This window comes from Armatimonadota bacterium, assembly GCA_031081585.1.
Classification (GTDB): Bacteria; Sysuimicrobiota; Sysuimicrobiia; order Sysuimicrobiales; family Humicultoraceae; genus Geohabitans; species Geohabitans tengchongensis.
The window spans coordinates 1-56,851 of the sequence record JAVHLY010000015.1 but is presented as its reverse complement, the minus strand read 5'-3'; the positions used below and the strand labels follow the sequence as shown (position 1 = coordinate 56,851).

53 protein-coding genes (1 of these 53 cut by a window edge) are annotated in these 56,851 nt (G+C 73.5%); 34 read left to right on the top strand and 19 right to left on the bottom strand.

Features of this window, described 5'->3' with window-relative positions:
- Positions 1 to 9 carry the 3' portion of a maltose alpha-D-glucosyltransferase gene (treS, locus tag RB146_07740; protein ID MDQ7828871.1) on the top strand. It extends 1,659 nt beyond the left edge of the window, so only the last 9 of its 1,668 coding nucleotides appear in the window; the start codon falls outside the window, past its left edge; the stop codon is at positions 7 to 9.
- A 27-nt stretch (positions 10 to 36) separates the two neighbouring features.
- Here treS and RB146_07735 read toward each other — a convergent pair whose 3' ends face one another.
- Complete coding sequence (locus RB146_07735) at positions 37 to 1,047, bottom strand: LLM class flavin-dependent oxidoreductase (GenBank protein MDQ7828870.1); 1,011 nt, start codon at positions 1,045 to 1,047, stop codon at positions 37 to 39.
- Between the two features lie 83 nt (positions 1,048 to 1,130).
- Between RB146_07735 and RB146_07730 the strand changes: the two genes are divergently transcribed.
- From RB146_07730 to RB146_07710, 5 genes are read left to right on the top strand one after another with little or no spacing between them, the layout of a single operon-like run.
- Positions 1,131 to 1,838: an L-2-amino-thiazoline-4-carboxylic acid hydrolase gene (locus RB146_07730; GenBank protein ID MDQ7828869.1), complete on the top strand. Its 708-nt coding sequence runs from the start codon at positions 1,131 to 1,133 to the stop codon at positions 1,836 to 1,838.
- A 6-nt stretch (positions 1,839 to 1,844) separates the two neighbouring features.
- Positions 1,845 to 3,455, top strand: coding sequence for an ABC transporter substrate-binding protein (locus RB146_07725; GenBank protein ID MDQ7828868.1), 1,611 nt, complete (start codon positions 1,845 to 1,847; stop codon positions 3,453 to 3,455).
- Positions 3,456 to 3,473: 18 nt separating this feature from the next.
- Entirely contained in the window at positions 3,474 to 4,400 is a 927-nt protein-coding gene (locus RB146_07720; protein ID MDQ7828867.1) for an ABC transporter permease, read from the top strand.
- Positions 4,390 to 5,265, top strand: coding sequence for an ABC transporter permease (locus RB146_07715; GenBank protein ID MDQ7828866.1), 876 nt, complete (start codon positions 4,390 to 4,392; stop codon positions 5,263 to 5,265). The genes RB146_07720 and RB146_07715 overlap by 11 nt, the downstream gene beginning before the upstream one ends.
- 14 nt (positions 5,266 to 5,279) lie before the next feature.
- On the top strand, positions 5,280 to 6,560 hold the full coding sequence (locus tag RB146_07710) for an amidohydrolase family protein (GenBank protein MDQ7828865.1): 1,281 nt from the start codon (positions 5,280 to 5,282) through the stop codon (positions 6,558 to 6,560).
- Positions 6,561 to 6,614: 54 nt separating this feature from the next.
- Here RB146_07710 and RB146_07705 read toward each other — a convergent pair whose 3' ends face one another.
- Positions 6,615 to 8,438, bottom strand: a complete 1,824-nt coding sequence (locus RB146_07705; GenBank protein ID MDQ7828864.1) for an ATP-dependent DNA ligase — start codon at positions 8,436 to 8,438, stop codon at positions 6,615 to 6,617.
- A 485-nt stretch (positions 8,439 to 8,923) separates the two neighbouring features.
- Here RB146_07705 and RB146_07700 point away from each other — a divergent pair, with 485 nt between their 5' ends.
- From RB146_07700 to RB146_07685, 4 genes are all read left to right on the top strand, one after another.
- The gene (locus RB146_07700; protein ID MDQ7828863.1) at positions 8,924 to 9,217 is read left to right on the top strand and encodes a metalloregulator ArsR/SmtB family transcription factor; all 294 of its coding nucleotides are present in this window, start codon (positions 8,924 to 8,926) and stop codon (positions 9,215 to 9,217) included.
- Positions 9,218 to 9,268: 51 nt separating this feature from the next.
- Positions 9,269 to 9,709, top strand: a complete 441-nt coding sequence (arsN2, locus tag RB146_07695; GenBank protein ID MDQ7828862.1) for an arsenic resistance N-acetyltransferase ArsN2 — start codon at positions 9,269 to 9,271, stop codon at positions 9,707 to 9,709.
- Between the two features lie 68 nt (positions 9,710 to 9,777).
- Positions 9,778 to 10,560 carry a methyltransferase domain-containing protein gene (locus RB146_07690; protein MDQ7828861.1) on the top strand — a complete coding sequence of 261 codons (783 nt, stop codon included), beginning with the start codon at positions 9,778 to 9,780 and terminating at the stop codon, positions 10,558 to 10,560.
- A 47-nt stretch (positions 10,561 to 10,607) separates the two neighbouring features.
- Complete coding sequence (locus RB146_07685) at positions 10,608 to 11,486, top strand: YihY/virulence factor BrkB family protein (GenBank protein MDQ7828860.1); 879 nt, start codon at positions 10,608 to 10,610, stop codon at positions 11,484 to 11,486.
- On the opposite strand, the gene RB146_07680 is transcribed toward RB146_07685, so the two are convergent.
- From RB146_07680 to aceB, 4 genes are read right to left on the bottom strand one after another with little or no spacing between them, the layout of a single operon-like run.
- On the bottom strand, positions 11,483 to 12,805 hold the full coding sequence (locus RB146_07680) for a metallopeptidase TldD-related protein (protein ID MDQ7828859.1): 1,323 nt from the start codon (positions 12,803 to 12,805) through the stop codon (positions 11,483 to 11,485). The genes RB146_07685 and RB146_07680 overlap by 4 nt on opposite strands.
- Positions 12,802 to 14,196, bottom strand: coding sequence for a TldD/PmbA family protein (locus RB146_07675; protein MDQ7828858.1), 1,395 nt, complete (start codon positions 14,194 to 14,196; stop codon positions 12,802 to 12,804). Before RB146_07675 ends, RB146_07680 begins: the two co-directional genes overlap by 4 nt.
- A 12-nt stretch (positions 14,197 to 14,208) precedes the next feature.
- Positions 14,209 to 16,572 (bottom strand): bifunctional alpha,alpha-trehalose-phosphate synthase (UDP-forming)/trehalose-phosphatase, encoded by a 2,364-nt coding sequence (locus RB146_07670; GenBank protein ID MDQ7828857.1) that lies wholly within the window; start codon positions 16,570 to 16,572, stop codon positions 14,209 to 14,211.
- Positions 16,556 to 18,133 carry a malate synthase A gene (gene aceB / locus RB146_07665; protein MDQ7828856.1) on the bottom strand — a complete coding sequence of 526 codons (1,578 nt, stop codon included), beginning with the start codon at positions 18,131 to 18,133 and terminating at the stop codon, positions 16,556 to 16,558. The genes RB146_07670 and aceB overlap by 17 nt, the downstream gene beginning before the upstream one ends.
- A gap of 114 nt (positions 18,134 to 18,247) precedes the next feature.
- On the opposite strand from aceB, the gene RB146_07660 reads away from it, so the two are divergent.
- From RB146_07660 to RB146_07615, 10 genes are all read left to right on the top strand, one after another.
- Positions 18,248 to 19,648: an FAD-linked oxidase C-terminal domain-containing protein gene (locus tag RB146_07660; protein MDQ7828855.1), complete on the top strand. Its 1,401-nt coding sequence runs from the start codon at positions 18,248 to 18,250 to the stop codon at positions 19,646 to 19,648.
- Positions 19,620 to 20,807, top strand: a complete 1,188-nt coding sequence (locus RB146_07655) for an FAD-binding protein (protein MDQ7828854.1) — start codon at positions 19,620 to 19,622, stop codon at positions 20,805 to 20,807. The genes RB146_07660 and RB146_07655 overlap by 29 nt, the downstream gene beginning before the upstream one ends.
- The gene (locus RB146_07650; GenBank protein MDQ7828853.1) at positions 20,808 to 22,079 is read left to right on the top strand and encodes a heterodisulfide reductase-related iron-sulfur binding cluster; all 1,272 of its coding nucleotides are present in this window, start codon (positions 20,808 to 20,810) and stop codon (positions 22,077 to 22,079) included.
- Between the two features lie 136 nt (positions 22,080 to 22,215).
- A complete protein-coding gene (locus RB146_07645) occupies positions 22,216 to 23,319 on the top strand; it encodes a zinc-binding dehydrogenase (protein MDQ7828852.1) in 1,104 nt (367 codons plus the stop codon).
- A 51-nt stretch (positions 23,320 to 23,370) separates the two neighbouring features.
- Positions 23,371 to 24,267, top strand: coding sequence for a branched-chain amino acid ABC transporter permease (locus RB146_07640; GenBank protein ID MDQ7828851.1), 897 nt, complete (start codon positions 23,371 to 23,373; stop codon positions 24,265 to 24,267).
- Positions 24,264 to 25,298 carry a branched-chain amino acid ABC transporter permease gene (locus RB146_07635; protein MDQ7828850.1) on the top strand — a complete coding sequence of 345 codons (1,035 nt, stop codon included), beginning with the start codon at positions 24,264 to 24,266 and terminating at the stop codon, positions 25,296 to 25,298. Before RB146_07640 ends, RB146_07635 begins: the two co-directional genes overlap by 4 nt.
- Positions 25,299 to 25,326: 28 nt before the next feature.
- Complete coding sequence (locus RB146_07630) at positions 25,327 to 26,073, top strand: ABC transporter ATP-binding protein (GenBank protein ID MDQ7828849.1); 747 nt, start codon at positions 25,327 to 25,329, stop codon at positions 26,071 to 26,073.
- Positions 26,073 to 26,810, top strand: a complete 738-nt coding sequence (locus RB146_07625) for an ABC transporter ATP-binding protein (GenBank protein MDQ7828848.1) — start codon at positions 26,073 to 26,075, stop codon at positions 26,808 to 26,810. Before RB146_07630 ends, RB146_07625 begins: the two co-directional genes overlap by 1 nt.
- 4 nt (positions 26,811 to 26,814) lie before the next feature.
- Positions 26,815 to 27,534, top strand: a complete 720-nt coding sequence (locus RB146_07620) for a hypothetical protein (GenBank protein MDQ7828847.1) — start codon at positions 26,815 to 26,817, stop codon at positions 27,532 to 27,534.
- A 22-nt stretch (positions 27,535 to 27,556) separates the two neighbouring features.
- On the top strand, positions 27,557 to 29,278 hold the full coding sequence (locus RB146_07615; GenBank protein MDQ7828846.1) for an AMP-binding protein: 1,722 nt from the start codon (positions 27,557 to 27,559) through the stop codon (positions 29,276 to 29,278).
- On the opposite strand, the gene RB146_07610 is transcribed toward RB146_07615, so the two are convergent.
- The 4 genes from RB146_07610 to RB146_07595 form a co-directional block, all read right to left on the bottom strand.
- Complete coding sequence (locus tag RB146_07610) at positions 29,236 to 29,640, bottom strand: type II toxin-antitoxin system VapC family toxin (protein ID MDQ7828845.1); 405 nt, start codon at positions 29,638 to 29,640, stop codon at positions 29,236 to 29,238. The two genes, RB146_07615 and RB146_07610, sit on opposite strands and share 43 nt — an antisense overlap.
- Complete coding sequence (locus RB146_07605) at positions 29,627 to 29,887, bottom strand: AbrB/MazE/SpoVT family DNA-binding domain-containing protein (GenBank protein MDQ7828844.1); 261 nt, start codon at positions 29,885 to 29,887, stop codon at positions 29,627 to 29,629. The genes RB146_07610 and RB146_07605 overlap by 14 nt, the downstream gene beginning before the upstream one ends.
- Before the next feature lie 129 nt (positions 29,888 to 30,016).
- Entirely contained in the window at positions 30,017 to 32,326 is a 2,310-nt protein-coding gene (locus tag RB146_07600) for a hypothetical protein (GenBank protein MDQ7828843.1), read from the bottom strand.
- A 119-nt stretch (positions 32,327 to 32,445) separates the two neighbouring features.
- A complete protein-coding gene (locus RB146_07595) occupies positions 32,446 to 33,822 on the bottom strand; it encodes an ABC transporter substrate-binding protein (GenBank protein ID MDQ7828842.1) in 1,377 nt (458 codons plus the stop codon).
- Positions 33,823 to 34,074: 252 nt separating this feature from the next.
- Here RB146_07595 and RB146_07590 point away from each other — a divergent pair, with 252 nt between their 5' ends.
- From RB146_07590 to RB146_07540, 11 genes are all read left to right on the top strand, one after another.
- Complete coding sequence (locus RB146_07590; protein ID MDQ7828841.1) at positions 34,075 to 35,571, top strand: aldehyde dehydrogenase family protein; 1,497 nt, start codon at positions 34,075 to 34,077, stop codon at positions 35,569 to 35,571.
- 20 nt (positions 35,572 to 35,591) lie between these two features.
- Entirely contained in the window at positions 35,592 to 36,314 is a 723-nt protein-coding gene (locus tag RB146_07585) for a (Fe-S)-binding protein (protein ID MDQ7828840.1), read from the top strand.
- A complete protein-coding gene (locus RB146_07580) occupies positions 36,311 to 38,452 on the top strand; it encodes a LutB/LldF family L-lactate oxidation iron-sulfur protein (GenBank protein MDQ7828839.1) in 2,142 nt (713 codons plus the stop codon). The genes RB146_07585 and RB146_07580 overlap by 4 nt, the downstream gene beginning before the upstream one ends.
- A gap of 181 nt (positions 38,453 to 38,633) precedes the next feature.
- Positions 38,634 to 39,335 (top strand): GntR family transcriptional regulator, encoded by a 702-nt coding sequence (locus tag RB146_07575; GenBank protein ID MDQ7828838.1) that lies wholly within the window; start codon positions 38,634 to 38,636, stop codon positions 39,333 to 39,335.
- The gene (locus RB146_07570; protein MDQ7828837.1) at positions 39,328 to 40,932 is read left to right on the top strand and encodes an ABC transporter substrate-binding protein; all 1,605 of its coding nucleotides are present in this window, start codon (positions 39,328 to 39,330) and stop codon (positions 40,930 to 40,932) included. Before RB146_07575 ends, RB146_07570 begins: the two co-directional genes overlap by 8 nt.
- 7 nt (positions 40,933 to 40,939) lie before the next feature.
- On the top strand, positions 40,940 to 41,887 hold the full coding sequence (locus RB146_07565; protein ID MDQ7828836.1) for an ABC transporter permease: 948 nt from the start codon (positions 40,940 to 40,942) through the stop codon (positions 41,885 to 41,887).
- Positions 41,887 to 42,777 (top strand): ABC transporter permease, encoded by an 891-nt coding sequence (locus RB146_07560; GenBank protein MDQ7828835.1) that lies wholly within the window; start codon positions 41,887 to 41,889, stop codon positions 42,775 to 42,777. Before RB146_07565 ends, RB146_07560 begins: the two co-directional genes overlap by 1 nt.
- The gene (locus RB146_07555) at positions 42,774 to 43,808 is read left to right on the top strand and encodes a Gfo/Idh/MocA family oxidoreductase (protein ID MDQ7828834.1); all 1,035 of its coding nucleotides are present in this window, start codon (positions 42,774 to 42,776) and stop codon (positions 43,806 to 43,808) included. Before RB146_07560 ends, RB146_07555 begins: the two co-directional genes overlap by 4 nt.
- Positions 43,805 to 44,302, top strand: a complete 498-nt coding sequence (locus RB146_07550; protein MDQ7828833.1) for a pyridoxamine 5'-phosphate oxidase family protein — start codon at positions 43,805 to 43,807, stop codon at positions 44,300 to 44,302. Before RB146_07555 ends, RB146_07550 begins: the two co-directional genes overlap by 4 nt.
- 11 nt (positions 44,303 to 44,313) lie before the next feature.
- Positions 44,314 to 45,087 (top strand): MBL fold metallo-hydrolase, encoded by a 774-nt coding sequence (locus RB146_07545; GenBank protein MDQ7828832.1) that lies wholly within the window; start codon positions 44,314 to 44,316, stop codon positions 45,085 to 45,087.
- On the top strand, positions 45,084 to 46,319 hold the full coding sequence (locus RB146_07540; GenBank protein ID MDQ7828831.1) for an ArgE/DapE family deacylase: 1,236 nt from the start codon (positions 45,084 to 45,086) through the stop codon (positions 46,317 to 46,319). The genes RB146_07545 and RB146_07540 overlap by 4 nt, the downstream gene beginning before the upstream one ends.
- Positions 46,320 to 46,384: 65 nt before the next feature.
- Here the strand turns inward: RB146_07540 and glgP are convergent, their stop codons facing one another.
- From glgP to RB146_07510, 6 genes are all read right to left on the bottom strand, one after another.
- Positions 46,385 to 48,520: an alpha-glucan family phosphorylase gene (gene glgP, locus RB146_07535; protein MDQ7828830.1), complete on the bottom strand. Its 2,136-nt coding sequence runs from the start codon at positions 48,518 to 48,520 to the stop codon at positions 46,385 to 46,387.
- Positions 48,521 to 48,562: 42 nt separating this feature from the next.
- Positions 48,563 to 50,023 carry a glycogen synthase GlgA gene (gene glgA, locus RB146_07530; protein MDQ7828829.1) on the bottom strand — a complete coding sequence of 487 codons (1,461 nt, stop codon included), beginning with the start codon at positions 50,021 to 50,023 and terminating at the stop codon, positions 48,563 to 48,565.
- Positions 50,024 to 50,047: 24 nt separating this feature from the next.
- Positions 50,048 to 51,484, bottom strand: coding sequence for a glycerate kinase (locus tag RB146_07525; protein ID MDQ7828828.1), 1,437 nt, complete (start codon positions 51,482 to 51,484; stop codon positions 50,048 to 50,050).
- Positions 51,485 to 51,606: 122 nt separating this feature from the next.
- A complete protein-coding gene (locus tag RB146_07520) occupies positions 51,607 to 52,374 on the bottom strand; it encodes an MBL fold metallo-hydrolase (GenBank protein MDQ7828827.1) in 768 nt (255 codons plus the stop codon).
- Positions 52,375 to 52,404: 30 nt separating this feature from the next.
- Positions 52,405 to 52,785, bottom strand: coding sequence for a metallopeptidase family protein (locus tag RB146_07515; protein MDQ7828826.1), 381 nt, complete (start codon positions 52,783 to 52,785; stop codon positions 52,405 to 52,407).
- Positions 52,786 to 52,807: 22 nt separating this feature from the next.
- Positions 52,808 to 53,104 (bottom strand): hypothetical protein, encoded by a 297-nt coding sequence (locus RB146_07510; GenBank protein ID MDQ7828825.1) that lies wholly within the window; start codon positions 53,102 to 53,104, stop codon positions 52,808 to 52,810.
- Positions 53,105 to 53,323: 219 nt separating this feature from the next.
- Here RB146_07510 and RB146_07505 point away from each other — a divergent pair, with 219 nt between their 5' ends.
- The 3 genes from RB146_07505 (at position 53,324) to RB146_07495 (ending at position 54,983) form a co-directional block, all read left to right on the top strand.
- Entirely contained in the window at positions 53,324 to 54,259 is a 936-nt protein-coding gene (locus RB146_07505; protein ID MDQ7828824.1) for a hypothetical protein, read from the top strand.
- Between the two features lie 356 nt (positions 54,260 to 54,615).
- Positions 54,616 to 54,753, top strand: a complete 138-nt coding sequence (locus RB146_07500) for a hypothetical protein (protein ID MDQ7828823.1) — start codon at positions 54,616 to 54,618, stop codon at positions 54,751 to 54,753.
- Positions 54,711 to 54,983 (top strand): STAS domain-containing protein, encoded by a 273-nt coding sequence (locus RB146_07495; protein MDQ7828822.1) that lies wholly within the window; start codon positions 54,711 to 54,713, stop codon positions 54,981 to 54,983. The genes RB146_07500 and RB146_07495 overlap by 43 nt, the downstream gene beginning before the upstream one ends.
- A gap of 18 nt (positions 54,984 to 55,001) precedes the next feature.
- Here the strand turns inward: RB146_07495 and RB146_07490 are convergent, their stop codons facing one another.
- From RB146_07490 to RB146_07480, 3 genes are all read right to left on the bottom strand, one after another.
- On the bottom strand, positions 55,002 to 55,289 hold the full coding sequence (locus tag RB146_07490; protein ID MDQ7828821.1) for a glutaredoxin family protein: 288 nt from the start codon (positions 55,287 to 55,289) through the stop codon (positions 55,002 to 55,004).
- A 65-nt stretch (positions 55,290 to 55,354) separates the two neighbouring features.
- Positions 55,355 to 55,726: an ACT domain-containing protein gene (locus RB146_07485; protein MDQ7828820.1), complete on the bottom strand. Its 372-nt coding sequence runs from the start codon at positions 55,724 to 55,726 to the stop codon at positions 55,355 to 55,357.
- A 710-nt stretch (positions 55,727 to 56,436) separates the two neighbouring features.
- The coding region (locus tag RB146_07480) for a TAXI family TRAP transporter solute-binding subunit (protein ID MDQ7828819.1) at positions 56,437 to 56,851 on the bottom strand (415 nt) is incomplete at its 5' end.

Here is a 56,851-nt window from a genome sequence, read left to right as displayed (position 1 = left end):
CCGCCCTGAGCAGGCAGGGGAGCGACCGGCCGGGCGCTACCGGAAGCGCCCGATCACCTGACCGGTCAGGCGCAGGGCGCGCTCCTTCTCCACCCCGAGGGGCGGCCCGATGTTGATCTGGGTGGCCCCGCGCTCGGCCAGCCACTGCACGCGCTCCGCGAGCTGGGCGGGATCCCCCACGATCGCCAGGCGAAACATCCGCGGCTGGACCAGCGCGGCGGCGCGCGCGGCGTCCTGAGCCCGCCAGGCCGCTCGGATCTCGTCGAAGTCCGCGGGCACGAGCCCGATCGGTGCCAGCACCTCGGCGCGCAGGGAGGGGCCGTAGTAGGCGATCAGGGGTCTCAAGGCGCGCTCCGCCTCCTCCGGCGCCTCGCCCGCCGACCACCAGACGCACGCGGCCAGGTCGAACCCGTCGAGGGAGCGGCCCGCCCGCGCGGCCCCCGCCCGCACCCGCTCCACGACACCGTCGATCGCCTCGGGCGGGAAGACGATGGGCAGACCGCCGTCCCCCGCTTCCCCCATGTACTCGAGCACGCCAGGTCCCTGGCCCCCGATGTAGATGGGGATCGGGACGGCGGGGAGGGGGAAGCGCAGCCGCGCGTCGCGCGTCCACCCGGAGAAGACGGTCCCCTCCCCGAGGGCCTCCTCGCCCCGCAGCAGGCGCCGGATCAGCTCCACGGCCTCGCGCAGGCCGGTGAGGGGACGCCGCTGCCGCAGGCCGATCCAGGCCAACGCGGGTGGGTCGCCCGGCCCGATCCCCAGCACGAAGCGCCCCTGGCTGAACTCCTGCAGGGTGGCCGCGCGCATGACCAGCTCCGCGGGGCTGGCCGAGAAGGGGTTGACGATGCAGGTGCCGATCCGGATGCGCCGGGTCGCCGCCGCGACCGCGGTGAGGGTGACCCACGCGTCCCGCTGCAGCAGGTCCTGGCAATACCAGAGGTCGTCGAAGCCCAGCGCCTCGGCGAGCTGCGCCCAGCGGACGACCTCGCGGACGGGGCCGGCGGCGCTGTTGAAGCGCAGGCCGAAGCGGAGGGGACGGGGCGGCATGCCGGACACCAGCATACCGTGCCGCCCGGCCCTGCGGGTGCACACAGGAAAGCCTCGCCGGGCTCCAGAATCTCCTGGACACCGTGGAGACCCCGAGGCGTCCGCATCGCGTCCAGAAGGCCGTCTGCCGCCGGGCGGTGGCGGCCGCCCTCGGCGAGGAGGCAGCCGCGGCCATCCTCCGGGAGACGGGCATTGCCGCGCTGCCCGAGGACCTGCCGGCCGGGCCGCGGGATCTGGCAGCCCTGCGCCGGGAACTCCAGCCCTTCGTCGACCTGTACCGCGCCGTCCTTGCCCGGAGCGACCGGGAGACGGCGCTGCGGGTGGCGCGGGACGCCATCGTGGGGTCGGGGCTGCGCAGCCACGCGGAGGCCGCCGCCGCCCAGCGCCGGGCGATGGCCTCGACCCCGGCGGGGGCCGACTGGTGGACCGATGCGGCTCCCGGGCCGCCGCTCAACCTGACCAGCCCACCGCCCCCGGGATTCCGCGCTCCGCAGGACGTGCTGGCCCGTCAGTTCGACCGGGCCATGGAGCACTTCTCGTGCCGCGGGGAACTGCTGACCTACACCCCGGAGGTGGTACGGTTTCGCATCACCGCCTGTAACTGGGTGCGGGCGATGCAGGAGGCCGGGACCCCGGAGCTGATCCCGTTCTTCTGTGAGACGGACGAGCGCTTCATGGACGACCACCCCACGCACCGGCTGGAACGACCCACGGCGATCGGGCTGGGGGACGACCACTGCGACTTCCGGTTCGTGCCCCGGAAGGGGCGGAGCGCGGACGGGGAGGGATGAGGACGCATGGACGATGACCGCAGAGAGCTCGAGCGCGCGGGAGACGCGGTCTCTCGCTACTCGCGGCGCGCCTTCCTCCAGGCGGCGGCCCGGACCGCGGGGGCGGGGGCGGGAGCCGCGCTCCTGGGGCCGACCCTCCTGGGGCGGGCGGCCGCGCTGGCCGCGCCGGCCCGCCGGCCGGCACCGGTGGGCAACCTCCTGCTGGTACAGGGCGTGGACGCCGAGTCACTGGACCCGCACGTGACGACCTCGGGCGCCAGCAAGGGCATGATGTGGGCGATGTACGACAAGCTCCTGGAGCGCTCACCGGAGATGCGGATCATCCCCTGGCTGGCGACGTCCTACCGCGTGCTCAACGAGACGACGTGGGAGTTCCGGCTGCGCGACAACGTCTTCTTCCACAACGGGGAGAAGTTCAGCGCCGAGCACGTGCGGGACACCATCGCCCGGTTCAAGCACCCCGGCATCCGCAACGTCTATGCCGGGCAGCTCGCTCCGGTGAAGGACGTCGAGGTGATCAACCCCCTGACCGTGCGCATCCACACCGACGGCCCGTTTGCCCTGTTGGCCGAAGTCCTGTCGCTCTACTGCGAGATCCTGCCGCGCGCCATCACGTCGGGCCAGGTGGACCCCACCCGGCAGGCCATCGGCACCGGACCGTACCGGTTCACGGAGTGGATCCCCAACCAGCGCATGGTGATGGACTTCGCCGAGCGACCCCACTTCAGCGGGCAGCCAAAGGTACGCCGCCTGGTGTGGCGGCCGGTGCCCGAGGCCGCCACCCGCGTGGTGGAGCTGAAGACCGGCGCCGCCCACCTGATCACCCCGGTCGACCCGCTGCAGGTCCCCGAGCTGCAGGCCACCCGGAACGTCGAGCTCGTGACCTTCCGCCAGCTCTCTTCGCAGATCGTCGTCTTGAACATGCTGAAGGTGCGCGCCTTCCAGGACGTCCGCGTGCGGCAAGCCATGAACTACGCCACCGACGTGGACACGCTCATCCGCACCGTCATGCGCGGGGCCGCCTACCGCCTGGCCAGCGCCTTCGGGCCGGGCATCCCCGGCTACGACGAGAGCCTCCAGCCCTACCCCTACGACCCGGAGCGCGCGCGGCGCCTGCTGGCGGAGGCGGGCTACCCCAATGGCTTCGAGGTGACCCTCACCACGCCGGAGGGGCGCTACCTGAACGACCGGCTGGCCAGCGAGGCGATCGCCGGGATGTGGACCCGCGTCGGGGTGCGCACCCGGGTGCAGGTGATGGACTGGAGCCCCTTCGTCCAGGGGGTGCTGGGCAAGACCCACGACGCCTTCTTCTTCCAGCAGGTGGGGGTGCTGCTCGACGCCACGACCAGCATCAATTTCGACTCGCAGCGGAAGGGGGCGGCCTGGCAGGGCTACCACAATGACGAGGCCAACCGTCTGATCCAGGAGGCCCCCCGGACGCTGGACCCCGGCCGGCGCAACGAGATGTACCGGCGGCTGAACCAGATCCTCCACCGCGAGTGCCCCTGGGTCTTCCTCTGGAACCAGCAGGGCATCTACGCCATCCAGAAGCGCGTCAAGGGCTGGGTGGCGCATCCTGACGGCATCATCCGCCTGGGAGGGATCAGCCTGGCGTAGCGCCCCGGGCGGTCGACCGTGGTCCGGTTCCTCGCCCAGCGCCTCTGGCACCTGGCCTGGGTCCTGCTCGCGGTCAGCGTGCTGGTCTTCCTGCTGATCCACCTGAGCGGCGACCCCGTCCGCCTGCTCACCCCGCTCGACGCCACGCCGGAGGACGTGGCCCGGGTGCGCCGGCTCTACGGGCTCGACCGGCCGATCCCGCTCCAGTACTGGGACTTCGTACGTCGGGCCCTCCGGGGGGACCTGGGGGAGTCGTTCCGCTACCAGCGCCCGGCGCTCGAGCTCGTCCTCCAGCGCCTCCCCGCGACGGCGCTGCTGGCGGTCACCACCCTGGCCGTCACCATCGCAGTGGGCATCCCGCTGGGGCTGTGGATCGGTGCCCGGGCGGGCTCGGCTGCGGACTGGGGCGTCTCCCTGGCCACCTTCCTGGGCATCAGCCTTCCCTCGTTCTGGCTGGGGGTGCTGCTCATCCTCCTGTTCGCCGACCGCCTGCGCGTCCTCCCGGCTTCGGGCTTCGACTCCTGGCGGCACCTGGTGCTGCCGGCGGCGACCCTCTCCGTGTACACCACCGGGCTGATCACCCGCCTGGTCCGGGCGGACGTGCGCGCGGTCCTCCGCCAGGACTACATCCGCACGGCACGGGCGAAGGGGCTGGCCGAGCCCGTCGTCCTGCGCCGCCACGCCCTGCGCAACGCCCTGCTCTCGACGGTGACGGTGCTCGGGCTGCAGCTGGGCAACCTGCTCGGCGGCTCGGTGGTCGTCGAGGCGGTCTTCGCCTGGCCGGGCGTGGGATGGCTGATGCTGCAGGGCATCCAGACACGCGACCTGCCGCTCGTCCGCGCGGTGGTGCTCGTCGTGGGGACGGCCTTTGTGCTGATCAACCTGATCGTGGACCTGCTGTACCTCTTCATCGACCCGCGCATCCGATACGACCATGGCCGCTGACGTCCGCCTGGCCCGCCCCACTGCCCTCCCCGCGGGCCGCCAGGCGCCCCGGGCGCGGGGGCGCCGCCGCCCGCCGCAGTTCTACGCCGGCGCGGTCATCGTGGGGGCGGTGGTGCTCGTGGCCGTCCTCGCGCCCTGGATCAGCCCGCACGGCCCCGCCGACCAGGACCTGCTCAAGGCGCTGCAGCCCCCGGTGTGGCGCAGCGGGGACTGGTCCCACCCGCTGGGGACCGACCGCCTGGGCCGTGACCTGCTCTCGCGGCTGATGGTGGGCGCGCGGGTCTCCACCGCGGTGGCGGTGCTCTCCGTCCTCCTGGGCGGAGGGCTGGGGACGATGCTGGGGCTGGCCGCCGGGTACTTCGGGCGTGGCGTGGATCGGGCCGTCAGCCGTCTGATCGACATCCAGCTCTCCTTCCCGCCGGTGTTCCTGGCCATCGCCATCATGGCCGCCCTGGGGCAGAGCCTGGCCAAGCTGATCGGCGTGCTGGCCTTCGTGAGCTGGGTGCAGTACGCACGGATCGCCCGCGCCAATACGCTGTCGGTCAGGGAGCGGGAGTTCGTGCTGGCGGCGCGCGCGGTGGGGGCCTCCGAAGTCCGGGTGCTGCTGCGGCACGTCCTCCCGTCCATCCTGCCCCCGCTGCTGGTGGTGGGCGCGGTGAATATGTCGAGCGTCATCCTGGCGGAAGCGGCGCTCAGCTACCTGGGCCTGGGGGTGCAGCCGCCCACCCCCGCCTGGGGCAGCATGGTGAGCGAGGGGCGGGCCGCCCAGGGCATTGCCTGGTGGACGACGGTCTTCCCGGGGCTGGCCATCGCGGTCCTGGTGATCGGCGCCAACCTGCTCGGCGACGGGCTCCAGCAGGAGTGAGGACGGGAGGGGCCATGCGGACGGTCCTGACGCGCACGCGGTTGATCGACGGCACGGGGCGCCCGGCGGTGGAGGACGCCATGGTGATGGTGGAGGGCGAGCGCCTCCTCTGGTGCGGTCCGGCGGCGGATCCGGAGCGGCCGGCGGTCCGCCCGGAGGACCGGGTGGTCGACCTCGCCGGCCACACCGTGCTGCCCGGCCTGTTCAACGTGCACGTCCACCTGGGCCTGCGGCTGCCCTTCCCCGAGCGGCGGACCGATCCGTTCTCCCCCGGGTACCGGGTGCTGCTCAACTACCGGCGCGCCCTGGAGGCGATCCTCACGGGCACGACCAGCCTGCGCGTCGTCGGGGAGCCCTCCTTCACCGACATCGAGGTGCGCGAGGCCATCAACCGCGGCCTGCTGCCGGGCCCGCGCCTCACCTGTGCCGGGCACGCCCTGATCGCGACGGGAGGCCACGGACACAACTCCGTCGGGACCCTGGAGGGCGACGGGCCCGATGCCTTCCGACGGCTGGCTCGGGAGCAGCTGCGGGCTGGCGCCGACCTGATCAAGATCTGCCTGACCGGCGGGATCGGGACACCGCGCGAGCTGCCGGCGCACAAGCAGATGACGGACGCGGAGGTGCAGGCGGTGGTGGAGGTCGCCCACGCCGCCGGCAAGCGCGTCGCCTCCCACACGGGGGGCGACGGGGCCGTGCGGGACGCGGTGCGGCTCGGCGTGGACTGCATCGAGCACGGCTACAGCTTCAGCGCCGAGACCGCGGCGATGATGGCCGAGGCCGGCACCTTCCTGGTCCCCACCCTGTGCGTCACCCAGGAGCTGGACTACCTGCGACGCCACGGCGTTCAGGAGTGGATGCTGGCGAAGGCCCAGATGGCGGCCGAAGAGCACCGGGCGTCGATCCAGCGGGCGGTGGCGCACGGGGTCACCCTCTGCTGCGGCACCGACCTGCTGCCCAGCGACCCGGTCGACGGCACGGTGGCCACCATCCGGGAGGTCGAGCTGCTGGTCACATGCGGGCTCTCGCCGCTGACGGCGATCCGCGCCGCGACGCTGGACGCCGCCCGGCTGTGCGGCACCGACCGGGAGGTCGGGTCGCTGACGGCAGGGAAGCTGGCCGACCTCATCGCCGTCGCCGGCCAGCCCGACCGGCAGATCCGGGACCTGCGGGCGGTGCGCCTGGTGATGAAGGGCGGCGTGGTCTTCCGGAGCGACCTCGCCGAACTGCCCGATCCCGGCCTCCGGGCCCTCGGGGTCTCTCTGGCCGGCGGGACGTTCGCTCGCCTCTGGTGAGGGCGCCGACGGCTCAGCCCGTCGCCTCGCCCTCCACCGTCCCCGCCCGCCGGTTCACCCCTCCACCTTCACCGCCCGCCGCCGGGCCCGCTGGTAGAGCTGCCAGATCTCCTCCACCGTGGTGGCGTCCTCCGGCCGCTTGTCCTCGCGCCACCGCCCCGTGAAGCGCGGGAAGCGCAGCGCCAGCCCCGCCCCTTCGCGCGCCCGCCCCCAGGCCACCGTGTGGATGGGCGAGAGGGTGATCTCGGCGCCCACCACCTCGATGACCACCGCCGGCTCGAACCAGACGTCCGCCTCCAGGCGCGAGTCCACCCGCGGCGGGCGGTCGCGCCGCTCGTAGCGCCGCAGCCGCGCCGGCAGCGCCGCCAGGTCGGCGTCGGAGAAGCCGCTGCCGACCTTGCAGAAGGTCGGGAAGCGCTCCTCCTCGGGGTCGTAGGCGGCCACCAGCAGCGCCCCGTAGGTGCCGCTGCGCCGCCCCCGGCCGTAGAAGGCGCCCACCACCACCAGGTCGAGGGTGTCCTGCAGGGCGGTGCGGTACTCCCGCTTGTGCTTGATCCACAGCCAGCCGCGCGCCCCGGCCTGGTAGACGGCCTCCGGCCCCACCGCCTTGCAGATGACCCCCTCGCACCCGTCGGCCACGGCCTGCTCGAAGAACCGCTCCAGCGCCTCGGCGCTGTCGACGAGCGTCCAGGTCACGAGCTGCAGCCGCTCGCTTGTGGCCACGGCCCGCACCAGCGCCTCCCGCCGCTCGGGGTAGGGGCGGCGGGTCAGGTCCTCCCCGTCGGCGTAGAGGAGGTCGAAGGCGAACAGCCCGGCGGGGATGCGCGCCATCGCCTCCGCGATCCCGTACTTGCGGCGGCGCTGCATCAGGTCCTGGAAGGGACGCAGCTCCCCCGTGTCCGGCTCGACGGCCACGATCTCCGCCTCCAGGATGGCGCGGCGCGGCCGCAGCCCCCGCTCCAGGAGGGCCACCACGTCGGGGAACTGCGCGGTGATGTTCTCCAGGCGCCGCGAGTAGAGCTGGAAGGTGCCGGCGAGCCGGTGCACCTGCACCCGCTCGCCGTCGTACTTGTACTCGACGGCACACCGCCCGCCGAGCTTGGCCAGGATCTCCTCCGCGGTGGCCAGCCGCTGCGCCAGCATGGGCCGCACGGGGTGCCCGGGGCGGACCTCCATGCCCTCCACGGCGGCCAGCCCGCCGCGCACCAGCGTCTCGGCCACGAGCCCCAGGTCGGAGCAGATGTTGTAGGCGCGCTCCAGCACGGGGCGCTTCGCCCGGCCGCCGGCGTGCACCTCGGCCAGCGCGTCCAGGATGGAGGCGTCGCCCACGCCCAGGCGCAGCTTCCCCGTCACGGTGCGGACCAGGTAGCGGGCCTCCAGCGGCGCGGCGCGGCGCAGCAGGTCGGCCAGGATGGCGATCTTCTGTCCCTGCGCCCCCTTGCCGGCGGCCTGGGCGGCGGCCTGGAGGCGGTCGAAGACCTCGTCGACCGTGAGCGCCTGCGGGGCGCCCCGCCGGCGGCCGAGCAGCCCCTCGGCCACGGTGCCCAGGTCGCCCTGGCGGCGCAGCTCCTCGGCGACGCGGGTGACCGCCGTCCCGGTGGCGTCGGCCACGGCGCGCGCGGCCAGCTTCTCCGCCAGGCCGATCTCCACGCCGGCGAAGTCCGGCGCGATCTTGCCCTGGCAGAGGTAGACCACCCGCGGCAGCAGGTCGGGAGGGGTCTGGCGGAAGAGGCCGGCCAGGATCTCGATGATCTCCAATCGCGCGGCCGTCTGCTCGAGGCGGCGGTAAGTCTCGGCCAGCAGGCGGTACGGCATGGCCGCCTCCGTCCTGGCGGCGGGTTCCTGGGGCGTGGCCTTCACCTTCCCACGTGGCGTCATCGTCGCGGGATCCTCCGTGGTTGCGCCGGCATGGCGGCAGGTCCGGCCGTCGCCGTCTCCTGCCATGGCTCCCACGTTCGAGCATACCTCCCAGCGGCCCCGCCAGCGCGAGGTCGATGCCGACGAGTCGCGCGAACTCGGCCCGGGCCGAGTTCGCCTCTTGCTCCAGGTCAAGTCGCCTGCGCCGCAGGCGCGGCGGCCTTGGAGTGCGCAGGCGTGATGACTTCGCCATGTGGCAGCGCACGATGGCTTTGGGATGCGCGGCGCCATCACCCTGGGAGCTTAGTGTGGCCTGGCAAGTCGATGCTGGCGGCCGGGACCGCCGGGGCAGGAACCCCTTGACAGGCGGGTCGGCGGGTCATAGATTGACATTTGTCGATTAAAAGCGAGCCGGAGGGGGTGGGGGTCACATGGCCATGGGGACGATGACAGCAGTGTCTCCTGAGAAGCGGCGGAGCTGCTGCGCCACTGACTGCCTGCAGGAGGTGGCCCGCACGCAGTTCGACGACGCCACCCTCGCCCGGCAGCAGGCCCGCCTCGAGGCCCTGGCCGATCCGGTCCGCCTGCGCATCATGCACTTGCTGGCCCGCCATGAGAGCCTTTGCGTCTGCGAGATCGAGGCCGCCTTTGAGGTAGCCCAGCCCACCATCTCCCACCACCTGCGCGTCCTGCGGGAAGCCGGGCTCGTCACGTCGGAGCGGCGGGGCACGTGGGCCTACTACCGGCTGGTTCGGCCGGCGGTGAAAGCAGCCGTGGAAGGGCTGCTCGAGCTCCTCTGAGGCATCACGTATAGGGATCACCATAGAATGTCATTTAATCGAGATGCATCGATGTATTACCTGCGGGCGGCCCGGCCGGGGGACCTGCCTGCGCTGCTGCAGCTGCTGGCTGCTGCCGACCTGCCGCGCGTCGGGGTGGCCGAGCGCCTCGAGGCCTTCCTGGTGGCCGAGGCTGGTGGTCGCGTCGTGGGGTGTGCCGGGCTCGAGGCCTACGGCGAGGTCGGGCTCCTCCGCTCCGTCTGTGTGGATCCTGCCCACCGCGGCTGCGGGTTGGGGGAGCGGCTCGTCCGAGCGGCCCTGGCGCGGGGCCGGGAGACCGGCGTGCAGGAGGTCGTCCTGCTGACCACCACGGCCGCACCCTACTTCCGTCGACTCGGCTTCCGCGAGGTGGACCGGGACAGCCTCGACCCTCGCGTCCAGGCATCGCCGGAGTGCCGTGAGGGTTGCTGCGCCAGCGCCACGGCGATGCACCTGCGGCTGGACGAGAAATGAGACGAACGGAGGAACCCAACGCTCAACGAAGAGCGGGGGAGCCGGGTCCGGGGCGAGGAGGTGGATCGATGAGCGTGGCGGATCAGGCACCGTCGGAGCGCGCCATCAAAGCGGCCGTGCGCGAACACTACGCGCGGGCCGCGGGAGGCGGCTGTTGCGGCTCCAGCCCCGCTGAGCCCTGCGGCCCGGGCGACGGCTGCGGCTCGGCGTCTGTGTACTCCACGGCCGACGGAGCCCCGGAGACGGCCATCCCCTCGCTCGGATGCGGCTCCCCGGTGGAGGCGGCGGCGCTGCGCCCCGGTGAGACGGTGGTGGACCTGGGCTCCGGGCGCGGGCTGGACGCCTTCCGTGCCGCGCAGCGGGTGGGCCCGAGCGGGCGGGTCATCGGTGTGGACATGACCCCCGAGATGGTGTGGGCGGCCCGGGAGGACGCCCGCCGGCTGGGGATCGGGCAGGTCGAGTTCCGGCTGGGGGAGATCGAGCACCTGCCGCTGCCGGACGCCTCCGCCGACGTCGTCATCAGCAACTGTGTGATCAACCTGGTCCCCGACAAGGACCGCGCCTTCGCCGAGGCCTTCCGCGTCCTGCGGCCGGGGGGGCGGCTGGTGGTGTCGGACATGGTGCGGCGCGGCCAGCGCATCGGCCCCGCGGATCCCGCCCGGTGGGCGGCGTGCCTCGACGGTGCGGAGCCGGAGACCGCCTATCTGGAGCGGATCACCCGGGCCGGCTTCGCCACGGTGGAGGTCCTCGCGCGCAGCGGTGGGGAGCTCTACAGTCTTACGGTGCGTGCCGTCAAGGTGGCGCAAACACGACACGCCGGCGACAGGCCACCACGGGTCGGGGGAGGCTGACCGGTCCGCCCGCTCTGGTACACCCGCTCTGGTACAATGGGCGGGTCGTGCGTCTCTCGCTGCACCGCCCCCTCGCCCTGCCGCGCGTCCGTCCCGCCTGGCTCGTCTGGGAGGCGTACCAGAAGTTCCTGCGCGACGACGCCCTGCCCATGGCCGGGGCCATCGCCTACTCGGCGCTCTTCTCCGTCTTCCCGCTGCTGCTGGGGGTCATCGCCGTCGTCAGCCTCTTCGTCGACCAGGCCCAGGTGCGGCAGGCCCTCATGGCCACCCTGGCCGGCTACCTGCCGCCGGAGACCGCCGCGTTCGTCGACCGCAACATCGCGGAGGTGCTGCGGGCGCGCGGGACCTTCGGGGTGGTGGCCATCCTGGGCCTGTTCTGGAGCGCGACGTCCGTGGCGGCGATGGTGCGCCACACCCTCAACCGCATCTGGGGGGTGCAGCAGCCCCGCCCCTTCCTCTTCCGGAAGCTCGTGGAGCTGGCGCTGGTGGCCGCCGGGGGCCTCTTCCTCATGACGTCGCTGATCGGCTCAGCCGCACTGCGCGTGCTGAGCGCCTACCCGGGAATGTCCCCGGCGGTGAGCCGGTTCCATGGGTGGGGGTTGTCCGCGCTCCTGGGTCTCCTGGCTCCGGTGCTGCTGAGCACCCTGGCCCTGCTGGTCATCTACCGTTACCTGCCCAACGTCCTCATCCCCTGGCGCAACGCCGTGGCGGGCGCGGTGATGGGCGGGGTCCTCTTCGAGGTGACCAAGCGGGCGTTCTTCTGGTACCTGGAGAGCTTCGCCCGCTACGAGATCGTCTACGGCTCGCTCACCGGCATCATCGTCTTCCTGGTCTGGCTGTACGTCTCGGCGGTCATCCTGCTCTTCGGGGCGGAGCTGGCCTACCAGGTGGGCCGGCCGACACCGCAGGAGGGACCGGGGGACTAGGACTCCCCCGCGAAGGAGAGGGACTCCACGGCCACCAGGCCCGGGGCGCCGAAGGCCGAGGGCCCCTCCAGCTCCCACCGCAGCCCGTCGCCGACGCCCACGACGTGGGCCAGCAGGTCGAGGAAGTCCCCCGCCACCGTGAAGTTCTCCAGCGGGTAGGCCACGGCGCCGTCCTCCACCCACAGCCCCAGCGCCTGCACCGAGAACTCGCCGGTGACCGGGTTCGTCCCCGCGTGCACGCCCATGACCTCGGCCACCAGCACCCCCTGCGCGAGCGGCAGCGGCCCGCGCGGCGCCAGGTAGAGGTTGGAGGGCGCCACCCCCAGCACGCCGCGGTAGCTCCGCGCGGCGTGGCCGGTGTTGGGCAGGCCGAGCGCCCGCGCCGTCTCGCTGTTGGTCAGGAAGGCCTGCAGGACGCCGTCCTCGACCAGGGTGAGGGGACGGGCCGGCGTGCCTTCGGCGTCGAAGGGGCGCGTGGCCAGGCCGTCGGGCAGCGTGGGGTCGTCCACCAGCGTCACCAGCGGCGAGGCGACGCGCTCGCCCAGCCGGCCGCGCAGGCGGCTCTTCCCCTCCTGCACCATCTTGCCGCTCCACATCGGCCAGAACGCCGCCAGCAGCGCTGCGAGGGGTCGTGGCTCGAGGTAGGCCGGGTAGCGCCCCGTGCGCAGCGGGCGCGCGCCGAGCAGCCGCGCCGTGCGCTCCGTCAGGTCGAGGGCCGTGCGCCCGGGGTCGAGCGCGGCCACGTCGGTGACGAACCGCGCCTCCCAGGCCTGCTTCAGGCTGCTCCCCTGCTGCATCACCACGGAGCCGACGGTCCCCACCAGCCCGCGCCGGTAGGCCCCGCTCCTCCCCGCCGTGCTGGCCAATCGCACCTCCTGCTCACGCTCCACGTAGCCGGCCAGCACCACCTGCTTCACCCGCGCGTCCTCGCGCAGCGTCCCCTCGAACCCCAGCGCCGCGCCGATCTTGGCCGCCAGCGGCGCCTGCAGGCGGTCCCCGACCAGGTCGTGCTCCCCCACCGCCCCGCCCACCGGGAGGAAGCCCTGGCCGGGCGGCTGGAGGGCGGCGTTCTCCAGCGCCTCGGCCAGCGCCCACTCCAGCGCCGCCGGAGTGAGCTCCTCGCTGTAGGCGTAACCGACGCGCCCGTCCACCACGACGCGCAGGCCGAGCCCCCCGCGGACCGCCTCGGTGAGCTGCTCCACACGCCCCTGGAAGGCGCGCACCGAGGTCTCGCGCGCGCGGGTGCCCAGGACCTCCACGGCCACCCCCCGGGCGCGGGCCCGCTCCAGCACGTAGCGCGTCGCCTCGTCGACGGTCATGCCTCGCCGCCCACGACGATCGCCGAGACCAGGACGTGCGGCTGTCCCACCTCGGTGGGGATGGAGCCGGAGAGCGAGCCGCACATCCCCGCACCCAGGGCCAGGTCGTCCGAGACCGCCACCACGCGCATGATCGTCTCCGGCCCCTTGCCCACCAGCATGGCGCCGCGCACCGGCTCGGCGACCTCGCCCCGCCGGATGCGGTAGGCCTCCTGGACCCCGAAGTTGTACTCGCCCGACCCGGGCCGCACCTGGCCGCCGCGGAAGCCCACGGCGTAGAGGCCGTCGTCCACCTGGGCGAAGAGGTCCCGCAGCGGCGTCGTGCCGGGGGCGATGAAGGTGTTGCGCATGCGCGAGGTGGGGGCGAAGGTGTAGTCCTGCCGCCGTCCGGAGCCGGTAGGGCGGTAGCCGGTGCGCAGCGCGCCCCAGCGGTCCACCAGGTAGCTGCGCAGGATGCCGCGCTCGATGAGCACGGTGCGCTCGGTGGGGGCGCCCTCGTCGTCGAACTCGCTGCTCCCCCAGGCGTGCGGGACGGTGCCGTCGTCGACGTAGGTGACCACGGGGCTGGCCACCGGCTCCCCCAGGCGGTCGGCCAGGACCGAGGCCCGCTTCGCTACCGCGGTGGTCTCCAGCAGGTGGCCCACCGCCTCGTGGAAGATCACCCCGCCGAAGCCCGGCCCCAGCACCACCGGCATCGTGCCGGCGGGCGCGGGACGGGCGCGCAGGTTGGTCATGGCCTGCTCGCCGGCGCGACGCCCCAGCACCGCCGGGGGGTGGGTCTCCAGCAGCTCCAGCCCCACGCTGAGCCCCTGCCAGGCCACGCCGGTCTGCACCACCCCGGCGTCCTCGGCGATGGCCGTCACGCGCAGACGCGTGCGCACGCGGCGGTCCTCCACCCAGGCCCCCTCGGTGTTGGCCACCAGCACCTCCTGCTCCCACTCCTCCAGGACGCTCTCCACCTGCCGCACCTCGGGGGCCACGCGGGCGGCGCCGTCCGCTTCCAGCAGCCGCTCCAGGCGGTAGCGGCGGGGATGGGCGTCGAAAGGCACCCGCGGGGTGTGCAGGCCCCGGGCGCGGGCGCGGCGGAAATCGAGCCCGCCGCCGCCACGCTCGTCCACCCGCCCGGCCTGGCCCCGCAGCGCGGTGAGGGAGGCCGCCAGCGCCAGCAGCCCCTGGGGGGTCAGGTCGTTGGTGTAGCCGTAGGTGACCTCTGTGCCGTGGAAGAGGCGGAGCCCCGCCCCGTACTCCAGGCCGCTGGCGGCCTCCTTCACCTCGCCGTTCAGCACCCGCAGCGTGCGCCGGCGCCAGCGCTCGGCGTACACCTCGGCGAAGTCGCTGCCGCCGCGCCGCGCCCGTGCCAGCACCTCGCGGACGAGCGTCTCGTCCAGCACGCCCATCCCTCCTCAGCCGGCCACCACGGCCGACTCCGGGGCGGTGAGCCCCGGGAGGTCGCGCAGGAAAGCCAGCACCTCGTCGGTGTCGCGCAGGTAGTAGGCCGCCGCCGTGGGCGCCTCCGGCGCCACCGTCACGGTGATGCCGCGGGCCAGCAGCGCGCCGAAGGCGTCCTCGTCGGTGCGGTCGTCCCCGATGTAGATGGGGACGACCTGCCGGTCCCACTCCGGCCCGTAGCGGTGGTGGAGCCACCAGAGCACCGCTCGCCCCTTGTCCCACGGCAGGCTCAGCCGCAGCTCCAGCACCTTCTTCCCGCGGGTCAGCCGCACCCACGGGCGCGCCCGGGCCACCAGCGCCCCCACCACCTGCTTCACCCGGTCCACCTGCTCGGGGGCCACAAGCCGGTAGTGCACGCTGCTGCCGAAACCCTTCTCCTCGACGATCACCCCGGGGATCTCTGCCAGCGCCTCACGGAGCTGGGCGGTCAGGTCGCGGATCTGCCCGCGCAGCCGCTCCGCCGCCTCGGCCACCGGCGGCTGCGCCGGCCCCTCCACCTCCAGGCCGTGGTTGCCGAAGTACAGCACCCCCTCGACCCCCAGCAGGCGGCGGATCTCCGCGACGGCCCGGCCGGTGACGATGGCCACCTCGATCCCGGCGGCCACCAGGTCCTGCAGGACCCGCCGCACCTCCGGGCCGGCCACCGCGTCGGCGGGCCGGGGGGCGATGGGGACGAGGGTCCCGTCGTAGTCGAGGAAGAGCGCCGGGCGGCGCCGCTGGAAGAGCGCGCGCAGCCGGGCGAGGTCCCCGAGCAGGTGGCGGGTCTCCTGGCGGCGGGCGATGAGCCGGGCCGCGGCGGCCACGATCTCCTCCATCCACCAGTAGACGTCGTGCTGGCGCAGGTAGGCGCGCATCGGCCGCAGCCGGGCCCGCCGCTCCTCCAGCGGCATCTCCAGCGCCCGGCGCAGCGCCTCGGCGAAGCCCTCTTCGTCGTAGGGGTTGATGATGAGGGCGTGGGCCATCTCCTCGGCCGCCCCGGAGAGCTCGCTGAGGATGAGCACGCCGCGCTCGTCCACCTGCGCGGCGATGAACTCCTTGGCCACCAGGTTCATCCCGTCCTGGAGGGAGCTGACCACGGCGACGTCGGCCAGGCGGTAGAGCGCCGCCACGGCCACGCGCGGCATCGGCTCGGGGAGGTAGAGGACCGGCGTCCACGCCGGCGCTCCGTAGCGGGCGTTGATCTCCCCCACCAGCCGCTCCACCTCGGCCTGCAGCTCCTGGTAGGCCTTGATGCGCGTGCGGGTGGGCGCCGCCTTCTGCACGAAGACCACGCGCTCGCGCCACTCGGGGTGGCGGCGCAGGAAGCGGTCCACCCCGCGCAGGCGCTCGGGGATGCCCTTGGAGTAGTCGAGGCGGTCCACCGCCGCCACCACCGCGCGGTCGCCCACCTCGGGGCGGGCCCGCCACCGCGCCATCCAGCGCCGCCCCGCGGCGGAGGCGGCCAGCTCCTCGAAGCGCTCCACGTCGATGCTGATGGGGAAGACGCGCACCGTGGTGCGGTGCCCCTCCAGGTCGACGACGCCGTTGGCGAAGTCCACGTCGGCGTCGGGCAGTTCCCGCTCCACACACTCCAGGAAGGTCTCGCGGAAGCGCTCCAGGTGGAAGCCGAGCAGGTCGTTGCCCAGCAGGCCCCGCAGCAGCGGCGCCCGCTGCGCGGCCGGCATGGCGCGGAAGACGTCCCAGGCCGGCCAGGGGATGTGCCAGAAGTGCGCCAGGAAGAGGTCGGGGCGCTGGGCGCGCAGGAGGGCGGGGAAGAGGGCCAGGTGGTAGTCCTGCGCCCAGACGAAGGCGCGCGGCTCCGCCTCCTCGGCCGCCGCGGCGGCGAAGAGGCGGTTGGCCTCGACGTAGCCCTCCCAGTAGCGGCGCAGGAAGCGCGCCTTCGTCACCGCCAGGTGGCACAGCGGCCACAGCGCCTGGTTGGCGTAGCCGTAATAGGAGGTCTCCACCACGCGCTCGGGGAGCCAGACCCGGCGCAGCAGGTAGCGCGGCGCCTCCGGGGGAACGGCCACGCGGTCGTGGACGTCCACCGCCTCCCGGTCGCCGCTGCCGCTCCCCCAGGCCACCCACACGCCCCCGAGGACCTGCATCACCGGGTCGAGGGCCTCGACCAGCCCGCCCGGCGGCCGCTCCACCTCCAGCCCGCGCGGCGTGCGCCGGTGGACGTAGGGCTCGCGGTTGCTGACGACGACGAGCTGCCGCCCCGGCAGGCGCGCGCGGAGGACGTGGGCCACCGCGTCGCGCCGGCGCGGAATAGCGGCCGGCGGCAGCGCTCCGGCGGGCGGGAGGTCCCGGATGGGGCCGTTACGGGAGCCGGGCATAGGCCAGCAGCGTCAGGAACTCCACGAAGTCCGGTGCCAGCACGAGCGTGTCGAGGATCTCCGCCGCCTCCGCCAGGCGGTGCCCGGCGGGGGCCTGGGCCTGCAGGCGCGCCAGCTCGGCCTCCCGCACCTGGCGGTACGCGTCGGGCGTCAGGCGACGGCCGTCCGCCATCACCGCCTCGTGGCGCACCCACTGCCACAGCTGCGAGCGGGCGATCTCGGCGGTGGCGGCGTCCTCCATGAGATTGTAGATCGCCGCCGCCCCCACGCCGCGCAGCCAGGAGTCCAGGTACTGGAGCGCCACGCTGACGTTGTTCACCACCCCGCGCTCGGTGATCTCCCCGCCCGGGACACGGATGTCGAGCAGGTCGGCCTCGCCCACCTGGACGTCCTCGCGCAGGCGCTCCTTCTGGTGGGGCCGCCCCCCGAGTGCGCGCTCGAAGACTTCCCGGGCCACGGGGACCAGGTCGGGGTGGGCTACCCAGGTCCCGTCGAAGCCGTCCCCCGACTCGCGCTCCTTGTCGGCGCGCACCTGGGCCAGCGCCACCTCGTTCACCTGCGGGTCGCGGCGCGAGGGGATGAAGGCGGCCATGCCGCCGATGGCGTGGGCGCCGCGGCGGTGGCAGGTGCGCACCAGGAGCTCCGTGTACGCCCGCATGAAGGGGACGGTCATCGTCACCTGAGCGCGGTCGGGGAGCACGACGTCCGGCCGGTGGCGGAACTTCTTGATGATGCTGAAGATGTAGTCCCAGCGCCCGGCGTTGAGCCCCGAGGCGTGGTCGCGCAGCTCGTAGAGGATCTCGTCCATCTCGAAGGCGGCCAGGACCACCTCCACCAGCACCGTGGCCCGGATCGTCCCGCGCGGGATGCCCAGGGCGTCCTGGGCGAACTGGAAGACGTCGTTCCACAGGCGCGCCTCCAGGTGGTGTTCCAGCTTCGGTAGGTAGAAGTACGGCCCCGTGCCGCGCTCCAGGAGCTCGCGGGCGTTGTGGACCATGTAGAGGCCGAAGTCGAAGAGCGCACCCGCGATGGGGACGCCGTCCACGGCCACGTGCTTCTCCTCCAGGTGCCAGCCGCGCGGGCGCACCAGCAGCGTGGCCGTCCGCTCCTGCAGCCGGTAGACCCGGCCGTCGGGGCTGGTGAAGGTGAGGCGGCGGCGCACGGCGTCCTGCAGGTTCACCTGGCCCGCCATGATGTTCTCCCAGGTGGGGCTGAGGGCGTCCTCGAAATCGGCCATGAAGACCTGCGCCCCCGAGTTGAGCGCGTTGATCATCATCTTGCGGTCGACCGGTCCGGTGATCTCCACCCAGCGGTGCTCCAGGTCGGGCGGGGCCGGCGCCACGCGCCACGCCGACTCGCGCACCTCCCGGGTCTCGGGGGGGAAGCGCGGGAGCTCGCCCGCCAGCAGGGCCGCCTGGCGCTCGGCCCGGCGGCGCAGCAGGCCGCGGCGCACCGCATCGAACTCCGCGTGCAGGGCGGCCAGGAAGCGCCGCGCCTCCGCGTTCAGCACCTCCTCCGTCCCGGGCGGGGGCGGGGTCAGGACCTCGAGGGTGGGGGGCATGGTTCGTAACCTCCAGATGAACTACGAGGAGAGTTCCACCCGAGCGGCGCGCTCCCCTCGGTGGGCGTACGAGGAGGAGCCCGTCCGGGGCGACGCGAAGGGCACAGCGACGCGATGCCGCACCCGGCCTGGCTCCAGGAGCTGGCGCGGCGCGTCCCGCGGGAGCGCCTGCTCACCCACCCGGCGGCGCTCGCGCCCTACGAGTCGGACGCGCTGACGGGGTTCCGTGCCCGTCCTGCGGCCGTGCTGCTGGCCGACACGAAGGCGGAGGTGGTGGAGGCGGTGCGCCTCTGCCACCGCCACGGGGTCCCCTTCGTCGCCCGGGGCAGCGGCACCAGCCTCTCCGGGGGCAGCCTGCCCGTCCCGGAAGGCCTGGTCATCGCCCTCAACCGCCTGAACCGCATCCTGCGCATCGACCCGGACGAGCGGCTGGCCGTGGTAGAGCCGGGCGTCATCAACCTGCAGGTCTCGCACGCCGCCGCGCGCTTTGGCCTGTACTACGCTCCCGACCCCTCCAGCCAGCCCGTCTGCACCATCGGCGGCAACGTGGCCTTCAACTCCGGCGGGGCGCACTGCCTGAAGTACGGCATGACCGCCAACCACGTGCTGGGGTTGGAGGCGGTGCTGGCCGACGGCGAGGTGGTGCAGCTCGGCGGGGAGAGCCTGGAGGCGGTGGGCCCCGACCTGGTGGGCCTCTTCGTCGGCTCCGAGGGGCTCTTCGGCATCGCCCTGGAGGTGACGCTGCGGCTCCTGCCCCGTCCGGAGGCCTACCGCACCCTGCTGGCGAGCTACGTCTCGCTGGCCGCCGCCGGCGAGGCGGTGGCGCGCATCGTAGCTGCGGGGATCCTGCCGGGGGCGATCGAGATCATGGACCGCCTGGCCATCGAAGCGGCCGAGGCGGCGGTGGGGGCGGGCTACCCCACCGATGCGGCGGCCATCCTGATCGTCGAGGTGGAAGGCGAAGCCCCGGAGACCGACGCCGAGTTTGCCCGGCTGCACGCGGTGGTGCAGGCCTCGGGCGCCACGGAAATCCGCGTGGCCCGCGACGCCGAAGAGCGGGCACGCATCTGGAAGGGGCGCAAGGAGACCTTCTCGGCGGTGGGCCGCCTCAGCACCGACTACATCACCGGGGACGGGGTCGTCCCCCGCACCCGCCTGGCGGAGGCGCTGGCCGAGATCGAGCGCCTCAGCGCCCGCTACGGCCTGCGCGTGGCCAACGTCTTCCACGCCGGCGACGGCAACCTCCACCCGCTGGTGCTCTACGACGGCCGCCGTCCCGGGGAGCTGGAGCGGGCGGAGGCGCTGGCGGGGGAGATCCTGGAGCTGTGCATCCGCCTGGGCGGCTCCATCACCGGCGAGCACGGCGTGGGGATGGAGAAGCGCGACTTCCTCCCGCGCATGTTCGGCCCCGATGACCTGGCGCTGATGCGCCGCCTGCGCCGCGCCATGGACCCGCGCGAGCTGGCCAACCGGGGGAAGGTGCTCGGTGAACCGGTCCCCGCCCTGGTCGGCTGAGCCCGCCGGGGTCATCCACCCGGCGCCTTTGGTGGTCCGCTCTCCCGAGGAGGCCGCCGAGGCCGTCCGTGCACACGCCCGCCTCCTGCCCCGCGGCGGCGCCACCAAGCCCCCGCTGTGTGCGCCACCCGCGGGCGCCGCCGCCCTCGACCTGCGCGGGCTGCGCGGCGTCGTCGAGTACGACCCCGCCGAGTACACCCTCACCGCGCTGGCCGGGACACCGCTCGCCGAGGTCCAGGCACTGCTCGGCCGCGCCGGGCAGTACCTCCCCTTCGACCCGCCCTTCGCGCCAGGCGGCGCGACCCTGGGCGGCACCGTCGCCGCCGGGCTGAGCGGCCCGGGCCGCCACCGCTACGGCGGGGTGCGCGACTTCGTCATCGGCGTGCGCTTCGTGGACGGCACGGGGGCGCTGGTGCGCGGCGGCGGCCGGGTGGTGAAGAACGCCGCGGGGTTCGACCTGCCCAAGCTCATGGTGGGGAGCCTGGGGCGGCTCGGCGTGCTGGTCGAGGTGAGCCTGAAGGTCTTCCCGCGTCCCGAGGCCACCGCCACGGTGCGGCTCGACCGTCCCGCGCTGCCGGAGGCGCTCGACGCCCTGGTGCGCCTGGGGCGGGCACCCTTCGATCTGGAGGCCGTGGACCTGGAGCCGCCCGGGCGCCTGTGGCTGCGGCTCGGCGGGAACGCCTCGGCGCTTGGCGCCAGGATCGACCGGCTGCGCGCCTTCCTGGGAGGCGGCGAGGTGGTCCCCCGGGAGGAGGAGCGCCTGTGGGACGAGGCGCGCGAGTTTACCTGGGCGCCGCCCGATGCGGCCCTGGTGAAGGTCCCGCTCACCCCGCTCCGCATCCCTCCGCTGGAGGCCGCGCTGGAGCGGCAGGCAGCCCATCCGGCCGCGGGCAACCACCCCACGGGCGCCGCAGGCACATCGCCGGCCGCTGCGCCCACGCGGCGCTACAGCGCCGGCGGCCAGGTGGCCTGGGTGGCCTGGCCCCAAGACCTCGAGACCCTGCACGACCTGCTCGCCGGGCTGGGCCTGCGCGGCCTCGTCATCCGCGCACCCCGGCCGCCGGCGCGCCTCCTGCTGGGCGCGCCGCTGGAGCAGGCCTTCCTGCGGCGGGTGAAGGCGGCCCTCGACCCCCACGGCCGCTTCCCCGAGGTGGCTTGAGTGCACCACCAGATCCCCGCAGCCACCCTCGGCCCACACGGCGCGGGCATGGTCCGTGCCATCGAGACCTGCATCCACTGCGGCCTGTGTCTCCCGGCCTGCCCCACCTACCAGCTGCTGGGCGAGGAGATGGACTCGCCGCGCGGGCGCATCTTCCTGATGAAGGACGTGCTGGAGGGGCGCCTCCCGTCGGACGAGGCCACGCTGCAGTACGTGGACCGCTGCCTGGGATGCCTGGCCTGCCAGGCGGTCTGCCCGTCGGGCGTGCACTACGAGGCGCTGGTGGTCCCCTTCCGGGCGCACGCGGAGCGCCGCCGCCGCCGGCCGCTGCTGGCGCGCGCGGTCCGCGCGCTGGCCCTGCGCACGCTGCCCTACCCCGGCCGATTCCGCGCGGCGGCGCGCGCGGGGCTGCTGGCACGGCCGCTGCGAGGCCTGCTGCCGATGCCGCTGGCCGCCATGCTGGAGCTCCTCCCCGACCACCTGCCGCCACCGGTGCCGCTGCCGGCCGTTGTCCCGGCCGAGGGCCGACGGCGGGCGCGCGTGGCCCTGCTCGTGGGGTGCGTGCAGCAGGTGCTGGCGCCGGCGATCACGGCCGCGGCCGTACGCGTGCTGACCCGCAACGGCGTTGAGGTCCTGGTCCCGCCCGCCCAGGGGTGCTGTGGGGCGCTCCCCATGCACGCCGGGGCCGACGGCCAGGCCCGGACGCTGGCCAGACAGCTCCTGGCCGCCGTCCCCCGCGACGTCGACGCCGTCGTCACCACCGCGGCGGGGTGCGGCTCGGCCATGAAGGCCTACCCGCTGCTCTTTGCCGGCGACGGCGAGGGAGCCGGCGCGGAGGCCTTCGCCCGGCGCGTGCGCGACGTCAGCGAGGTGCTCGACGGCCTCGGCCTCATCCCGGGCGCGCGCTTTCCGGCACCGGTGCGCGTGGCTTACCACCACGCCTGCCACCTGGCGCAGGCCCAGGGGATCCGTGCAGCGCCGTGCCGGCTGCTGGCCGCGGTGGACAACGCGCAGGTGGTGGAGGTGACCGGCGGCGAGGCGTGCTGCGGCTCGGCCGGGATCTACAACCTGGAGGAGCCGGCGATCGCCCGCGCGCTGGGCGACCGCCAGGCCGCGGCCATCCGTGCCACCGGGGCGGCGGTGGTGGCCTCGGGCAACATCGGCTGCCTGGTGCAGCTGCGCGCGGCGCTGGCCCGGGCCGGCATCCCCCTGCCGGTCCGCCACACGGTGGAGCTCCTCGACCTGGCCTACCGGGGAGCGCCGCCCGCGTGAGCGGGGCCGGCGTCGGGGCTCACCAGAGGACGTGGGTGTCGAGGAGGAGCTTCAGGTGGACCGATCCTCCCAGGCCGCCAGCTCTCCGTCACAAACCGCGCACCTGCCGATCCGGGGGTGGGCCATGCCACCGATGATGCGTGCCGCCGTCCTGCCCGCGGTCGGGGCGCCGCTGCAGGTGGAGGAGGTCCCGGTCCCCGCGCCCCGCGCCGGGGAGGTGCTGGTGCGGGTGGCCGCCTGCGGCGTGTGCCACACCGACCTGCACGTCATCAAAGGCGAGGTGGCCTTCCCCACCCCCGCCGTCCTGGGCCACGAGATCAGCGGCACGGTGGCCGCGCGTGGACCGGGCGTCGGCGGGGTGCGCGAAGGCGACCGCGTGGTCTGCGCCTTCATCATGCCGTGCGGCACCTGCGCCTTCTGCGCCCAGGGGCGCGACGACCTGTGCGCCACCTTCTTCGAGCTCAACCGGCTGCGCGGCCAGCTCTACGACGGCACCACCCGGCTGCGGCGCCCCGACGGCACGCCGCTGGCGATGTACAGCATGGCGGGACTGGCCGAGTACGCCGTGGTCCCGGCCACCGATGTCTTCCCGCTGCCTGACGAGCTGCCGCTTCCGGAGAGCGCCATCCTCGGCTGTGCTGTCTTCACAGCCTACGGCGCCGTCCGTCACCAGGCGGACCTGCGCGCCGGCGAGACGGCGGCGGTCATCGGCACCGGCGGCGTCGGCTCGAACCTCGTCCAGCTCGCCCGCCTCGTCGGCGCGGCGCAGGTGATCGCCGTGGACGTGCGGGCGGAGAAGCTCGAAGCGGCGCGGGCACTGGGCGCCACCGACACCGTGCACGCCGGGGAGGAGGAGGTGGTCCCGGCCATCCTGCGCCTCACCGGCGGCCGGGGGGTGGACGTGGCCTTCGAGGCGCTGGGCCGCCCGGAGACGGTGCAGCAGGCCTTCGGCGCGGTAGCCGACGGGGGGCGGGTCGTCGTGGTGGGTATCGCCCCGGGCCGGGCGGCGGTCTCCGTCGAGATCACCCGCCTGGTGCGGCGCGGCGTGCGGGTGATCGGCTCCTACGGGGCGCGGGTCCGCGCCGACATGCCGCGGATCCTGCAGCTGGCGGCGGCCGCGGCCATCCGACCGGAGCGCACCATCACCCGGCGCTACCCGCTGGAGGCCGCCCCGGAGGCCTACGCCGCCCTCGACCGGGGGGAGATCGTGGGGCGTGCGGTGGTGGTGATGGGCCCCTGACCTGCTGCGGGAGGGATCGACCCCGGGCCTGGGGAACGTAGGGCTACATCCATGGACGTCCTGGCCGTCCAGGTCCTCAACGCCCTGCTCTACGCGGCGGTGCTCTTCCTCATCGCCGGCGGGCTGAGCCTGATCTACGGCGTCATGCGCATCGTGAACCTGGCCCACGGCAACCTTTACGCGCTGGGGGCCTACGTGATGGCCTGGGCGGTGGGGGTCGCCGGCGCCTCGCTCAGCGGCGGCATCCCCGGGACCGCCCCGCCCCTCCTGGTCCTGCTGCTGCCGGTGGCGGCGGCGGTCGTGGCCGTGGTGGGCGCGGTAATGGAGCCCACCCTGCTGCGCCCCCTCTACCGCCGCGCCGAGGAGTACCAGCTGCTCATCACCTTCGGGCTGCTGCTCATCCTGGAGGACGTCATGCGCATCCTCTGGGGGGCGACACCGCTGTCCGCCAGCGGGCTGTGGGCGGCGTTCGGCAGCGCCAATGTGCTGGGGGCCGTCTACCCCCGCTACAACCTCCTGGTGATCGTGCTGGGGCTGGCCGTGGCGGCGCTGCTGTGGGCGGTGGTCTACCGCACCCGCTTCGGGGTGGTGCTGCGCGCCACCTCGCAGGACCGGCGCATGGCCGCGGCCATGGGCATCGACGTGGGCCGCACCTACGTCCTGGCCTTCGCGCTGGGCACGCTCATGGCCGGGCTGGCCGGCGCGGTGATCGTGCCCATCCAGGGCGCGGTGCTCGGCATGGGCGTGGACGCCCTGGTGCTGGCCTTCGTCGTCGTGGTCATCGGCGGGCTCGGCAGCCTGGAGGGGGCGCTGGCCGGAGCGCTGATCGTGGGCATCGTGCGCACCGTGGCCATCCAGTACTTCCCGGAGCTGGAGCTGGCTGTCCTCTACCTCATCGCCGCGGCCGTGCTGGTCACGCGGCCGGCGGGGCTGTTGGGACGGGCGTGAACGAGGCCCAACCCACCCTGGCCCCTCCGGTGCCGACGGCGCGCCGCCCGGCGGCGGCCTGGGCGCTCGGGCCGCTGGCCCTGCTCCTCCTGCTCCTGCCCCTCCTGGAGGGCGTGCCGCTCGTCGGGGTGCTGGCCTCCCCGTTCCAGCGCATCCAGATGACCTACGGGCTGATCTTCGGCATCGCCGCGCTGGGCTTCAACCTGCTGCTGGGCTACACCGGCCTGCTCTCGTTCGGCCACTCCGCCTTCTTCGGCGGCGCCGCCTACACGGTGGGCTTCCTGGTGCGCTACCTGGGCGTCACGACCATGGAGCTCTGGCTGGCGGCTGGCGTCGCGGCCACGGTGCTGCTGGCGGCGGTCTTCGGCCTCGTCACTGTCCGGTACACGCGCATCTTCTTCTCCATCCTGATGCTGGCGCTCTCGCAGGTGCTGTGGGCGCTGGCGCTCAAGTTCTTCTGGATCACCAACGGGACCGACGGGCTGCGCATCCCCACGCCCGGGCTGCTGGGCGGGCTCGTGCGGACCGAGGACAAGCTCGCCTTCCTGGCCACGACCTACTATTATTACGTCCTCCTGCTCTTCTTCGCCGCGGTGGGACTGCTGTGGGTCCTCACCCACTCGCCCTTCGGCTACGCGCTGCAGGCCATCCGCGACAACGAGGTGCGGGCGCGCTTCGTGGGCATCCCGGTGCGGCGGTACCGCTACCTGGCCTTCGTCGTCTCCGGCGGCGTCACGGGGCTGGCGGGGACGCTGTGGGCGCCGCTCAACGGGCTGGTCACCCCCGACATCCTCTACTGGCCGTTCTCCGGCCGCATCGTCTTCATGGCGGTGCTGGGCGGCTTCAAGAGCTTCGCCGGTCCCATGGTGGGCGGGGTGGCCTACAACTACCTGGAGACCTACGTCATCAAGACGACGCAGTACTGGCAGGGGCTGCTGGGCGTGATCCTGGTGGCGCTCGTGCTGGTCATGCCGCAGGGGATCATCGGGGCGCTGGGGTGGTTGCGCCGGCGGGCCCGGGAGGGGGCGTGATGCGGCGGCGCGCCCGGGAGGGGACGTGATGGCGCTCCTGCAGACGCAGGGGCTGCGCAAGCGCTTCGGTGCGCTGGCCGCCGTGGACGGGGTGGATTTCCGCGTCGAGCCGAAGGAGTTCCTCTCGCTGATCGGCTCCAACGGCGCCGGCAAGACCACCCTGGTGAACCTCATCAGCGGGCTGCTGCCCCCGGACGACGGGCGCATCCTCTTCCAGGAGCGCGACATCACCCACCTGCCGGTGCAGTCGCGCATCCGCGCCGGCATCGCCCGCAGCTTCCAGCTGGTCAACCTCTTCGACCAGCTCTCCGCCCTGGACAACGTGCGGCTGGCCATCTTCGCCCGCGAAGGCACCATCCGGCGCGGCCTGGCCCTGGCCGACCGCGACCGGGCGGTGCAGGAGGAGGCCTTCCGCGTCCTGCGGGACTTCGGGCTGGAGGCCAAGTGGCGCACCCCGGCGGCCGACCTGGCCCAGGGGGAGCGCAAGCTCCTGGACGTGGCCGTGGCCTACGCGCTGCGGCCCACCCTCATCTTCCTGGACGAGCCCACCAGCGGCGTGGGGACGCGGGAGAAGGGGGCGATCATGGACATCGTCGCCGGGGTGGTGCGTGAGCTGGGCCTGGCCGCGGTGATCGTCGAGCACGACATGGACATCGTCTTCCGCTATTCCGACCGCATCGTGGTGATGCACCAGGGGCGCATCCTCGCCGACGGCGCGCCCGAGGCCATCCGCGCCGACCCGCGGGTGGCGGAGACGCTGCTGGGGCACGCCTGATGGTCGCCGACGTCCTGCTCGACGTCCGTGACGTGCACACCTACCGCGGGAACGCCCACGTCCTGCGCGGCGTCTCGCTGCATGTGGGAGCGGGCGAGGTGGTGGCGCTGGTGGGCCGCAACGGGGCCGGCAAGACCACCACCATGGAGAGCATCATGGGCCTGCTGCCGGTGCGCGCCGGGCGCATCACCTTCGCCGGGCGCGATCTCACCCGCCTGGGGCCCCACGAGCGGGCCCGCCTGGGCCTGGCCTACGCCCCCGAGGACGCCGGGGTCTTCCCGGACCTGACCGTGGCCGAGAACCTGAGCCTGGGCCTGTGGCTGGGGGGCGCACCGCGCGGCGACGGTCAGGAGGCCGCGGACGCGCCGGACCGCCGACGCCAGGTCTTCCAGCTCTTCCCGCACCTGGAGGCGCTGCTGGACCGGCGCGGGCTCCACCTGAGCGGCGGGGAGAAGAAGATGCTGGCCATCGCCCGGGCCATGGCCCTGGGGCCGCGCCTGCTCCTCCTGGACGAGTCCTTCGAGGGGCTCGCCCCGGTGGTGGTGCAGCGCTTCGCCGACGCCGTCCTGCAGATCCGGGCCATGGGGGTCTCGCTGCTCGTCGCCGAGTCCAACGTCATGACCGCCAGCCGGGTGGCCCAGCGCTTGTACGTGATCGACCGCGGTGAGATCATCTTCGAGGGCAGCCCGCAGCAGGCGTTCGAGGACGCCGAGGTGATGCGCACGATCAGGGGGTAGCACCATGCGTGGCGTGCCGCTGCGTCAGATCGGCTCCGCCGCGGTCGGCGCGGTCCGGCGCCGCCGCGGGACGGTCTTCCTCGTGGTCCTGGCCATCCTGGCCCTGAACCTGATCCTGCCGCCGCTCGTCCTCTCCGTGGCCCGCAAGCCCGCCGACCACATCTCGCTCAACCCCTGGCTGCGCCGCGTCCCCGCCTGGCTGCGCGACGACCCCGCCCCCTGGACGGAGAAGGCGCGCTTCCTGGCCAACGCGGCGCTGCTGTGGTTCGTCGCCTCGGGCGAGTACGACGCCGCCGAGTGGGGCTTCACGGTGACCACCCGCGACGTGGGACGGTGGCTGCTCATGGGCGTGCTCTTCGGCGCCTACACCGCCCTGTGGCTGGAGCGCCGCGCCCAGCTGCGCGCGGGCGTGGCGGGCGCCGGCCGGCGCGGCGGCCCGGCCGGGACGGCCGGCGCGGTGCTCTCCACGCTGGGCTTCTCCACCATGCCGTGCAGCGTGGCGGGGTGCGGCGCTCCGGTCCTGCCGGTCCTGGGGCTGGCCCTCACCGGACTCAGCAGCGGGACGATCTCGCTGATCTCCGGCCTCTCCCGCGTGCTGATCTGGGTGGTGCTGGCCGCCGTCGTGGCGGCGGTGTGGGTGCTGGCCCGCCAGGTCGCCGCGGCAGGCGCCGCGGCGCCCCCGCACCGGAGCCCCTCTCCCTCCGGCGCCGTGCCCGCAGGGTAGGGCTGCGGCCGCCGCGCGCGGGATGATCCGCCCGGAGGACTTCATCGGCCGGCCCTACGAGGAAGCGCGGGCGGCCTTTCGCTGGGCGGTCCCCCATCCCTACAACATCGCCCTGGACGTCTGCGACCGCTGGGCCGACGTCGACCCCGAGCGGCCGGCCATCCTCTACGAGTCGTCCGAGGGGGAGAGCGCCACCTGGACCTACGGCCAGCTGCGCCGCGAGGCCAACCGCCTGGCCAACGCCCTGGCGGCCCTGGGGGTCGGGCGCGGAGACCGCGTGGCCGTCATCCTGCACCAGCGCGTCGAGACGGCGGTCAGCCACCTGGCCTGCTACCGGATGGGGGCGGTGGCGGTCCCGCTCACGCGCATGTTCGGGCCGGACGCGCTGGCCTACCGTCTCGACCACAGCGGCTGCACCGTGGCGATCGCCGACCCCATGGTCCTCCCGGCCCTCAGCGAGGTGCGCGACCGCCTCCCGGCGCTGCGCACGGTCATCGTGGCGGACGGCGGCCGCGCGGTCGAGCTGCCGGAGGGGGACGGTGCGACACGCCCCCGCCACCTGCGCTGGAGCCGTCTCCTGGCGGAGGCCTCCGAGCGCTTCACGCCGGTGGTGACCTCGCCCGACGACCCCGCCCTGATCATCTACACCTCGGGGACGACGGGGCCGCCCAAGGGTGCCCTGCACGGCCACCGCGTCCTGCTCGGCCACCTCCCCTCGGTGCAGCTCTACTTCGACTTCGTCCCGCAGGGCGGCGAGGTGTACTGGACGCCCGCCGACTGGGCCTGGATCGGCGGGGCCTACGACCTCCTCTTCCCCGGCCTGCGCCTGGGCGGGCCCGTGGTGGCCTTCGAGACCACCCGCTTCGACCCCGAGCGCGCCGTCGCCCTGATGGCCCGCTACCGCGTCACCCACGTCTTCCTGCCGCCCACCGCGCTCAAGATGGCCATGCCGGTGGTGCGGCCGGGCGCCCCGCTCGTCCGCGCCCTGGCCCTGCGGGCGGTGATGAGCGGCGGGGAGCCGGTGAGCCCGGCCATCCTGGAGTGGGCGGCGGAGACGCTGCCGGGGGTGCCGCTGCACGAGATCTACGGCCAGACCGAGGCCAACCTGGTCTGCGGCAACTGCGTCCGCCTCTTCCCCGTGCGCCCCGGGTCGATGGGGCGCCCCTTCCCCGGGCACGAGGTGACGGTCCTGCGCGAGGACGGCACCCCGGCTGCGGTGGGGGAGCCCGGGGAGGTGGCCGTACGGGCGGACGGCGACCCGGTGGTCTTCCTGGGCTACTGGCGGAACCCCGAGGCCACCCGCGAGAAGGTGCGGGACGGCTGGCTGCGCACCGGCGACGTGGCCCGCCGGGACGCGGAGGGCTACTTCACCTTCGAGGGCCGCACCGACGACCTGATCACGAGCGGCGCCTACCGCATCGGGCCGGCCGAGGTGGAGGCGAGTCTCCTCACCCACCCGGCCGTGGCGGAGGCGGCCGTGGTGGGGGCGCCCGACGCGGTGCGCGGGCAGGTGGTGACCGCCTTCGTCACGCTGCGCCCCGGTTACACGCCGTCACCGGCGCTGGCCGCCGAGATCCAGGCGCACGTGAAGCGGCGCCTGGCCGCCTACGCCTACCCTCGGCGGGTGGAGTTCCTGGAGGCGATGCCGATGACGACGACGGGGAAGATCCGCCGCGCCGAGCTGCGCGCGCTGGTGGCGGGTCAGGGGCGCAGCAGCGGCACGCCCTCGAAGACCGTTCGGTAGATCACCGGGTCCAGCGTGGCGAGCCGAAGCCCATGGTGTTCTGCGTGGGCGCCAATCAGAAAATCGGCAGCGATGCGCCTCGGGAGCGCCCCGTGTCGTCGCATCCGGGCATACGCACCCATCGCACTCCCCGCCCGTTCCCACACGGCCTGCGGCATCTCCCAGAGGACCTCCGCCTCCGTGCGCTGCAGGAAGGTCTTGAGGGCCTCCCACGCTTGGGAGGCCGCCAGCTCCGCGTAGACCACCGGGCAAAGCACCACGCCCCCCGCTCCAACCCGATCCAGTAGTGTCAGGGCAGCCTGGTGCGAGGCGTCCTGAGGATCGAAGGCGGCCAGGATCACATTGGTGTCAAGGCTCGTCATCGCCCCAGCGCAGGCGCCGGACGTGCTTCACGGCATCTCCGCCCGTTTCCTCGTGCAAGGCCCGGAGGTCGAGTTCCTGAAGCAGCGCTCTCACGACCTCTGCGGGATTCGGACGGACCTTCCGCAGTTCCGCGTGATCTCCCCGGACAGTGAGCTCCAGACGGTCTCCTGGCTTGATCCCCAGCGCCCTCCGGATCGTGGCAGGGATGGTAATCTGCAACTTGCTGCTAACGGTCGCGGTAGACATGATTGGTAAGGTTATCATGCTTGGTAATACTTGCTTTGGTAACCTCAGTAAAGCATATCATACAAAGTCAATATCCTGCGACCCGCGCCCTCTCCCCTCTGACACCATTTGGGCCTTGGAGGACACAGCTCAGGGGCCAGAGAGCAGTGTGGACTTGATTGGGGGATGCACGGCGTTGCCGTCAACGAGCAGGGCGAGGTATAGGGTGGCGACCGGGGTTGTGCCCTTGGCCGGCAGATCCGCCTGGTACAGGCCATCACCCGCATATCTGCAGATCCCCGCTGCGGTCACCCGACCCTGCGGGTCCACGACCACATAGCGGCACTCCGGCGGCGCCTCGGTGACGGGGATGCTGAGGTCCCCGATCAGGTGGCGCACCAGCTCGGTCGTGCGCTGGTAGCGCACCACGCGCTCCACCTCGCCGCGGAGCTCCACCCGGCGCCCGGAGACGTGCACCTCGGTGACGTAGGCGTGGCGGGGGTCGGCGAACCGGTCGTAGGTGCCGATGGTGATGGGGTAGCTCAGGTCGCGCCAGACCGTGAGGACGGCGGTGTGCGGCGTCCAGCGGGTCAGGCGGTAGGGGCCGTTGGCGACGAGCAGGTGCCCGTGCCGCCCGCCGAACCGCCGCAGGGCCCGCCAGCGGGCGCGCGCCTCCTCGGTGGTGACGAAGGGCTGCAGCGCCGGCGGCACGTACGCCTCCCGTTCGAACGTCCCCGCCAGGTCGAGGAGGCGGCGGCGGAGGATGGGGTTGCGCACCAGGTCGAGCCAGGGGATGCCGCGGCGCGCCGCCTCCACCCGCGAGAAAGCGGCCAGCCCGCGCCGGACCGCTTCGTCCATCAGGACCAGCACCGTCCAGGGGACCGGGGTCCAGGGGGGCGCCACCACGGCGGCCTGCTCGGGCGGGAGGTGACGACGGAGGTAGACCTCGACCACCGGGACCGCCACGTCCACGTCCCGGTCGCCGACCTGCCGCCGCTCCAGCTCGGTCCCCGCAGGCCGCACGCCGGCCAACCACTCGCGCAACAGCGCCGTCCGCTCCACCACCGCGCGGTCGGACGCGCCGTCCGCCGGTGCCCCCCACCGGAAGGCGAAGGCGTAGGCGGCCAGGAGGTCGGCCGCCGTCATCGCCGTCCCGTCGTGGAAGTGTGAGGTGCGCACCCGGTAGCGCAGGGCCAGGGCGGCGCGCCTGCCCCGCCCCACCGCGTGAAGGGCACCGGTGGCGTCGGGCAGCAGGGCGTCGCCCGGCACCGCCACCTCGCCGCCGGTCGGGCGGCCACGACGTAGCCAGCCGAGCAGGCGATCCAGGACTCCCCGGCGCTCCAGCACCGCCACCCGCACGCGGTTCTCCACCCACCCCGACCCATAGGGAGCGGGGAGCAGCGCCGGGTCGCCCACCGCGGCCCACACGAGCGTCCCGAAGGGGTCGGTGAAGCCGGCCACCGGATTCCAGGCCGCAGCGGGGCCAGCCGCCACCCCCAGGCGCAACCACCCATTCCAGGGAAACTCCTTGAGCTTCACCGTGCGCACGAAGGTCGGCGAGGCCAGGCCGGCGTGGGCGTCGAAGCCGACGTTCTCCACTCCGGCGGAGAAGTGCGTGGTGAGGACCTCCCGCCGCAGCGTGTAGCCGGCGACGCGGGCCAGGCACTCCCGTTGCAGCAGGGCCACCAGGTGTCGCTCCAGGTTGAGGCGCCGGGCGAGGTCGCTTCGGCCGCCGGCCGACAGGGCTTCCCCGGGGGACTGGGAGGCATCGGGAGGGAGCGGAGCCCCCAGCGTCAGGTGCCGGAAGATGGTCGCCGCCTCCTCCCGTGCCGCCCCCGCCCACCGCTCCAGCAGGCGGTAGGCGTGGAACCAGCCCGCAGACCGCCATGGGAGGGCGCCACCGGCCACCCAGCCCAGGGGCGGCGGGTCGGTCAGGTCGGCCACGGCCACCTCCTCGAGCACCACGCCCGACGCGCCGGCCATGAGCCGGGCCGTGGCCGCCGTCCGGGCGGCCCGGGCCCGGTCCACGTGGGCCAGGAAGTCCTCGTGGTACGGCGTGACCGGATAGGGGTGGAAGACGAACCCGTCTCGCCCGCGGGCGGCGCGCCGGCCCAGGGCGGAGAGGGCGGCGTCCAGGCGCCGGCAGCGGTCGGCGCGCGGCTGGCGCGCCGCCTCGGGGGTGAGGCGCACGATGCGGTACGCTGCCAGGGAGCGGACCACGGCGGTCGGTGCGCCGCCGCGCAGGGCCCCGGCCGCGAGCGGGTCGCCCCCCACGAAGGCGTGCAGGCGGCCGCTGGCGATTTCTCGGGCGGCCTGAACCGGAGGCAGGACCTCCAGCCGGATCTCCTGCGGGTAGAAGGCGGGATACGCCGTGGCCTCGTGCCCCGCGTGCGCCGATGCCAGGGGAAGGGCGACGGCACCGAGAGCGGCCAGCGCTGCAAGCGCGCCGAACCGGCGCAAACGCACAACGGCGCGGACCCGCCGGCGCGAGGACGCACAGACCGGGCCTGGTCGGCGCAGGAGCAGAGGGGCACGGCCCCATCGGACCGTGCCCCCCCGCGCACGGACGCGCGTCTGGCCTAGGCGCGGACCTTCGGCCAGGTCTTGTCGATCCACGTGTACGTGGAGGTGGGCTCGCCCTTCGGCCACCCCGGCGGCGCGGTGATGTTGCGGATGGGTACGGTGATCATCGTGTTGGGGTTGAGGACCATGAAGTTGTAGTTGCGGTCGTTGTAGGCAAACCCGGTGACCGCGTCCTTGTACGCCTGGTGGTTGTCCGGCCGGATGTAGATGTAGCCGGCCGGGGCCTGCCAGGAGAGCCCCTCCAGCTGGCTGATGATCGCCTCGTCGTCCGGCCAGCCGCCGGTGAGGCGGTTGGCCCGCTCCACCGCCAGGCGGTACATGTGCAGCGCGGTATAGGCCCCCTCCGCCTCGAAGTTGGGGTACTCCTTCCAGCGGTTGAAGTACTTGCGCACGAAGATGTTGTTCAGCGGCCACTTGTTGCCCGGCGGGAAGTTCCAGTAGTAGTTGGCGTGCACGCCGGCGATGACCCCCTCCGGGTGGTCCTTGCCGATGGCGTGCGGCGCCACGCCGAAAGCGATGGTGCTGGCGAACTTCATCTGCTTGAACAGGCCGTAGCCCAGCGCCTGCTTGTACATGGCGATGTAGTCGCCGCCCCAGACTGACGAGACCAGCAGGTCGGGCTTGGCCGAGATGGTCTTGGTGATGTGGGCGGTGAAGTCGGTGGTCCCCAACCGCGGCCAGGCCTCCGAGACCACCTCCACGCCGGGGAGCAGCTTGCTGAGGGCGATGGTGAAGTGGTCGAAGGCGTTCCGCCCGTAGGCGTAGTCGGGGTGGATGTGGGCGATCTTCCGCACGTCCGGCCAGGTCATGGCCACGGCGATGGCCGCCATGACGCCGTCGGCGGACTGGATGTTGGTGATGCGGAAGACGTACTTGGGGTTCGGCACCGCCTTGTCGAACAGGAAGTCGGTGCACCCGTCGGCGAAGAGCGTCAGGACCTTCAGGTCCTCCGCCACCGGACCGATGGCCGGGGTGTTGCCGCTCGAGGTGATCCCGGTGAAGAGGTCGATCTTCCCCTCGAGCTTCATCCGCTTGAACTCCTTGACGTTGGCGTCGGTGCCGGCGGCCTCGTCGGCCTGCAGCGTCTCGATCTTGCGCCGGCCCAGGATACCGCCTTTGGCGTTGATCTCCTCAGCCGCCAGCAGGTGTCCCTTGAGCATGGGCGCGCCCAGCACCGCCGCCGGGCCCGAGAGGAAGGTCATGTGCCCGACCCGGAGCGGCGTGTCCGGGATGCGCCCCCGGGGGGGCGCCTGCGCCTCGGCACGCTCGGGGGCGACCAGTTGCGACGTGGCCAGGCCCCCGACCGCCGCGGCGCCGACGGAGACCCCGAGCGCTTTCAGGAACTCCCGCCGACTGACCTCCTGCTGACCCATTGCTCTCCCCCCTCTGCCGACCGTGCGCCCCGGCCCCTCGTGCTCCCGATGGCTCACCTCCCTCCGCCCAGGGCGCCTCCAGCCGCGAGTTGCTTCGCCCTTCGCCATCACCGTCCCCCACCCCTCCAGCGCCTCACCCGTCAGCGGCACCCGCCGCCCGCGACGCAGCCCACCCACCACCGGGTCGGGGGAAGGAGTCGCCCTGCGCCTGCGGAGAAGGCTCCCGCAACGCCACCCCGAGGGAGGCCCGCCATGCTCGTCCAGGAGACCACCCGGACGTACGGAAACGCCATCGGCGGCCGCTGGGTGCCGGGCCGCAGCGGCGAGACCTACACCACGGTGAACCCGGCACGGCCGGGCGAGGTGATCGGGCGCTTCCAGCGCTCCACCCCCGAGGACGTGGACGACGCCGTCGCCGCGGCTGCCGCCGCCCTCCCCGAGTGGGCGGCCACCCCGCCGCCCCGGCGCGGCGCCGTCCTCCTGGAGGCCTGGCTGCGGCTGCGGGAACGGGCCGAGGCGTTCGCCGAGACCCTCACCCGCGAGACCGGCAAGGTGATCACCGACGCCCGCGGCGAGGTGCGCCGCGCCCTCAACGTCCTGGAGTTCATGGCCGGAGAAGGGCGCCGGCTGGGCGGGGAGACGATCCCCTCCGAGCTGCCCCAGAACCTGATCTTCACCCGGCGGCGGCCGCTCGGGGTGGTCGCCCTCATCACCCCCTGGAACTTCCCCATCGCCATCCCCATGTGGAAGGTGGCCCCGGCGCTGCTCTGTGGGAACACCGTCGTCCTCAAGCCGGCCACCACCACCCCGCTGTGCGCCCTGCGCATCGCCGAGCTGTTCGCCGACGCCGGCCTGCCCCCGGGCGTCCTCAACGTCGTCACCGGACCCGGCGGGACGGTCGGGGACCGCCTCGTCACCCACCCGCAGGTCCGGGCGGTCTCCTTCACCGGCTCCACCGAGGTCGGCAGCGCCCTCTACGGGCGGGCCAGCGCGGGGTTGCGGCGCGTCCAGTGCGAGATGGGCGGCAAGAACGCCCTGGTGGTCCTGCCCGACGCCGACCTGGACCTGGCCGTCGAGGCCACGGTGCAGGGCGCCTTCGGCTTTTGCGGCCAGCGCTGCACGGCCACGAGCCGCGTGGTGGTGCACCGGGCCGTGCGGGAGGCCTTCCTCGAGCGCCTGGTGGCCCGGGTGCGCGCCCTGCGCGTCGGCGACCCCATGGACCCGCAGGCGGACATGGGGCCGCTGGCCAGCGCCGCTCAGCTGGAGAAGGTCCTGGGCTACGTGGCGGTGGGACGGGCGGAGGGCGCGCGCGTGCTGGCCGGGGGGGAGCGGGTGCGCCCGGCCGGCCTGGAGGAGGGCTACTTCGTGGCGCCCACCGTCTTCGACGGGGTCCAGCCGCGGATGCGGCTGGCCCAGGAGGAGATCTTCGGCCCGGTGCTGGCCGTCCTCACCTGCCGCGACCTGGACGAGGCGATCGCCATCGTGAACGACAGCGCCTACGGCTTCAAAGCGGCGCTGTACACCAGCGACGTGAACGCCGCCATGCGCTTCACCGACCGGGTGGACGTGGCCATGGTGCACATCAACGCGCCCACCCTGGGCGGCGAGGTGCAGGCGCCCTTCGGCGGGCGGAAGGCCTCCGGGGCGGGGTGGAAGGAGCAGGGGCGCGCGGCCATCGAGTTCTTCTCGGAGGAGCTGGTGGTCTACATGGACTACACCGGGGCGCGCCGCGACGCCCGCTTCATCTAGCGGCCCCGCCCAACGCCCCGGTGCGCGTCGCCCTCTTCACCACCTGCCTCGTCGACCACCTGGCCCCGCAGGTGGCGGCGGCGACGGTGGAGGTGCTGCGGCGCGCCGGGGTGGCGGTGCGCTACGACCCGGCGCAGACCTGCTGTGGGCAGCTCCCCCTCAACGACGGCTTCTGGCCGGAGGCGCGCGCGCTGGCCCGGCGCCACCTGGCCCTGCTGGCGGAGGCCGACGCCGTCGTCATCCCCTCCGGCTCCTGCACCGCCATGGTCCGCCACTGGTACCCGCGGCTCCTCGAGGCGGGACCAGACCGCGACCGGGCCGAGGCCGTGGCCGGGCGGACGTACGAGCTGTGCGAGTTCCTGGTGAGGCGGCTCGGCGTCACCGGCATCGATGCGGTCTTCCCCCACCGCGTCACCTACCTGGCCTCCTGCCACGGCTACCGGGAGCTCGGCCTGGGCGCCCTACCGCTCGGGTTGCTGCGCGCCGTGCGGGGACTGGAGCTGCGGCCGCTGCCCCGCATCGAGGAGTGCTGCGGGTTTGGCGGGGCCTTTGCGGTGAAGATGACAGATCTGTCCGCCAGCATGCTGGAGGCCAAGCTCCGGGCGGTCGAGGCCAGCGGAGCGGAGGTCGTCACGGGGACGGACGTCTCCTGCCTGATGCACGTCGCCGGCGGGCTGCGGCGCCGCGGCTCCCCCGTCCGGGCCGTGCACATCGCCGAGATCCTGGCCTCCCGGTCCCCGTGATCGACTTCCTGGACGGCGCCCGGCGCGCCCTGGCCGACCCCGAGCTCCAGACGGCGCTCGGCGGGGCGGTGCGGACGGTGCGCGAGCGCCGGGACGCGCTCGTGGCCACCCTCCCGGAGTGGCCGGCGTGGCGGGCGCGGGCGGCGGCGGTACGGGAGGCGGCGCTGGCCGACCTGGAGGGCCACCTGGACCGGCTGGAGAGGGCGGTCCGCCACGCGGGCGGCGAGGTCCACCACGCCCCTGATGCGACGGCGGCCCGCGCCCTCATCGTGGACCTGGTGCGGCGCTACGGCGCCCGGCGCATCGTGAAGAGCAAGTCCTCCACCACCGAGGAGATCGACCTCAACCCGGCCCTCGAGGCCGCCGGCGCCGAGGTCACGGAGACTGATCTCGGCGAGTTCATCGTGCAGCTCGCCGGCGAGCGCCCCGTGCACTTCGTCGCGCCGGCCTTCCACAAGTCCGCCGGACAGGTGGCGCGCCTCTTCGCCGAGCGGTTGGGCACGCCGCCCGCCGCGGCCCCCGAAGACCTGACCCGGCGCGCCCGCGCCCACCTGCGCGCGGTCTTCCTGGGCGCCGACCTGGGGATCACCGGCGTGAACTTCGCCGCCGCGGACACCGGGACGCTCGTCCTGGTGGAGAACGAGGGCAACGCCCGCCTCACCACCACGCTGCCGCGGGTGCACGTGGCGGTGATGGGCATCGAGAAGGTGATCCCGCGCCTGACCGACCTGGCTCTCCTGCTGCGCGTCCTGGCCCCCAGTGCCGTGGGCACGCGCGCGGCGGAGTACGTCTCGCTGCTCACCGGCCCGCGACGACCGGACGAGCACGATGGTCCCGAGGCCTTGCACCTGGTCCTGCTCGACAACGGCCGGCGCCGCATCCTGGCCGACCCCGAGGTGCGTGAGGCGCTCCGCTGCATCCGCTGCGGGGCCTGCCTGAACGCCTGCCCGGTCTACGAGCGCGCCGGCGGCCACGCCTACGGCTCGATCTACTCCGGCCCCATCGGTGCCGTCGTCACCCCGCTCCTCCAGGGAATCGACCGGGCGGGGCAGCTCCCCTTCGCCAGCACGCTGTGCGGCCGGTGCGCCGAGGTCTGCCCGGTGGGCATCGACCTGCCACGGCTGCTGCTGGTCCTGCGGCGGCGTGCAGTGGAGGCGGGACAGGTGGCCTGGCTGGAGCGGGTGGCCGTCCGGCTCTACGCGGCAGCCGCCGCGGACCCGAACCGGTGGGGCCTGGCCGGGCGGGCCCTGCGCGCGGCCCTGCGTCCGCTCGTCCGGGACGGGGCGGTGCGATGGCTGCCCCCGCCGCTTGGGGGCTGGACCGCCAGCCGGGACTTCCCGGCCCCGCCGCCTGCGGCATGGCGGGACCACCCGGCGGGCTCGACGGTGGCGCGCGCAACAGCCCCGGGCGCCGGGCGCCCCTCGCAGCCGCCGATCGAGGCCGCACCGGACGCGCCCGGCGCGGCGCCCCGCCCCGGGCCGCACGAGCCGCCTGGTGGTCCCCCGGGCCCCGGCGCGGCAATGGGCCCCGGCGCGGCAACGCACGCGAATCACCCGGCCTCCCACGAGTCGGTCCCAGAGGACCCAGTGGAGGCGCTGGCGGCACGGTGGCGGCGCACGGCGGCGCACTTCCACCGGGTCAGGCCGGAGCAGGTCGGGGACCTGGTGGCCGCTCTGCTCCAGGAGGTGCGGGCACGCGCCCCGGAAGGGGCCTTCACGGTGGCCCTCACAGCGCGGCCGCTGGTCGAGCGGCTCGGCCTCCGGGCAGCCGTCTCACAGGTGGCGGACAGGGTGCTGGACCCCGCGACGGCCACGCGCGACGCCCTGGCTGGGGCGCAGGCCGGCCTCACCGTCGCGGACTACGCCGTGGCGGAGACCGGCACGCTCGTGGAGCGGGCCTCAGCGGACCAGCCGCGCGCCTTCTCGCTCCTGCCGCCGGTCCACCTGGCGCTGGTGCCCGCCGGGGCCGTGCTCCCCACCCTCCCCGCGCTCTTCGCCGTCCTGGAGCGGGAGGAGCCGCCCTCGGCCTGGACCTGCATCTCCGGGCCAAGCGGCACGGCGGACATCGGCCTGACCTACGTGTCGGGCGTGCACGGCCCGGGGGAGGTCCACGTCATGCTGATCGAGGAATTGTCGTGACGCCTCCCCTCCCTTCGATCGACCGGAGCCCTGGAGCCCCATTGAAAGCAGGACTCGACTCCTGAGAGGCGGCAGCCCTGTCCCGCCGCCGGCGCAACGGCTGGCCGGCCGGGGAAGGAATCCGTCCCGTGGATTTGGTATACCAATGGTACACACATCAAAGGTGGCGGCGGCCGTTCCCGTGAGCAGCAGGAATGGGTCGAAGGAGGTCGCGTACGCGCACCTGAAGCGGGCCATCCTCTCCGGTGCGCTGCGTCCCGGCGCGCCCATCGCGGAGCGCGCGCTGGCCCAGCGCTACCGGCTCAGCCGTACGCCCATCCGCGAGATCCTCCACCGGCTCCACCATGAGCAGCTCGTGGTGCTCTACCCGCGGCGGGGTGCCTTCGTCCGCCAGCTGGAGACCCGCCACATCCTGGAAATCTTCGACGCCCGGGAAGCGGTCGAACCCATCGCCGCGCGCCTGGCGGCAGCCTTTCCGGACCACCCCGCCCTCGACCGGCTGACGCGGGAGTTCGCGGCCCTCCGGCTCGAGGACACCCCCGACGCCCGGGCTGCGCTGGTGGCGGCCGGCCGGCGCCTGCACGACCACGTCGTCCGGGCGTGCGGGAACTCCTACCTCCAGCAGATGTACGCGATCCTCCGGAACCAGTCGGCCCTCGTGCGCGCCCTGACGAGGCAGCGCTTTGAGATCGAGCGGGAGTCGTACGCCGCGCACCTTCGAATCCTCTCAGCCCTTCGAGAGGGCGACCCGGAGGGGGCGGAGGCCGGCATGCGGGACCACCTGCGCACGACCCGCGAACACCTGATGCGCCGCTTCTTCACGGCGAGAGGCCCCAGGACGCGGACGAGGGCGAGAGCACGAGGGGGGAGACCGGATGGGTAGCGACGACAGCTACGCACGTGACCGGATGGGGGTGACCCGGCGGGAGTTCCTGAAGGCCGCGGGAGGCGTCGGGGTAGGGCTTGCGGTCACCGGACTCGGGGTCCCGCGGCACCTCTGGACGGCGGCGGCGGCTCCCGGGGCCACGCCGCGCCGGGGGGGGCAGATCACCTTCGGGAGCGCGGCCCTCCCGGCCAGCATCGAGCCCCACCTGGAGGGGGCCGACATCTACCAGCGGCGTAAGCCGCTCTTCTACGAGACGCTCACCTGGGTGGACTTCGACTTGGTCCCCCGGCCCATGCTGGCCGAACGCTGGGAGGAGCGCTCCCCAACGGAGTACATCTTCCATCTCCGGCGCGGGGTCAAGTTCCATAACGGCAAGGAGATGGACGCCGAGGATGTGAAGTACAGCTACGAACGGGTCCTCGACCCGAAGACCGGCTCGGGCGGGCGTGGGGATCTGATCATGATCCGGTCCATCGACGTGGTCGACCGCTACACCCTCCGCTTCACCCTCCACGAGCCGAACGCGACGTTTCTCATCAACCTGGCCGGGAAGTACAACGCGGTCATCCCTAAGGACGCCGTTCGCACTGGCCGGGAACTCCAGCAGGCGGCCGTCGGGACCGGCCCATTCCGGGTCGAGGGGTTCGAGCCCAATCGACGTCTCGTCCTGCGGCGGTTCGACGACTACTGGGACCGCGGGAGGCCCTACCTCGATGGCATCACGTTTCAGGCGATCCCGGACGAGTCCTCGCTGGTGGCCGGACTCCGCGCCGGCCAGATCGACATGGTGCAGTTCGAGAGTGGCGCCAACTTCCAGCTCGTCCGGCACTTGCGGGCGTTGAACAACATCCAGGCACCCGGGATCCGGTGGGTGGTCCTCGACCTGGCGGGAGACATGGAGCCGACGAAGAACCCCGACGTGCGGCGCGCGGTGGCGCTGGCCATCGACCGGGACGCCGTCCTGCGCATCGCGGGCAACGGGCTGGGGCAGCGGCTGGGCGTCCTCCCACCCGCCATGACCTTCTGGGCCATGCCGGTGGATCGCCTCCCCAACCAGAAGCGCGACGTCGCCCGGGCGCGGGAGCTGCTGCAGCGCGCGGGGCTGCGGCCGCCCGTGCCGCTGACGATCCGGAACATCGTCGGCTTCCCCTCCCTCGCCGCCTCCATCCAGGTCATCGCCGACAACCTCAGAGAGGCTGGCTTCGAGGTCAAGGTGGAGACGGTCGACATCGGCGTCTGGATCAAGGACTGGATCGCCCGCCAATCCCCGTCGACGGTGAACGAGTGGGGCGGGTTCGTGGATCCCGACCAGGCCTTCTACCGCCACTACCGACAGCCCCCGCAGGGGGTGGACTTCCGGCGCTGGGGGAACCCCGAGGTGGACCGACTGCTGGATGAGGGACGTCGTACCCTCGACCGGAACCGCCGGAAGGCCATCTACGACCGGGTGCAGACGATGCTGGCGGATGACCCCATCAGCGTTCCGCTCTACGCCCCTCATCTGCTGTACAGCTTGAACCGAAAAATTCAAGGATTTCGTCCGTACCCGACGGGCTTCCTGTACGGGCTGCGGTTCGTCTGGATCGAGGAGTAGGTAGGCGCTGCGGGCGTACGTTCTCCGGCGACTCCTGGCGATGCTGGCCACGCTGCTGGGGGTCAGCCTCATCGTCTTCGGGCTGATGCGGCTGATCCCCGGCACGGTGGTCGAGCAGCTCCTGGGGCAGAGTGCGCTGATCACCGAGGAGACGCTCCGCAGCCTCCGTGTGTTCTTCGGGCTTGACCGCCCCTGGTACGTGCAGTTCGGCGAATGGGCGTGGGGACTGCTTCGCGGAGACCTCGGTCACTCGTGGCGGAGCGATCGGCCTGTGGCCGCGCTGATCCTCTCCCGGCTGCCAGTCTCGGCGGAGTTGGCCGTCCTGAGCGTCGCCTGGTCGTTGATCATCGGGATCCCGCTCGGGATCGTGGGCGCCGTCCGACGGGGCTCAGCGGACGGCTTCGTGCGGATCGTCTCGACCCTAGGCCTCTCCGTACCCGCCTTCTGGCAGGGAACGCTGCTCATCCTGCTCTTCTCGGTCTACCTGCAGTGGATGCCGTCGCTGCAGTGGATCCCGTTCACCCAGGATCCCCTGGGCAACCTCAGCATCATGGCGCTCCCCGCGCTCACGCTGGGGACGGCCACGGCCGCCATGATCAGCCGAATGACGCGATCGGCGATGCTCGACGTGCTGGGACAGGACTACGTCCGCACCGCTCGGGCGAAGGGCCTTGGGCCTCAGCGCGTGCTGCTCCGCCACGCTTTGCGCAACGCGCTCATCCCCATCATCACCGTGGCTGGAGTCCAGATGGGATACATCCTGGGTGGCATTGTCGTGGTCGAGGACGTCTTCAGCCTCCCCGGGGTCGGCCGCCTCCTGCTGGACGCCATCTTCCAGCGGGACTACCCTGTCGTGCAGGGCACGATCCTCGTGGGCGCAGCGCTCTTCATGCTGCTCAACTTCACCGTCGATCTCCTCTACGCGGTCATCGACCCGCGGATCCAGTACCAGTGATGGCCCGCGCCATCCGCGCCATTCCGCCCTCGCCCGCGCTGGCGGTGGCTGCCCGCCCGCTGACCCGTTGGGCAAGCCACCTTGGGCGGAACACGCTCTTCGCTGTTGGCCTGACCCTGCTCGCCGCGCTGGCGGTCGTGGCGCTCCTGGCCCCGGTGTTTGCCCCCTACGGCCCCACCGCCATCGACGCCGAGCGCATGTTCCAGGCGCCTTCTCGCGCGCACCCCTTCGGGACGGACCGCTTCGGGCGCGATCTGCTGAGTCGTGTGATTTTCGGCGCTCGGGTTTCGCTGGGGATCGCGTGCGCCGCTATCACCATCGCCGCCCTCGTCGGCGGCCTCCTCGGGCTCCTGGCCGGATTCTGGGAGCGCCTCACCGACCTGGTCTTGGGACGCGTCATGGACATCTTCTTCGCATTCCCGTCGGTGCTGCTGGCGCTGGGGATCTCGGCGGTCCTCGGGGCCGGGGCGACGACCGTCATCATCGCCATCGCCGTTGTCTACACCCCCCTGTTCTTCCGGGTGATGCGGGCGAGCGTGCTCGCGGAGAAACGCCTCGCCTACGTCGAAGCGGCGATGGCGATGGGCGCCGGGCCGCTGCTCATCATGCGGCGCCACATCCTGCGGAACGTGCTCTCCCCCATGATCGTGCAAGTGGCCGTCTCCCTCTCCTATGCCATCCTCATCGAGTCGGCGCTCAGCTACCTTGGTGTGGGCGTCCAGCCCCCCACGCCGTCCTGGGGCACCATCCTCAACGAGGGAAAGGAGTTCCTGCCGATCTCCCCATGGATCTCGCTCTTCCCCGGGCTCTTCATCATGCTGTCGGTGCTGGCGCTGAACCTCGTGGGAGACGCCCTGCGTGACTACCTCGACCCGCGGCTCCGCCCATGAAGGAGGAGGTGGTGCGCGTGGGCGTGGTGGGGGTGGGCCACTTTGGTCGCCTCCATGCAGCGGCATTGCGCGACCTCCCTGGCGCGCGCCTCGCTGCCCTGTGCGAGCCCGACGAGGCGCGGCGCCACGCCGCCGCCGTCGCTTTCCCTGACGTGCCGCTCTTCGCCTCGTTCGCGGAGACGCTGGAGCGGGCGGAAGTGGACGCCGTGGTCCTGGCCACCCCCGAGACGGAGCACGCCGCGCAGGCGGTGGCGGCCATGGAGCGCGGGTGGGACGTCCTGGTCGAGAAACCGCTGGCGCCCTCGTTGCTGGAAGCCCGGGCGGTGCGGGAGGCGGCCCGCCGGACAGGCCGGGTGGTCCACGTGGGGACCGTCCTCCGCTTCAGCGTGCCGCACCGCCAGCTGGCCGGAGCCGTCCACGCGGGGCGACTCGGCGCAGTGCTCCACGTCCGCGCGATCCGCTGGATCAGCCGTGAGTGGCTCACGCGGACATCGGTCCACCTGGCCTATCGGGCTGCCATCCACGACATCGACCAGGTGCTGTGGCTGACCCGCTCCCGCGTCGTCCGCGTGGCGGCTGCGGCCCACCCGCTCCCGGAAGAGGGTCGCCCCGCCGCCCTGGCGGCATTGCTCTGGCTGCGCTCGGGCGCAACGGCCAGCGTCGAGACGCACTTCCTCGTGCCCGCCGCGTTTCCGAGCACCATGCTTCCGCCCGAGCGGCCCGGCACCCGGCGCGGACTCCTGGAGGTGGTGGGGAGCGGAGGCCTGGGGCGGGTCGACGAGGGCGCCGGCCTGGAGCTGTGGACGGACGAGGGGGCGTATGCGCCGGATACGTTGGTCGTCCCTGCCGTCGGTGGTCGGATCGACGGCGCCCTCCGCGCCGAGCTGGAACACTTTACGGCCTGCGTGGCAGGACGTCATGCCCCGAGCACCGCGGCCCTCGACGAGCACGTGCACGCGGTGGCCGTCGCTGCCGCGCTGGTCGCCGCCGCCGAGACGGGGAGCCTGACTGAGGTCGAGGAGGGGCGGTGAAGCCCAAACAGGTCGTATCGCCGGCCAAGGTCGGGGGGTTGAGCCGGAGGGAACTCGACGCTTTCTTGGCGGAGCCCTGGAATGCCCGTCTGGCCACCATCACCCCCCAGGGAACCCCCTACGTCGTGCCGGTCTGGTATCAGTTCGATCCGGCCGAACGGGTGTTCTACGTGGTGGCCCGGGCACGTGCCGCTTACGTCGAGCACATCCGACACCACCCGGCCGTGGCCGTGCACATCGCCGACGACGCCCACCTCGAGCACACCCGCGTCCTGGTGGAAGGAACGGCCGAGGTCGTCGAGGGCCCCGTGGCGCCCCGGGACCATCCCCGCCTGCGCGCAGTGGCCATGCAGTTGGCGCGCCGCTACATGGGGGAGCGTGGGCTCGAGTACGCCGAACGCACCATGGGACGTCCCCGCTACCTGATCCGGATCGTGCCCCGGCGATGGCGGACCTGGACCGGGACCGAGTGGGCCCGGCGGTACCGGGCGTAGAGGACAGGGACATGCGCATCCTCGACCGGATCGCCCTTGTGGGGAGCAGCCGTTTTGGTCTCAGCAACCCGTACGACTGTAGTGTCTATGCGGTCGAAACAGCCGCAGGGACGGTGCTGGTCGACGCCGGGTGCGGCCTGGAACCGGAGCTCATCGCGGCCAACTTGCGGCGCGATGGGTTCGACCCGTCGGCGATCCACACTGTCGTCCTTACCCACGCCCACGCCGACCATGCTGGCGGTGCCCGCGGGTGGAAAGACCGGACCGGCTGCCGGCTGGTGGCGCCCGCCGGGGAGCGCGCGGTCGTTGAGGGCATCGTCGACCAGAGTGCCGTCCTCGAGCAGGCGAAACGTGCCGGCCTCTACCCGTCCGACTACGTGTTCCCCACCGTCACGGTGGACCGAGGCGTGGGCGATGGGGAGACGCTGGACTTCGGGGACGTGCGGTTGCAGGCGCTGGAGGTGGCGGGCCACACGCCCCACCACACCTGCTACCTGACAGACCTGGACGGGCGGCGCGTCCTCTTCTCCGGCGACGCGGTGCTCTACGGTGGGAGCCTGCTCCTCCAGAACACCCCGGGGTGCAGTCTCGACGCCTACCGACGCGACATTGGAAAGCTGGCGGGGCTCGGCGTCGACGTCCTGCTGCCCGGGCACGGGATCTTCGTGCTCCGCTGCGGCCAGGAGCACCTGGACCGGGCGGTGGCCGCGCTCCGCGAGCTGGCCGTGCCGCCGAATTTCGCCGCCTTATGTCCCAAGGTCATCCCGGAGGTCTACCGAAGATGAGCCTGAGGGCCGCCTACGGCACATTGCACCTCGACGACGTCCGTGGCCGGCTGGACCCCGCGGAGGTGGAGCGCCTGGCCGCCCGCCTGGTGGCCTCCCCGAGCTGGGGCCCCGAGACCGGGTGGGAGGCGTCGATCGCGGGCATCCTCGAGGACGTGTGCCAGGCGGCCGGTCTGACCGTCCGAGAGCAGCCAATCGGCCAGGGGCGACGTAACCTGCTGGCGGTGTTGCCGGGCGAAGCCGAGGGTCCCGCTCTCTTGCTGCTCAACGGCCACATGGACACCGTACCTCCCTCGGCCCAGATGACCCGACCCCCCTTTGCCGCCGTCGTCGAGGACGGACGCCTGTGGGGCCGGGGTGCCGCCGACATGAAAGGCGGCCTGGCGGCCATGACCTGCGCACTGGTCGCCCTCCGGCGGTCCGGCTTCCGCCCCCTGAGCCCCGTGGTCCTGACGGCGGTCGCCGCGGAGGAAACGGGGAACCTCGGGACGGCGGCTCTCGTGCGCGCCGGGCCGCCTGCGCGGGCGGCGGTCGTAGGGGAGCCGACGCGGCTCCACGTGGTCACCGCCCACAAGGGGGTCGATCGCTATCGGGTAACGGTTCGGGGACGGGCGGCCCACGGTAGCACCCCCGAGCGAGGGGTGAACGCCATCGTGCAGGCCGCCCGAGTCATTGTGGCCATCGAGGAACGCCTGCGGGATGCCTGGGCCGCACAGCGCCACCCCCTGCTCGGGACGGCCACCCTGAACATTGGGACGATTCAGGGAGGGATCAGCCGGAACGCCGTCCCCGACCGGTGCGTGTTTCAGGTGGAAAAGCGGTGGCTACCCGGGGACGCGCCGGAGTCCATCCGGGCCGACCTGGAGCGCGTCATCCAGGAGACCATCGGGTGTGGATGGGCGGAGGTGGCCCGCGAGCCCGAGTTCGAGCGCATCCCGCATCCACCGCTCGACCTCCCCCGCAATCACCCTCTCGTGGGAGCTGCACTAGCCGCTCTCGGCGAAGTCCGGGGCGTCCAACCGGACCTCGCCGTCCTCCCCGCCTTCACGGATGCAGCCCTCCTCCAGGCTGCCGGGACGCCGACCATCGTCTGCGGCCCAGGAGACCTGGCGGTGGCCCACGCGGACGACGAGCATGTCCCGACCGCCGAGTTATACGATGCGGCCCTCGCCTATGCAGCGCTCACGCTGATCCTGGCCGAGGAAGAGCGGCAGGGTCGCCGTGCCGGCTGACCTGCGGGGCACCGTACCCGCGCTGGTCACCCCCTCCAGGTCGGGCCGCGCCGGGCCGGTGTCCTTCACGCTCGTCCTCGGACGGCGGGCGCATAGAGCTGGCCCACGTACTCCTCCAGCACCCGGTGGGTGTTGTAGCGCGGGCAGAGCCGGCGGATCGCGGTCTTGACCCGGGCGAGCCAGCGGCGCGGCAGCGCCCCGTCGCGGTCGTAGAAGAGCGGCACCACCTCCTGCTCCAGCAGGCGCAGCAACGCGTCGGCGTCGCGCGCGTCCTGCTCCTCGACCCCCAGGCCGTCCGTGACCGGCAGGGCCCAGCCGATGGCGTCCTCGGGGACGAGCCGCACCGCCTCCTCCCACCACCCGTCCAGGGTGCTCAGGTGGAGGGCGCCGTTCGCCACGGCCTTCATGCCGCTGGTCCCGCTGGCCTCCTCGGGACGCCGCGGCGTGTTGAGCCACAGGTCGGCGCCCTGCACCAGCGCCGCGGCCAGGGCCAGGTCGTACTCCTCCAGGAAGACCACCCGGCCCCGGAAGCGCTCGTCCCGCGCGCGCGCCACGACCTCCTGGACCAGCGCCTTCCCTTCCTCATGGCGCGGGTGGGCCTTGCCGGCGAAGACGACCTGAACAGGCCGCGCGGGGTCGCCCAGGAGCCGCGCCAGCCGCTCGGGGTCGCGCAGGAGCAGCGTGGCGCGCTTGTAGGTGGCGAAGCGGCGGGCGAAGCCGATCGTGAAGGTCTCGGGGTCGAGGGGGCGTAGGGCGACGGCGCCCTCGCCGCGGGCCAGACGGGCGTTCACCAGGTCGACGAGCGCGCGGCGCTGTGCGGCCCGGGCCTCCCACAGCGCCTCGTCGGGCACCGCCGCCAGCGGCCGCCACACCTCGGGGTCGTGCGGACGGTGGCGCCACGCCGCCCCCAGGTGGGCGTCGAAGAGGCGCGCCATCGCCGGGCCGACCCAGGAGGCGAGGTGGACGCCGTTCGTCACGTGCCCGATGGGCACCTCCGCCTCCCCCACCTCGGGCCAGAGCCGACGCCACATGCGCCGCGTGACGGCCTCGTGCAGCGGGCTCACCGCCGTGCGGCGGGCCGAGCAGCGCATGGCCAGGGCGGTCATCGAGAAGGGCTCGCGGGGGTCGGCGGGGTCGACGCGGCCCAGGGCCACCAGGGCGTCCGGCTCCACCCCCGCCGCGACGGCCAGCGGCCCCAGGTAGCGGTGCGCCAGGTCGGGCGGGAAGAGGTCGTGGCCGGCGGGCACCGGCGTGTGCGTGGTGAAGACCACGGAAGCGGCGGAGCGGCGGCAGGCCTCCTCGAAGGGCAGGCCCACCTCGCGCCACGCCCGCAGCCGCTCCAGGACGAGCAGGGCGGAGTGCCCTTCGTTCAGGTGGAAGACCTCCGCCCTGACGCCCAGCGCGGCCAGGGCGCGGTGGCCGCCCACCCCGAGCAGCAGCTCCTGCTGGAGACGGGTCTCCTGGTCTCCGTCGTAGAGGCGGGCGGCGATCCGCCGGTCCTCGGGCGTGTTCTGGGGGAGCGCGGCGTCGAGCAGGAGCAGGGTGGCCCGCCCCACCCGCGCCTGCCAGATCTGCAACGCCACCTCGCGGCCGGGGAAGGGCACGGTGACGATGACGGACCCCCCGTCGGCCCCGCGGACGGGCTCCAGCGGCAGCGTCCCGGGATCGACGGGATCGTAGGCCTCGTGCTGGCGGCCTGCCGCGTCGAGGACCTGCCGGAAGTACCCCTCGCGGTAGAGGAGGGTGACGCCGACCACCGGGAGGCCCAGGTCGCTGGCGGACTTGAGCACGTCGCCGGCCAGCACGCCCAACCCCCCGGCGTAGGTGGGCAGACAGGGCGCCAGGGCGAACTCCGCGGACGCGTAGGCGACGACACCGGGCGCGCGCGCGCCGTCGCCGGCAGACACGGCGGGCGGGCGCACCGCCGCCTGGAACGCCGCCAGGACCTCGGTGCAGGCCGCCTGGAAGGCGGGGTCCTCTGCCGCCGCCCGGAGGCGCTCCTCCTCCACCTCGCGGAGCACCGCCACCGGGTTGTGGCGCGAGCGCGCCCAGCACTCGGGATCGAGCTGCGCGAAGAGGCGGGAAGCCTCCGGATGCCACGCCCACCACAGGTTGTACGCCAGGTCCCACAGGCCGGAGAGGCCGGCCGGCAGCCGCCGCGGGCGGACGGGCGTGGTCGTAGAGGGCGTCCAGTCGCTCAAGGCACGCCACCTCGCTCTCGCTGGGTGTGAGCCCCGGGACGCTCAGTGGAGCGCGGCCGCCTGCGCCCGCTCGACCGTCAGCGCGTAGAGGTCGGCGTAGCGCCGGGCGCTCCGGTCCCAGGAGAAGTCCTGCCGCATGGCCGTCTGCTGCAGCCGGTACCAGGTGGGCCCGTCGCGGTAGGCCGCCAGGGCCCGGCTCAGCGCGGTCTGCAGCGCCTCCGGGGCGTAGGCGTCGAAGACGAACCCGGTCGCCCGCCCCTGGGCCACGGCGTCGGGGGTCGCATCGACCACCGAGTCCGCCAGCCCGCCGGTGCGCCGCACCACGGGCAGCGTCCCGTAGCGCATGCTGTAGAGCTGGTTCAACCCCGACGGTTCGAAGCGCGAGGGCATGAGGAAAAAGTCCGCCCCGGCCTCGATGCGGTGGGCCAGCGGCTCGTCGAAGCCGAAGGCCACGGCGACGCGACGGGGGTGGGCGCGCGCCAGCGCCTCGAACCGCTCCTGGTAGCGGGCTTCACCGGTGCCCAGGAGGACGAACTGCGCTCCCTGCGCCACGAGCCAGGGGAGCACGGCCGTGACGAGATCGCAGCCCTTCTGCTCGGTGAGGCGGCTGACCATCCCCACCAGCGGGGCGTAGGGCAGAGGACGCAGGCCGCGCTCGCGTTGCAGCGCCCGTTTGCACCGCCGCTTACCCTCCAGGTCGTCGGGGCCGTACCGGGCCGGCAGGTGGGGGGCCACCCGCGGGTCCCAGCGGGTGTAGTCGACGCCGTTGAGGACGCCGAAGAGGTCGGCGCTGCGCCGCCGCAGAACCCCGTCGAGCCCGGCCCCGTACTCCGGCGTCTGGATCTCCCGCGCGTAGGTCTCGCTCACCGTGCTGAGCACATCGGCGTAGACGAGCCCCGCCTTGAGACAGTTCACCTGGCCCCAGAACTCCAGCCCCTCCGGAGTGAAGTACTCGGCGGGCAGCCCGAGGAAGCCGAACTGCTCGCCGGGGAAGACCCCCTGCATCGCCACGTTGTGGACCGTGAAGAGCACCGGCCAGGCGGGCTGGCGGGTGCAGCGCCGCCGGTGGACGTAGGCGGCCACGAGCGCGGCGTGCCAGTCGTGCGCGTGGACCAGGTCGGGGGCGAAGAGCGTCTCGGCCACCACCAGCGCCGCCTGGCTGAAGAAGGCGAAGCGCACGAGGTTGTCCTCGTAGTCGCGCACGCCGTCGCCGTACACCCCGGGGCGGTCGAAGAACGGCGGGCAGTCGACGAAGTAGACGGGCACGCCGGCGGGCGACGTGGTGGTGAGCACCGCCCCCTCGACGGTGCGACCGCCGATGGGCAGGCGCAACGGCTGCGCCCGGTCCAGCCCCGCCGGTGAGACGGCCCGGTAGCGGGGCAGGACCAGGCGGACGTCGTGCCCCAGCCCCCGCAGGGCCGCGGGCAGCGCCCCCGCGACGTCGGCCAGCCCGCCGGTTTTCACGTAAGGGACGGCCTCGGCGACCGCGAAGAGGACCTTCACTGCTCCCCAGGGTATCGGTCGCGTTTACCTATCGTCAATGTCGACCGGCTCCACCAGCCCCACCATCAGGTCGTTCACGTTGGTGAGCGTCGGTCCGGTGACGACCAGGTCCCCCAGCGCCTCGAAGAAGGGATAAGCGTCGTTCCGCTCCAGGGCGGCCAGCGGGTCGAGCCCGCGGGCCCGCGCGCGGGCCAGGGTCGTGCCGTCGGCCACCGCGCCCGCGGCGTCGGTGGGACCGTCGGTGCCGTCGGTCCCCGCGGCCAGCACGAGCACGCCGGGGAGGCCGTCGAGCTCCAGGGCGGCACCCAGCGCGAACTCCTGGTTCCGCCCGCCCCGGCCGGGCCCGCGCACCGTGACGGTGGTCTCCCCGCCCTGGAGCAGGCAGACCGGCCGCCCCTCTCTCCTTTCCCACCGGCCACCCTCCCGATCACCTGGAGGCGCACGTCCCTCGCGCACGGCGCGCAGGAGCCGCCCGAAGGCGCGCCCGGCCTCCCGGGCCTCCCCCTCGACGGTGACCGAGAGGACCGAGGTGAGATAGCCGAGCTCGCCGGCCCGTCTGGCGGCGGCCTCGACCGCCCGCCGGAGGTCCGCGACGACGGCGGCCCGCGCCAGGGCGAAGACGGGGTCGCCGGGCTTGGGCGTCTCGGGGTGGCGTCCCGCCCGGCCGCTCTCCAGGTAGGCGCGCGCCCCGAGGGGCACGCGCTGGAGCACGCCCCGTCGGGAGAGGACCTCGAGGGCATCGGCGAAGGTGGTGGGGTCGGGGACGGTCGGGCCCGAGGCGATCACGTCCAGCGGGTTGCCGAGCACGTCGGAGAGGGCGAGCGTCACCGACCGCGCCGGGGCGAGGTGCCGGGCCAGCCAGCCGCCTTTCAGGCGGGAGAGGTGCTTGCGGACGGCGTTGAGCTCGCCGATCGGCGCGCCGGCCCGCAGGAGGAGGTCGGTGACCTCCCGCTTGTCCTCCAGCGTGACGCCGGGGGCGGGTGCGGTCAGCAGGGCCGACCCGCCGCCGGAGAGGAGCACCAGGACCAGGTCGTCGGCATCCGCCTGCCGCGCCAGGCGGATCACCGCTTCCCCCGCGGCGACGCCGGCGGCATCAGGGTGAGGGTGTCCGGCCTCCAGGACGCGCACCCGGCGGGTGGGGACGACGTGGCCGTACTTCACGGCCACGACGCCGCCGCTGAGCCGGTCCTCCAGGACCTCCTCGACGGCCGCGGCCATCGCCGCCGCCGCCTTGCCGCCGCCGGTGACCCAGACGTGCCGCACCGCGTCGAGGTCGAGGACCTCGCCGGCGGCGTCGAGGCGGCCTCCTTCCCGCACGAGCGCCCGCCGCACCGCACCGCCGGCGTCGGCGGCGTCGAGGGCGGCCCAGAGCACCGCGACGGCGTCCCGGCGCAGTCCGGCCGTCTGGCGGCCCTGGAAGAAAGTGTGCGGGAGGGCGCGCATCTGCCGCCGATCAGCCACCGCCGTCGACCCCCTCTCGGTTCCCGCCGTCCTCTCAGTTCCCACCGTCGACCCCGCTCTCAGTTCCCGCCGATCCCCGGAGCGCAGGTCCGGTGCGGGACGGCACGATGCCGGGGGGACCCTCAGGCCAGGGCGATCGGCGGGCCGGCGGCGTTGGGGCGGACCGCCTCGACGCGCGCGGCCGGCAGCCCCTCGCGCCTCCGGGCCTCGAGGACGACGTCACGCGCCAGCGGGGCCAGGTTGTTCACCTCGCTCAGGTGGGTGAGCACGACGGCACGGGCGCGCGGCGCCCAGGAAGCCGCCAGGGCGGCGCCTTCGTTGGAGAGGTGTCCCGTGGGGGCGATGATGCGGTTCTTCAGGAACCAGGGGTAGCCGCTCACGCCCAGCAGGCGCAGGTCGTAGTTGGCCTCCAGCACCAGGACGTCCGCGTCGGCCACGCGCTCGCGCAGCGCCCCGGTGGGCGCGCCCAGGTCCACGGCGATCACCACCACGCCGTCAGGCCCGGTCAGCCGGAACCCCACCGGGTCGGCGGCATCGTGCGGGACCGGGAAGGCCTCCACCGTCAACGCGCCCACGCGCAGGGCGCCACCGGCCTGGATCGGCTCGCCCAGATCGCCGGTGAGGAAGCGCGCCGCCGCCTGCAACGTCGCTGCGGTGGCCAGCACGGGGGCGGCGGCTAGGCGGGCCACGGCGCCCGCGCCCCGGGCGTGGTCGTCGTGCTCGTGGGTCAGCAGCACCGCGTCCAGGTCCGCCGGGGTGATGTGCAGCGGGGCCAGCTCGCGCGCGACGACCTCGAGCGGCACGCCGGCGTCCACCAGGAGGCGGGTGCCGCCCAGCTCGACGTAGCAGGCATTCCCGCCGCTGCCGCTGCGCAGGACCTTGACGAGCACGCCGCCTCCCTCACCCGTCCCCGAGCCCGGCTACTCGTACCCGAGCTCGGCGAGCCGTTCCTCGTCGAAGCCGAAGTGGTGGGCGACCTCGTGGATGATGGTCGTGCGGACCTCCTCGCGGATCTCCTCCTCCGTGTCGCAGGCCTCCTCCAGCGGCCCCTGGAAGATGGTGATCCGGTCGGGCAGCAGCGGCTCGGCCAGCACGCCCCGCTCCACGAGCGGCGTCCCCTCGTACAGGCCGAACAGGAGGTCGTCCGGCCCCAGCCCCACGCTGGCCAGCTGCTCGGGCGTGGGCCAGGCCTCCACCACGACCGCCACGTTCTCCATCCGCTGCCGCAGAGGGAGCGGGATGCTCTCCAGGGCCTCCAGGACGAGCTGCTCGAAGCGCCGCCGGCTCAACCGGAGCCCCATGCGGACCCACCGGGGCCGCGACCTACTCGGGCCACCGGCGCAGGAGGAAGTCCCGGCCCCCCACCTCGACCAGGTCCGCGATCTCCACCATCAGGTCGCGGTACTCCTCCTGCTGGCGCAGCGCCTCGAAGGCCTCCTCATAGGCGGCGAGGCTCGGCCACTCGGTCTCCCAGGTCACGGTGAAGAGCTCCCCGGAGAGGTCGGTGTAGATGCGGGCACGCCGCTCGTCGGCCATCGTCACGGAGAGACCCTTGAGGAGCTCGACGACGGTGCTGGCCGCGCCCCACTTGGTGCGGAACCAGGTGCGCACGACGATCATGCGGTGGTGTGTTCGTCAGACACCGCCCCGCTCCCTGTCGTCGTCCGAGGCGGCTGGGCGGGCCGCTCCCCGCCCGCGTGGTCGCGATCGAGCCGATGCCTCCCGGGCGGCGCCCGGCGAGTCCTACGCTGCCAGGTGAACCCTGCCTGGCGGGAGGAGCAAGATCGGCCGGACGGGTGAGGGGGAGCCTCCCTGCCGCGCCGCTACGCTACCCGACGTATGCACCTGCCGGCCCGTGCCAGCGCCGTCCGGCGCGCCCGCCTGGCGGTCCGCCCCCTCACCTGTCCCCCGGTCGAGGTCCCGGCGGCGCCGACCGGCACCCTCCGCCGGCTGACGGGCCTGCTGCTCGGCGCCGGGGCCTTCTTCCTCTTCATCCTGGCGATCGAGCTGCTGAAGACCGGGGCCCGCGGCCTGACCGGTATCCTCCAGGGGCTGTCCGTCCACGGCGTGGCCAACGTCCTGGGCTTCGGGTGGGTGATCTCCATGGTCACGACGGCCACGATCTACCTGCCGGCGATGGCGCTGGGAGCCCTCGCCCTGCGGGCGGGATGGCTGGACGGCGTGCGCTTCGGCTCGCCGGTCCTCCTCGCCTCCGTGATCGACCTCCTCTTCGACCCGCTCACCGCCTCAGCCCGTGCCCAGCTGCCCGGCCTGGCGGTCTTCGCCCTGGGGTTCGCCACGATGCTGGGAGCCTTTCGCCTGTTCGACCGCGTGCTCCCCGAGGTCCGTAGCGACATCGTCGAGCAGCGGTGGGGCCGGTGGCTCGCCCGCCCCTTCACCACCTTTGCGCTCGGCCTGCTGGTGACCTCGGTGACCCTTTCCGTCTCGGTCTCCCTCTCCCTGCTCGTCCCGCTCGCCGCCCGAGGGTACATCAGGCGTGGGCACGTCATCCCCTACATCATGGGCGCGAACATCTCCACCTTCGTGGACACGCCCTTCGCCTCGCTGCTTGTCCGCACGCCGGTGGCCTTCACCATCGTCCTGACGGAGATGGTCTCGGTGGCGCTGGTCTCGCTGGCGGTCCTGGTGCTGGGGTTCCGTCCCTACCGGGACGCGCTGCTGGCCTTCAACAAACGGGTGACGACGAGCCGGCTGCGCTTCTCCCTCTTCGTGGCGACCCTCGCCCTGGTCCCGCTGGCGCTGCTGCTGCTCTAGCCGGCCCCCGCGGCCGCTGGGACTCCGGCGGCGCGCTACCGGTCCAACCGTCCGCACGTCCTCGCAGCCACACGTGCGGAAGACCGCTGCGACGTCGTGATGGAGCTCGTGCTCGAGCGCCACCGTGTCTCCGTCCCCGGTGAGGCTTTCCCCTCGTCGCGCCCGTGACCGAGCCCGCGCTCGTGGCCGGGCCGCGCCAGCCAGTGGCCGGCCCCGTGCCGGTGGCTGGACCGCGCCGGTGGCCGAGCCCCGCGCCCGTGGCCGGTCGCCGTCGCTCGAGGAAGGTAGCCGGTTCTCCGGGCTAGGACGGGGGAGAGCGTGCGGCGCACAATGACCGTGTTCCCCGGAACAGGCAGATGCTGCGCTGGCGGACCGAGCAGGTCGAGGAGGTCACCGTCCTCGTCATCGAGGGGGAGATCGACATGACGAGCGCCCCCTCCTCCGCCACGTCCTGGACGGGCTGGATCGCAGTCGCCCGATCCTCCTGGATCTGAGCGGGATCGACTACCTGGACGCCAGAGGGGTACGCGTCCTGGAGGAGTTCTGCCAGACCTGCCGGCGCCTGCGCGTGCCCGTCGCCGTGTGCGCCGCCCCTACTGGCGTCCGGCGCGTGCTGGACGTGGTCGGCTTCGCCCGCATCGCTCCCGTCGCGTCATCGCAGGCGGAGGCCCTGACCGAACTGCGGCGCGAGGGCGGAGTCGAGCCCCCGGCCACGGCATCGTGAGGCGGCGACGGTGCTGCGTCAGGGCCCCTGGTCGGTGCGGGCCGCCCGCCGCTCCGCGGGGGTGCCGCGCACGTCCTGGCTCAGGGCCGCCCTCAGTGCGTCGGGGTCGAAGGACAGGAAAACCTGTCCCGCCACGACGATCGCCGGACCGTCGAAGACCCCCATGCGCGCCAGCTCGCTGCGGGCCAGCGGGTCCTGGGTCAGGTCCCGCTCGGCAAACGGGACCTGATGCGCCTGGAGCCAGGCGCGCGCCTGGTCGCAGAAGGTGCACCCCGGCTGACGGTAGATCGTGACCGCAAGCCCCATCGCATCCAGAATGTTTCCCCGGTTGTCAGCCGTTCCTCACCTGTCCACCTGATGGCCGCCCCCGTTCACCTGATGGCCGCGCGCATCCGCTCCAGGTCCGGGGACCCGAGCACCAGGCGCGTGCGGGTGGCCAGGTAGGCCAGGTCGATGTTCACCCCGGCGTTGGCGATGCGCCGCGCCAGCTCCCCCAGCGCCCCCGGCCGGTCGACCACCTCCACGACCAGCACCTCCCGCGACGACTGGACGGGGATCCCGGCCTGCTCCAGCGCCCGGCGAGCGGCGGCAGCGTCCTCGACGAGGAGGTGAATGGTGCCCTGCCCTCCCCCGGTAGTGGCGGCGAGCCCCTCGATGTTCACGCCCGCACGCCCCAGCGCCTCGCCCACGTCGGCCAGCCGGCCGGGACGGTCTTCTACGACGACCGTGAGATCCGTCGGCATGCCCTTCCCCCCTTTGGCCGCCGCCCCGTCAGCCACCGACCGGGTCCGGGACGGCGAGTCTGGCATCCGGGTCGAGACGATCTTCCATCCGGGGAGGCCGTGTCCCTCCGCCGGCCCTCAAGCCGCCCCGCCGAGCATGGCTAGTACTGGAGGGCGCGCAGCCGTGCAGGCAGGACGGGTGGGCGTGAGGACGGCCCCACCGTCCACGGTGTAGGGCGGCGCCTGCGCGACGGTGTGGACGTGGCCGGGCTCCGGACAGCCCGCGGGGCGAGCCTGGCGGAAGCGGCCGCACCGGGCGGCGCCAGGAAGGGGGCTGCGCCTACCAGCACCGTCCCCGCGAGCCTGACGAGGCCCACGGACCTCCGAGTACAGCCCGAGCCAGCGCAGGGAGGCCGTGGCCACCTCGATCGTGGCCAGCAGCGTGCCGCCGGCACCTGCGAGCACCGTGCCCAGAGCCGGCGAGGGGCTGCCAGGGAGCGGCGACCCCACTCCGCGTGCCGCTCTCGCCCCGGGTCGCGCGAGCGCCTGCACCGCCGCGCCAACGAACCCGGCGGCGGTCAGGACCCCCAGCGCGCGCGTCAGACCAGCCCCGCCGCCGCCAGCGGGGCGGCCACCTGGAGCCCCTGGGCGGCGGCGTGCTGCCAGACGGCGTCGCCCACCCCGAGGAGGGGCGCGGCAGCCCAGGGGCCCTTCATGCGGTGGGATTCACCTCACTGGATCCCGCGCTCCCGGTAGTAGCGCAGCGCACCGGCGTGCATGGTGATCGGCATGCCGCGCCGCGCCGTGGCCGGGCTGATGTCCTTGCCCCGCGCGTGCGCCGCCTGCAGGCGCTCCAGGTTCTCCCACAGCGCTTTGGTCAGGTTGTAGATGAGGTCCTCGGCCATCTCCTGGCGCGTGACCAGCATGGCCATCACCGCCGCCGTCTCCACCGGCGCGTCCTGCCCCCGGTAGGTGTTGGCGGGGATGACGACCGGCGTGTAGTACGGGTAGCGGGTGGCCAGTTCCCCCACCACCGACCGGGGGATGGGCAGGAGCATCAGGTCGCGCACGGCGGCGATGTCCTGCACCGCCGCGGTGGGGATGCCCGCGGTGATGAAGGCCGCGTCGATCACCCCGTCCTTCAGC

Bases quoted from the DNA above. Each gene is read 5' to 3' on its own strand.
- aceB (MDQ7828856.1), bottom strand. From the start codon at position 18,133: ATGCCCCCCACCCTCGAGGTCCTGACCCCGCCCCCGCCCGGGACGGAG.
- RB146_07610 (MDQ7828845.1), bottom strand. From the start codon at position 29,640: ATGACGAGCCTTGACACCAATGTGATCCTGGCCGCCTTCGATCCTCAG.
- RB146_07670 (MDQ7828857.1), bottom strand. From the start codon at position 16,572: ATGCCCGGCTCCCGTAACGGCCCCATCCGGGACCTCCCGCCCGCCGGA.
- RB146_07595 (MDQ7828842.1), bottom strand. From the start codon at position 33,822: ATGGGTCAGCAGGAGGTCAGTCGGCGGGAGTTCCTGAAAGCGCTCGGG.
- RB146_07705 (MDQ7828864.1), bottom strand. From the start codon at position 8,438: ATGACGCCACGTGGGAAGGTGAAGGCCACGCCCCAGGAACCCGCCGCC.
- arsN2 (MDQ7828862.1), top strand. From the start codon at position 9,269: ATGTATTACCTGCGGGCGGCCCGGCCGGGGGACCTGCCTGCGCTGCTG.
- RB146_07540 (MDQ7828831.1), top strand. From the start codon at position 45,084: ATGAGCCTGAGGGCCGCCTACGGCACATTGCACCTCGACGACGTCCGT.
- RB146_07710 (MDQ7828865.1), top strand. From the start codon at position 5,280: ATGCGGACGGTCCTGACGCGCACGCGGTTGATCGACGGCACGGGGCGC.
- RB146_07690 (MDQ7828861.1), top strand. From the start codon at position 9,778: ATGAGCGTGGCGGATCAGGCACCGTCGGAGCGCGCCATCAAAGCGGCC.
- RB146_07615 (MDQ7828846.1), top strand. From the start codon at position 27,557: ATGATCCGCCCGGAGGACTTCATCGGCCGGCCCTACGAGGAAGCGCGG.
- RB146_07660 (MDQ7828855.1), top strand. From the start codon at position 18,248: ATGCCGCACCCGGCCTGGCTCCAGGAGCTGGCGCGGCGCGTCCCGCGG.
- RB146_07590 (MDQ7828841.1), top strand. From the start codon at position 34,075: ATGCTCGTCCAGGAGACCACCCGGACGTACGGAAACGCCATCGGCGGC.
- RB146_07680 (MDQ7828859.1), bottom strand. From the start codon at position 12,805: ATGACCGTCGACGAGGCGACGCGCTACGTGCTGGAGCGGGCCCGCGCC.
- RB146_07555 (MDQ7828834.1), top strand. From the start codon at position 42,774: ATGAAGGAGGAGGTGGTGCGCGTGGGCGTGGTGGGGGTGGGCCACTTT.
- RB146_07645 (MDQ7828852.1), top strand. From the start codon at position 22,216: ATGCGTGCCGCCGTCCTGCCCGCGGTCGGGGCGCCGCTGCAGGTGGAG.
- RB146_07620 (MDQ7828847.1), top strand. From the start codon at position 26,815: ATGCGTGGCGTGCCGCTGCGTCAGATCGGCTCCGCCGCGGTCGGCGCG.
- RB146_07570 (MDQ7828837.1), top strand. From the start codon at position 39,328: ATGGGTAGCGACGACAGCTACGCACGTGACCGGATGGGGGTGACCCGG.
- RB146_07625 (MDQ7828848.1), top strand. From the start codon at position 26,073: ATGGTCGCCGACGTCCTGCTCGACGTCCGTGACGTGCACACCTACCGC.
- RB146_07490 (MDQ7828821.1), bottom strand. From the start codon at position 55,289: ATGGGGCTTGCGGTCACGATCTACCGTCAGCCGGGGTGCACCTTCTGC.
- RB146_07560 (MDQ7828835.1), top strand. From the start codon at position 41,887: ATGGCCCGCGCCATCCGCGCCATTCCGCCCTCGCCCGCGCTGGCGGTG.
- RB146_07605 (MDQ7828844.1), bottom strand. From the start codon at position 29,887: ATGTCTACCGCGACCGTTAGCAGCAAGTTGCAGATTACCATCCCTGCC.
- RB146_07515 (MDQ7828826.1), bottom strand. From the start codon at position 52,785: ATGGGGCTCCGGTTGAGCCGGCGGCGCTTCGAGCAGCTCGTCCTGGAG.
- RB146_07715 (MDQ7828866.1), top strand. From the start codon at position 4,390: ATGGCCGCTGACGTCCGCCTGGCCCGCCCCACTGCCCTCCCCGCGGGC.
- RB146_07505 (MDQ7828824.1), top strand. From the start codon at position 53,324: ATGCACCTGCCGGCCCGTGCCAGCGCCGTCCGGCGCGCCCGCCTGGCG.
- RB146_07500 (MDQ7828823.1), top strand. From the start codon at position 54,616: ATGCTGCGCTGGCGGACCGAGCAGGTCGAGGAGGTCACCGTCCTCGTC.
- RB146_07725 (MDQ7828868.1), top strand. From the start codon at position 1,845: ATGGACGATGACCGCAGAGAGCTCGAGCGCGCGGGAGACGCGGTCTCT.
- RB146_07735 (MDQ7828870.1), bottom strand. From the start codon at position 1,047: ATGCCGCCCCGTCCCCTCCGCTTCGGCCTGCGCTTCAACAGCGCCGCC.
- RB146_07545 (MDQ7828832.1), top strand. From the start codon at position 44,314: ATGCGCATCCTCGACCGGATCGCCCTTGTGGGGAGCAGCCGTTTTGGT.
- RB146_07510 (MDQ7828825.1), bottom strand. From the start codon at position 53,104: ATGATCGTCGTGCGCACCTGGTTCCGCACCAAGTGGGGCGCGGCCAGC.
- RB146_07640 (MDQ7828851.1), top strand. From the start codon at position 23,371: ATGGACGTCCTGGCCGTCCAGGTCCTCAACGCCCTGCTCTACGCGGCG.
- RB146_07485 (MDQ7828820.1), bottom strand. From the start codon at position 55,726: ATGCCGACGGATCTCACGGTCGTCGTAGAAGACCGTCCCGGCCGGCTG.
- RB146_07630 (MDQ7828849.1), top strand. From the start codon at position 25,327: ATGGCGCTCCTGCAGACGCAGGGGCTGCGCAAGCGCTTCGGTGCGCTG.